The 53316-nt window shown below is 63.6% G+C and carries 56 protein-coding genes (2 of these 56 running past the window's edge); 35 read left to right on the top strand and 21 right to left on the bottom strand.

Annotated features, from left to right (window positions below):
- Window positions 1-957: the 5' portion of an LLM class flavin-dependent oxidoreductase gene (locus tag ACZ9C1_RS18505; protein WP_102682989.1), read on the bottom strand. The gene continues 48 nt to the left of window position 1, outside the view; the window shows 957 of its 1005 coding nt (coding positions 1-957); it begins with the start codon at window positions 955-957; its stop codon lies beyond the left edge, outside the window.
- 153 nt (window positions 958-1110) lie between these two features.
- On the opposite strand from ACZ9C1_RS18505, the gene ACZ9C1_RS18500 reads away from it, so the two are divergent.
- Entirely contained in the window at window positions 1111-1536 is a 426-nt protein-coding gene (locus tag ACZ9C1_RS18500) for an OsmC family protein (protein ID WP_028688713.1), read from the top strand.
- A 75-nt stretch (window positions 1537-1611) separates the two neighbouring features.
- Window positions 1612-1845, top strand: a complete 234-nt coding sequence (locus ACZ9C1_RS18495; RefSeq protein ID WP_277502382.1) for a DUF1161 domain-containing protein — start codon at window positions 1612-1614, stop codon at window positions 1843-1845.
- Between the two features lie 39 nt (window positions 1846-1884).
- Here ACZ9C1_RS18495 and ACZ9C1_RS18490 read toward each other — a convergent pair whose 3' ends face one another.
- Complete coding sequence (locus tag ACZ9C1_RS18490) at window positions 1885-2298, bottom strand: PA0061/PA0062 family lipoprotein (protein ID WP_023628733.1); 414 nt, start codon at window positions 2296-2298, stop codon at window positions 1885-1887.
- Between the two features lie 55 nt (window positions 2299-2353).
- Complete coding sequence (locus ACZ9C1_RS18485) at window positions 2354-2767, bottom strand: PA0061/PA0062 family lipoprotein (protein ID WP_476254255.1); 414 nt, start codon at window positions 2765-2767, stop codon at window positions 2354-2356.
- An 88-nt stretch (window positions 2768-2855) separates the two neighbouring features.
- Between ACZ9C1_RS18485 and ACZ9C1_RS18480 the strand changes: the two genes are divergently transcribed.
- A complete protein-coding gene (locus ACZ9C1_RS18480) occupies window positions 2856-3974 on the top strand; it encodes an aminopeptidase (protein WP_476254254.1) in 1119 nt (372 codons plus the stop codon).
- Between the two features lie 7 nt (window positions 3975-3981).
- Here the strand turns inward: ACZ9C1_RS18480 and ACZ9C1_RS18475 are convergent, their stop codons facing one another.
- Complete coding sequence (locus tag ACZ9C1_RS18475) at window positions 3982-4629, bottom strand: HAD family hydrolase (protein ID WP_476254253.1); 648 nt, start codon at window positions 4627-4629, stop codon at window positions 3982-3984.
- Between the two features lie 20 nt (window positions 4630-4649).
- On the bottom strand, window positions 4650-5198 hold the full coding sequence (locus ACZ9C1_RS18470; protein WP_102682994.1) for a gamma carbonic anhydrase family protein: 549 nt from the start codon (window positions 5196-5198) through the stop codon (window positions 4650-4652).
- Window positions 5199-5300: 102 nt separating this feature from the next.
- On the opposite strand from ACZ9C1_RS18470, the gene prlC reads away from it, so the two are divergent.
- The 5 genes from prlC to ACZ9C1_RS18445 all read left to right on the top strand — a co-directional run bounded on the left by prlC (window position 5301) and on the right by ACZ9C1_RS18445 (window position 11566).
- Entirely contained in the window at window positions 5301-7352 is a 2052-nt protein-coding gene (gene prlC / locus ACZ9C1_RS18465; protein WP_476254252.1) for an oligopeptidase A, read from the top strand.
- Window positions 7349-7630: a YheV family putative zinc ribbon protein gene (locus tag ACZ9C1_RS18460; RefSeq protein ID WP_102682995.1), complete on the top strand. Its 282-nt coding sequence runs from the start codon at window positions 7349-7351 to the stop codon at window positions 7628-7630. Before prlC ends, ACZ9C1_RS18460 begins: the two co-directional genes overlap by 4 nt.
- 132 nt (window positions 7631-7762) lie before the next feature.
- Entirely contained in the window at window positions 7763-8818 is a 1056-nt protein-coding gene (locus ACZ9C1_RS18455; RefSeq protein WP_457377752.1) for a PA0069 family radical SAM protein, read from the top strand.
- A gap of 304 nt (window positions 8819-9122) precedes the next feature.
- Window positions 9123-9842 carry a carbonic anhydrase gene (locus ACZ9C1_RS18450; RefSeq protein ID WP_102682997.1) on the top strand — a complete coding sequence of 240 codons (720 nt, stop codon included), beginning with the start codon at window positions 9123-9125 and terminating at the stop codon, window positions 9840-9842.
- Window positions 9843-10030: 188 nt separating this feature from the next.
- Window positions 10031-11566 carry a SulP family inorganic anion transporter gene (locus ACZ9C1_RS18445; protein ID WP_431196987.1) on the top strand — a complete coding sequence of 512 codons (1536 nt, stop codon included), beginning with the start codon at window positions 10031-10033 and terminating at the stop codon, window positions 11564-11566.
- Between the two features lie 131 nt (window positions 11567-11697).
- On the opposite strand, the gene ACZ9C1_RS18440 is transcribed toward ACZ9C1_RS18445, so the two are convergent.
- Window positions 11698-12339 carry a hypothetical protein gene (locus ACZ9C1_RS18440; RefSeq protein ID WP_214500770.1) on the bottom strand — a complete coding sequence of 214 codons (642 nt, stop codon included), beginning with the start codon at window positions 12337-12339 and terminating at the stop codon, window positions 11698-11700.
- Window positions 12340-12720: 381 nt separating this feature from the next.
- Between ACZ9C1_RS18440 and coxB the strand changes: the two genes are divergently transcribed.
- The 4 genes from coxB to ACZ9C1_RS18420 are packed head-to-tail and all read left to right on the top strand — an operon-like array spanning window position 12721 to window position 16953.
- Entirely contained in the window at window positions 12721-13848 is a 1128-nt protein-coding gene (gene coxB / locus ACZ9C1_RS18435) for a cytochrome c oxidase subunit II (protein ID WP_476254251.1), read from the top strand.
- Window positions 13849-13891: 43 nt separating this feature from the next.
- Entirely contained in the window at window positions 13892-15481 is a 1590-nt protein-coding gene (gene ctaD / locus ACZ9C1_RS18430; protein ID WP_023628965.1) for a cytochrome c oxidase subunit I, read from the top strand.
- Window positions 15482-15491: 10 nt separating this feature from the next.
- Window positions 15492-16049: a cytochrome c oxidase assembly protein gene (locus tag ACZ9C1_RS18425; protein WP_102683000.1), complete on the top strand. Its 558-nt coding sequence runs from the start codon at window positions 15492-15494 to the stop codon at window positions 16047-16049.
- 16 nt (window positions 16050-16065) lie between these two features.
- Window positions 16066-16953, top strand: coding sequence for a cytochrome c oxidase subunit 3 (locus ACZ9C1_RS18420; protein WP_110696955.1), 888 nt, complete (start codon window positions 16066-16068; stop codon window positions 16951-16953).
- Window positions 16954-17007: 54 nt separating this feature from the next.
- On the opposite strand, the gene ACZ9C1_RS18415 is transcribed toward ACZ9C1_RS18420, so the two are convergent.
- A complete protein-coding gene (locus tag ACZ9C1_RS18415; protein ID WP_023628968.1) occupies window positions 17008-17211 on the bottom strand; it encodes a twin transmembrane helix small protein in 204 nt (67 codons plus the stop codon).
- A gap of 62 nt (window positions 17212-17273) precedes the next feature.
- Between ACZ9C1_RS18415 and ACZ9C1_RS18410 the strand changes: the two genes are divergently transcribed.
- The 5 genes from ACZ9C1_RS18410 to ACZ9C1_RS18390 are packed head-to-tail and all read left to right on the top strand — an operon-like array spanning window position 17274 to window position 21157.
- Window positions 17274-18017, top strand: a complete 744-nt coding sequence (locus tag ACZ9C1_RS18410) for an SURF1 family protein (protein ID WP_277502374.1) — start codon at window positions 17274-17276, stop codon at window positions 18015-18017.
- Entirely contained in the window at window positions 17983-18561 is a 579-nt protein-coding gene (locus tag ACZ9C1_RS18405; protein WP_102683003.1) for a hypothetical protein, read from the top strand. The genes ACZ9C1_RS18410 and ACZ9C1_RS18405 overlap by 35 nt, the downstream gene beginning before the upstream one ends.
- Before the next feature lie 9 nt (window positions 18562-18570).
- Window positions 18571-19644: a COX15/CtaA family protein gene (locus ACZ9C1_RS18400; RefSeq protein WP_457377751.1), complete on the top strand. Its 1074-nt coding sequence runs from the start codon at window positions 18571-18573 to the stop codon at window positions 19642-19644.
- Window positions 19629-20528 (top strand): heme o synthase, encoded by a 900-nt coding sequence (cyoE, locus tag ACZ9C1_RS18395; protein ID WP_277502372.1) that lies wholly within the window; start codon window positions 19629-19631, stop codon window positions 20526-20528. The genes ACZ9C1_RS18400 and cyoE overlap by 16 nt, the downstream gene beginning before the upstream one ends.
- The gene (locus ACZ9C1_RS18390) at window positions 20525-21157 is read left to right on the top strand and encodes an SCO family protein (RefSeq protein WP_028688687.1); all 633 of its coding nucleotides are present in this window, start codon (window positions 20525-20527) and stop codon (window positions 21155-21157) included. The genes cyoE and ACZ9C1_RS18390 overlap by 4 nt, the downstream gene beginning before the upstream one ends.
- A 117-nt stretch (window positions 21158-21274) precedes the next feature.
- On the opposite strand, the gene ACZ9C1_RS18385 is transcribed toward ACZ9C1_RS18390, so the two are convergent.
- From ACZ9C1_RS18385 to ACZ9C1_RS18375, 3 genes are all read right to left on the bottom strand, one after another.
- Entirely contained in the window at window positions 21275-22045 is a 771-nt protein-coding gene (locus ACZ9C1_RS18385; RefSeq protein ID WP_102683007.1) for a MetQ/NlpA family ABC transporter substrate-binding protein, read from the bottom strand.
- Between the two features lie 64 nt (window positions 22046-22109).
- Window positions 22110-22781, bottom strand: coding sequence for a methionine ABC transporter permease (locus ACZ9C1_RS18380; protein WP_023632566.1), 672 nt, complete (start codon window positions 22779-22781; stop codon window positions 22110-22112).
- Window positions 22781-23788: a methionine ABC transporter ATP-binding protein gene (locus ACZ9C1_RS18375; RefSeq protein ID WP_110696963.1), complete on the bottom strand. Its 1008-nt coding sequence runs from the start codon at window positions 23786-23788 to the stop codon at window positions 22781-22783. Before ACZ9C1_RS18375 ends, ACZ9C1_RS18380 begins: the two co-directional genes overlap by 1 nt.
- Window positions 23789-24010: 222 nt before the next feature.
- On the opposite strand from ACZ9C1_RS18375, the gene katE reads away from it, so the two are divergent.
- Window positions 24011-26155, top strand: a complete 2145-nt coding sequence (gene katE, locus ACZ9C1_RS18370; RefSeq protein WP_476254250.1) for a catalase HPII — start codon at window positions 24011-24013, stop codon at window positions 26153-26155.
- A gap of 115 nt (window positions 26156-26270) precedes the next feature.
- Here the strand turns inward: katE and ACZ9C1_RS18365 are convergent, their stop codons facing one another.
- The 4 genes from ACZ9C1_RS18365 to zur all read right to left on the bottom strand — a co-directional run bounded on the left by ACZ9C1_RS18365 (window position 26271) and on the right by zur (window position 29138).
- Window positions 26271-26978: a PA5502 family lipoprotein gene (locus ACZ9C1_RS18365; RefSeq protein WP_277502370.1), complete on the bottom strand. Its 708-nt coding sequence runs from the start codon at window positions 26976-26978 to the stop codon at window positions 26271-26273.
- Between the two features lie 129 nt (window positions 26979-27107).
- Window positions 27108-27890: a zinc ABC transporter permease subunit ZnuB gene (gene znuB / locus ACZ9C1_RS18360; RefSeq protein ID WP_046853614.1), complete on the bottom strand. Its 783-nt coding sequence runs from the start codon at window positions 27888-27890 to the stop codon at window positions 27108-27110.
- On the bottom strand, window positions 27883-28656 hold the full coding sequence (gene znuC, locus ACZ9C1_RS18355; protein WP_110696969.1) for a zinc ABC transporter ATP-binding protein ZnuC: 774 nt from the start codon (window positions 28654-28656) through the stop codon (window positions 27883-27885). Before znuC ends, znuB begins: the two co-directional genes overlap by 8 nt.
- The gene (gene zur / locus ACZ9C1_RS18350) at window positions 28653-29138 is read right to left on the bottom strand and encodes a zinc uptake transcriptional repressor Zur (protein WP_046853615.1); all 486 of its coding nucleotides are present in this window, start codon (window positions 29136-29138) and stop codon (window positions 28653-28655) included. The genes znuC and zur overlap by 4 nt, the downstream gene beginning before the upstream one ends.
- Before the next feature lie 18 nt (window positions 29139-29156).
- Here zur and ACZ9C1_RS18345 point away from each other — a divergent pair, with 18 nt between their 5' ends.
- Entirely contained in the window at window positions 29157-30113 is a 957-nt protein-coding gene (locus ACZ9C1_RS18345; RefSeq protein ID WP_476254249.1) for a zinc ABC transporter substrate-binding protein, read from the top strand.
- Window positions 30114-30217: 104 nt separating this feature from the next.
- Here ACZ9C1_RS18345 and ACZ9C1_RS18340 read toward each other — a convergent pair whose 3' ends face one another.
- Both ACZ9C1_RS18340 and ACZ9C1_RS18335 read right to left on the bottom strand, forming a co-directional pair.
- A complete protein-coding gene (locus ACZ9C1_RS18340; RefSeq protein ID WP_277502368.1) occupies window positions 30218-31168 on the bottom strand; it encodes a homoserine kinase in 951 nt (316 codons plus the stop codon).
- 72 nt (window positions 31169-31240) lie between these two features.
- A complete protein-coding gene (locus tag ACZ9C1_RS18335; protein WP_046853618.1) occupies window positions 31241-31528 on the bottom strand; it encodes a DUF2782 domain-containing protein in 288 nt (95 codons plus the stop codon).
- Window positions 31529-31602: 74 nt separating this feature from the next.
- Between ACZ9C1_RS18335 and polA the strand changes: the two genes are divergently transcribed.
- Window positions 31603-34350, top strand: a complete 2748-nt coding sequence (gene polA / locus ACZ9C1_RS18330; RefSeq protein WP_476254248.1) for a DNA polymerase I — start codon at window positions 31603-31605, stop codon at window positions 34348-34350.
- A 406-nt stretch (window positions 34351-34756) separates the two neighbouring features.
- Here the strand turns inward: polA and yihA are convergent, their stop codons facing one another.
- On the bottom strand, window positions 34757-35389 hold the full coding sequence (yihA, locus tag ACZ9C1_RS18325) for a ribosome biogenesis GTP-binding protein YihA/YsxC (protein ID WP_046853620.1): 633 nt from the start codon (window positions 35387-35389) through the stop codon (window positions 34757-34759).
- Window positions 35390-35597: 208 nt separating this feature from the next.
- On the opposite strand from yihA, the gene ACZ9C1_RS18320 reads away from it, so the two are divergent.
- The 8 genes from ACZ9C1_RS18320 to ACZ9C1_RS18285 all read left to right on the top strand — a co-directional run bounded on the left by ACZ9C1_RS18320 (window position 35598) and on the right by ACZ9C1_RS18285 (window position 43385).
- Window positions 35598-35900, top strand: coding sequence for a c-type cytochrome (locus ACZ9C1_RS18320; protein WP_031314666.1), 303 nt, complete (start codon window positions 35598-35600; stop codon window positions 35898-35900).
- A 31-nt stretch (window positions 35901-35931) separates the two neighbouring features.
- A complete protein-coding gene (locus ACZ9C1_RS18315; protein WP_102683016.1) occupies window positions 35932-36549 on the top strand; it encodes a c-type cytochrome in 618 nt (205 codons plus the stop codon).
- Window positions 36550-36714: 165 nt separating this feature from the next.
- On the top strand, window positions 36715-37347 hold the full coding sequence (dsbA, locus tag ACZ9C1_RS18310; RefSeq protein WP_102683017.1) for a thiol:disulfide interchange protein DsbA: 633 nt from the start codon (window positions 36715-36717) through the stop codon (window positions 37345-37347).
- Window positions 37348-37359: 12 nt separating this feature from the next.
- Entirely contained in the window at window positions 37360-38214 is an 855-nt protein-coding gene (locus ACZ9C1_RS18305) for an endonuclease/exonuclease/phosphatase family protein (protein WP_046853623.1), read from the top strand.
- A 96-nt stretch (window positions 38215-38310) separates the two neighbouring features.
- Window positions 38311-40311, top strand: coding sequence for a GGDEF domain-containing protein (locus ACZ9C1_RS18300; RefSeq protein WP_476254247.1), 2001 nt, complete (start codon window positions 38311-38313; stop codon window positions 40309-40311).
- 30 nt (window positions 40312-40341) lie between these two features.
- On the top strand, window positions 40342-40812 hold the full coding sequence (locus tag ACZ9C1_RS18295; RefSeq protein WP_139674599.1) for a hypothetical protein: 471 nt from the start codon (window positions 40342-40344) through the stop codon (window positions 40810-40812).
- 66 nt (window positions 40813-40878) lie between these two features.
- Window positions 40879-41655 carry an N-acetylmuramoyl-L-alanine amidase gene (locus ACZ9C1_RS18290; RefSeq protein ID WP_198755725.1) on the top strand — a complete coding sequence of 259 codons (777 nt, stop codon included), beginning with the start codon at window positions 40879-40881 and terminating at the stop codon, window positions 41653-41655.
- Between the two features lie 110 nt (window positions 41656-41765).
- A complete protein-coding gene (locus tag ACZ9C1_RS18285) occupies window positions 41766-43385 on the top strand; it encodes an EAL domain-containing protein (RefSeq protein WP_102683021.1) in 1620 nt (539 codons plus the stop codon).
- A 27-nt stretch (window positions 43386-43412) separates the two neighbouring features.
- On the opposite strand, the gene ACZ9C1_RS18280 is transcribed toward ACZ9C1_RS18285, so the two are convergent.
- Window positions 43413-45191: a KinB sensor domain-containing domain gene (locus ACZ9C1_RS18280; protein ID WP_476254246.1), complete on the bottom strand. Its 1779-nt coding sequence runs from the start codon at window positions 45189-45191 to the stop codon at window positions 43413-43415.
- Window positions 45188-46534 carry a sigma-54-dependent response regulator transcription factor AlgB gene (gene algB / locus ACZ9C1_RS18275; protein ID WP_139674593.1) on the bottom strand — a complete coding sequence of 449 codons (1347 nt, stop codon included), beginning with the start codon at window positions 46532-46534 and terminating at the stop codon, window positions 45188-45190. The genes ACZ9C1_RS18280 and algB overlap by 4 nt, the downstream gene beginning before the upstream one ends.
- 210 nt (window positions 46535-46744) lie before the next feature.
- Here algB and ACZ9C1_RS18270 point away from each other — a divergent pair, with 210 nt between their 5' ends.
- The 7 genes from ACZ9C1_RS18270 to ACZ9C1_RS18240 all read left to right on the top strand — a co-directional run bounded on the left by ACZ9C1_RS18270 (window position 46745) and on the right by ACZ9C1_RS18240 (window position 52226).
- Entirely contained in the window at window positions 46745-47566 is an 822-nt protein-coding gene (locus tag ACZ9C1_RS18270; RefSeq protein WP_277502364.1) for a BON domain-containing protein, read from the top strand.
- A gap of 175 nt (window positions 47567-47741) precedes the next feature.
- Window positions 47742-48029, top strand: a complete 288-nt coding sequence (locus ACZ9C1_RS18265) for a hypothetical protein (protein WP_102683024.1) — start codon at window positions 47742-47744, stop codon at window positions 48027-48029.
- A 39-nt stretch (window positions 48030-48068) separates the two neighbouring features.
- Entirely contained in the window at window positions 48069-48230 is a 162-nt protein-coding gene (locus ACZ9C1_RS18260) for a DUF1328 domain-containing protein (RefSeq protein WP_008092060.1), read from the top strand.
- 5 nt (window positions 48231-48235) lie between these two features.
- Complete coding sequence (locus tag ACZ9C1_RS18255; protein WP_102683025.1) at window positions 48236-48706, top strand: inhibitor of vertebrate lysozyme family protein; 471 nt, start codon at window positions 48236-48238, stop codon at window positions 48704-48706.
- A 223-nt stretch (window positions 48707-48929) separates the two neighbouring features.
- Entirely contained in the window at window positions 48930-49232 is a 303-nt protein-coding gene (locus ACZ9C1_RS18250; RefSeq protein WP_277502363.1) for a hypothetical protein, read from the top strand.
- A 201-nt stretch (window positions 49233-49433) separates the two neighbouring features.
- Window positions 49434-50768, top strand: a complete 1335-nt coding sequence (gene gltP / locus ACZ9C1_RS18245; RefSeq protein ID WP_023629390.1) for a glutamate/aspartate:proton symporter GltP — start codon at window positions 49434-49436, stop codon at window positions 50766-50768.
- A gap of 228 nt (window positions 50769-50996) precedes the next feature.
- Entirely contained in the window at window positions 50997-52226 is a 1230-nt protein-coding gene (locus ACZ9C1_RS18240; RefSeq protein WP_110696991.1) for a nucleoside recognition domain-containing protein, read from the top strand.
- On the opposite strand, the gene ACZ9C1_RS18235 is transcribed toward ACZ9C1_RS18240, so the two are convergent.
- Both ACZ9C1_RS18235 and ACZ9C1_RS18230 read right to left on the bottom strand, forming a co-directional pair.
- A complete protein-coding gene (locus tag ACZ9C1_RS18235; RefSeq protein WP_102683026.1) occupies window positions 52208-52822 on the bottom strand; it encodes an ABC-type transport auxiliary lipoprotein family protein in 615 nt (204 codons plus the stop codon). The two genes, ACZ9C1_RS18240 and ACZ9C1_RS18235, sit on opposite strands and share 19 nt — an antisense overlap.
- Window positions 52819-53316: the 3' portion of an MlaD family protein gene (locus tag ACZ9C1_RS18230; protein ID WP_046853636.1), read on the bottom strand. The gene runs 441 nt beyond the window's last position; 498 of the gene's 939 nt are visible here — the last part of the coding sequence; the start codon falls outside the window, past its right edge; it ends in the stop codon at window positions 52819-52821. Before ACZ9C1_RS18230 ends, ACZ9C1_RS18235 begins: the two co-directional genes overlap by 4 nt.

Genomic DNA, 53316 nt, shown 5'->3' with positions numbered 1-53316 from the left:
GTCGGTGTGCTCATACAGGTCACTGGTAAAGATCAGCTCGTCCGCCCCTGTCTGCTCCAGCAATACCTCGACCTTCGCCCGCACCTTCTGCGGGCTGCCGATCATCGCCAGGCCCAGGAAGCTGCTCACCGCATCACGTTCATGGGGCAGCCAAAGACCATTCATGCTCTCGACGGGCGGGCGCTGCATCAGGCTCTGGCCACGGATCAGCGCGAGGATGCGCTGGTACACCGAGGTGGCCAGGTATTCGGCCTTTTCGTCGGTTTCAGCCACCACCATCGGAATGCCCAGCATCACGTAAGGCTTGTCCAGCGTCGTCGACGGTTTGAAATGGTCGCGATAGATGCGGATCGCCTCGTGCATGTAGCGCGGCGCGAAATGCGAAGCAAAGGCGTAGGGCATGCCGCGCATGCCGGCGAGCTGGGCACTGAACAGGCTGGAGCCGAGCAGCCACATGGGTACCTCGGTGTCGTGGCCGGGCACGGCGATGACTTTCTGGTCGTCGGTGCGCGGGCCCAGGTAGCGCGACAGTTCCTCGACATCGTCCGGAAAGTCGTCGGCGCTGCCGGAGCGCTCGCGGCGCAAGGCGCGGGCGGTCATCTGGTCGGAACCTGGGGCGCGGCCCAGGCCCAGATCGATGCGGCCTGGGTACAGGCTGGCGAGGGTGCCGAACTGTTCGGCGATCACCAGCGGTGCGTGGTTAGGCAGCATCACCCCACCAGAGCCGATGCGGATGGTCGAGGTACCACCGGCGAGGTAACCGATCAGTACGGCGGTGGCCGAGCTGGCGATACCGTCCATGTTGTGATGCTCGGCGACCCAGAAGCGGTTGTAGCCGAAACGCTCGACGTGTTGCGCCAGGTCGAGCGAATTGCGCAGCGATTGCGCCGGACTGCCGTCGGCGCGCACGGGCACCAGGTCGAGGGTGGAAATCTTCAGGTCTCGCAGGTGCGTCATTGGAGCCTCCGCTACAGGTGGTTGGCCATGGGCCTTCTGGACTCTGTATGGGCATATTCGCTGGATTCAATGCCTTCTTACAGATTGATCTGAACTTGGCGTGGGCCTGGTCCTCAGAACCTTAGACACCCCAACCCTGTGAGAGGAGGCAGCATGAAGAAGACAGCATCGGCGGTCTGGCAAGGTGGCCTGAAGGATGGCAAGGGCCAGATCTCCACTGAAAGCGGCGCGCTCAAGCAAGCGCCCTACGGCTTCAACACCCGTTTCGAAGGCACGCCCGGGACCAACCCGGAAGAGCTGATCGGCGCTGCCCATGCCGGCTGCTTCTCCATGGCGTTGTCGATGATGTTGGGCGAGGCGGGATTCACGCCTGAACGGATCGACACTCACGCCGAGGTGAGCCTGGACAAACAGGCCGATGGCTTTGCCATCACCGCCGTTCACCTGACCCTCAAGGCCACCGTGCCTGGGGCCAGCGAGGCGCAGTTCCAGGAGATCGCCAACAAGGCCAAGGCTGGCTGTCCGGTGTCCAAGGTGCTGAACGCAACTATCAGCCTGGATGCCACCCTGCTTTCCTAGGAGGCGCAACGGCGGCGGTTTCCTGTAGTCTAATCAGCGTTGGCAGCTCGTCTGCCCTGCCTCAGGAGCCGTTCCATGATCCGCGTAGCATTTGGTGTACTGGCTTCCCTGCTGGCCACCGCCGTACTGGCCGCGCCCAAGCCGTGCGAGGAACTGAAGGCCGAGATCGAAGCAAAGATCCAGGCGAACAAGGTTTCCTCCTACACGCTGGAGATCGTGCCCAACGCCGAGGTCAGTGACCCCAACATGATCGTTGGCAGCTGCGATGGCGGCACGAAGAAGATCATCTACCAGAAGAATGATCGGTAAGGCTCGACAGTCGGGGCTGCACAGCAGCCCCGCCATTGATCAAGGAATGCATGTGACGTTGCTCGGTTCGTTCACCACCACCTTGCGGCTGGCGTCGTACAACAGCACCTGCGGCTGCATCGCCGGAGCCCGGGCCTCCAGGCGGTAACGCTCGCCCGCCTTGAAATCGTTGTAGCGCACGGTCAGGTAGCAGGTCCGCTCGGTCGGGTCGGTACTGAAGCCACCGGCGTAGATCTCGTAGTCGAAACGCACCACCAGTTCGTGCCGGCCCGGCGTCACCTGAAAATAGCGGCCATCGTCCAAGCGCTTGCCGTCCAGGCGGTCGGCCATGAGGGTGCGGCCGGGGGTGATGGTGTACATGTCGATCCAGGCCTTGCCGGGGTCGGCGGGGGGCAAGGGGCTGGCGCAAGCCCCCAAAGCACTGAGGGCCATCAGCATCATGGGCTGGCGCATGGTGAAACTCCCGCTCGCGGTTCACAGGCTACAAGCATAGCGCCGTTCGCGGTGTTCAGGTGCGCTGGCAGCCTGCCGGTTCGCCCTGGCCGATCAGCTTCTGGCGCTGGTCGTAGAGTTTGATCCACGGCCGGAAGCCGATGCTGCCGGCTTGCATCTGGTAGCGCTGGCCGGCAGTGAAGTCCTTGAAGGTGAGATTGAGCTGGCAGTCGCGCCACAGCGGTTCCTCCACCGGGCCGATGTTGCTGGGCGTCACGGCGAACTGGTAGCGCACGGTCAGTTCGTGGGTGCCGGGTTGTACCTCGAAATAGCGGCTGTCGGCCCAGTCGCGCTCATCCACTTGCAGGGCGTGCAGCGAATCGTTGTCACCCGGTGCCAGGTCTACCCAGGCCTGATTCGGGTCCGGGTCGGGCAAGGTGGAACACCCGGACAACAGCACGAGCGTGCCGACGGCAAACAGTGTACGCATGGCAAAGCTTCCCCTTGGCGAGATAGTCTTGGTCGCATTCGGCCGACGAGCGAGATAGACAGCCTCGATGTTTGGACTTTTTCTTTTCATGCGCTGCAGCCGTCGGGCTCTCGACCGCGTTTTCACCCGGTTTGTTCCCGTGACGTTGGCTGTCCTGCTGAGCGGTTGCTCCAGCGTGGGCTATTACGGTCAGCTGGCCGAAGGGCAATGGCAGCTGTTGCGGGCACGCCAGCCGCTGGATCGGGTGATTGCAGACCCGGCCACCAGCCCGGCCTTGCGTCAGCGCCTGCTGTTCGCCGAAAAAGCCCGGGCGTTCGCCAGCGCGCAACTGAAGTTGCCGGACAACGGCAGCTATCGGGTGTATGCCGATCTCGACCGGCCATACGTGGTGTGGAACGTGTTCGCCACCCCGGAGCTGTCATTGCAACCGGTGACCCATTGTTTCCCCATCGCCGGTTGCGTGGCCTATCGTGGCTACTACCGCCAGGGTGCCGCCCGCGGAGCGGCGGCGCTGATGCGCCAGGAGGGGCTGGATGTCTATGTCGGGGGCGTGGAGGCCTACTCCACCCTGGGCTGGTTCGACGACCCGATTCTTTCGACCATGACCGGCTGGGGCGAGGAGCGCCTGGCCACGGTGATTTTCCATGAGCTGGCGCATCAGCGCTTCTACGTTCCGGACGATACCGAGTTCAACGAATCGTTCGCGTCGTTCGTCGAGCAGGAAGGCACCCGGCAATGGCGCGCGGCGCGCGGGTTGGCGGCGGTCGAGGAGCATGGCGCCGGGCAACGCGACGCCTTCATACGCCTGGTGCTGGCCAGCCGCGAGCGCCTGCAGGCGATCTATGCCGGGCCGCTGGATGCGGCGGGCAAGCGGACGGCCAAGCAGGCGGAGTTCGAACGCTTGCGACGCGAATACCGAGAGGTGCGGGATCGGGATTGGGCGGGGGATCGGCGTTTCGATGCCTGGATGTACAGGCCGATGAACAATGCGAAGTTGTTGCCGTTTGGCCTGTATGACCAGTGGGTGCCGGCTTTTTCGCAGTTGTTCAAAGAGGTTGGTGGGGATTGGCAGCGGTTTTATGAGCGGGTGGAGGCGCTTGGGCGGTTGCCGATCGAACAGCGCAAATTGGCGTTGGCAGCGCTGGCCTCATCGCGGGGCAAGCCCGCTCCCACGACAGCTCGTGGGGGCGGGCCTGATCTGCGATAAAGCTTGATTAGCGCACGAATGCCTGGTGCAGCTCGGCCAGCGTCTCGAAGTGGAACGACGGCGCCTCGGCCTCCAGTTCCTCACGGCTGCCGAACCCGTATCCCACCGCCACCGCCTGCAAACCGTTGCTGCGCGCACCGATCAGGTCATGCTTGCGATCCCCGATCATCAAGGTCTGCGTCGGATCCAGCCCCTCCTCGTCCAGCAGGTGGCGAATCAGCTCCACCTTGTTGGTCCGCGTGCCATCGAGCTCGCTGCCGTAGATCACCTTGAAGTGATGGTCGAAGGCGAAATGCCGGGCGATTTCGCGGGCGAACTCCCAGGGTTTGGAGGTGGCGATGTACAGGGTGCGGCCCTGGCCATTGAGCGCTTGCAGCAACTCGGGCACGCCGTCGAACACTAGATTCTCGTAAAGCCCGGTTACCTTGAAGCGCTCCCGGTAGTAGTTCACCGCGTCCCAGGCCTTGGCCTCGTCGAAGGCATAGAACTGCATGAACGCCTGCAGCAAGGGTGGGCCGATGAAGTGTTCGAGGCGGGTAAGGTCCGGCTCGTCGATGCCCAGCTTGGCCAGGGCGTACTGGATCGAGCGGGTGATGCCCAGGCGCGGGTCGGTCAGGGTGCCGTCGAGGTCGAAGAGGATGTTTTGCTGGTGCATGGTGTTCTCTGCAGTCGAATTCATTCCGGGCGGTCGTAGCCTTCGGCCAGGTGCTGGTCCTTGAGCTTGACGTAGTTGCCGGCGCTGTAGGGGAAGAACGCGTGTTCCTGCTCGCTCAGCAGGCGCACCTGCTTCACCGGGCTGCCCATGTACAGGTAGCCGCTGACCAGGCGTTTGCCGGGTGGCACCAGGCTGCCGGCGCCGATGATCACTTCGTCCTCGACGATGGCGCCGTCCATGATGGTGCTGCCCATGCCGACCAGGATGCGATTGCCCAGGGTACAGCCATGCAGCATGACTTTGTGACCGATGGTCACCTCGTCGCCTATGATCAGTGGGTAGCCATCGGGGTTGAAGGGCCCGGCGTGGGTGATGTGCAGCACGCTGCCGTCCTGCACGCTGGTGCGCGCGCCGATACGGATGCGGTGCATGTCGCCGCGCACCACGGTCAACGGCCAGATCGAGCTGTCCTCGCCGATCTCGACGTCGCCGATGACCACCGCCGAACGGTCGACGAAAGCCCGTGGTCCCACTTTCGGCGTGTGTTCCCGAAACGTGCGGATGGCCATGATAGTGTTCCTCTGCAATGCCGATAGGCAGGCTGCCTGCTGCGGTCGGCGTCGATTGTAATTAAGATGGTCCCGTGTTTCTCCTGCCAAGGTACCCGAACCGTGAGTGCGAACAACCCGCTGCTGCAGTCCCATGATCTGCCGCCCTTCTCGGCGATTCGCGCCGAGCATGTGCTGCCGGCGATCGAGCAGATCCTCGCCGACAACCGCAAGGCCATCGCCGAGATCCTCGAAAAGCAGGGCAAGAACCCGACCTGGGCCGGCCTGGTGCTGGCGATGGACGAACTCAACGACCGCCTGGGCGCCGCCTGGAGCCCGGTCAGCCACCTCAACGCGGTGTGCAACAGCCAGGAACTGCGCGAGGCCTACGAGTCGTGCCTGCCTACCCTGAGCGCCTATTCCACCGAACTGGGCCAGAACCGTGCCCTGTTCGAAGCGTATGAAGCCCTGGCCGCCAGCCCTGAAGCCGCCAGCTTCGACGTGGCGCAGAAGACCATCATCGACCACGCTCTGCGCGATTTCCGCCTGTCGGGCATCGACTTGCCGGCCGACAAGCAGCAGCGCTATGCCGAGGTGCAGAGCAAGCTCAGCGAACTGGGCAGCCGCTTCTCCAACCAGCTGCTCGACGCCACCCAGGCCTGGACCAAGCACGTCACCGACGAAGCCGCGCTGGCCGGCCTGACAGACTCGGCCAAGGCGCAGATGGCCGCCGCAGCGCAGGCCAAGGGCCTGGACGGCTGGCTGATCACCCTGGAGTTCCCCAGCTACTACGCAGTGATGACCTACGCCAGCGACCGCGCCCTGCGCGAAGAGCTGTATGCCGCTTACTGCACCCGTGCTTCCGACCAGGGCCCGAACGCTGGCCAGTTCGACAACGGCCCGGTGATGGAAGAGATCCTCGACCTGCGCCAGGAGCTGGCTGGGCTGCTGGGTTACAAGAATTTCGCCGAGCTGAGCCTGGCCACCAAGATGGCTGAGTCCAGCGACCAGGTGCTGAGTTTCCTGCGCGACCTGGCCAAGCGTTCCAAGCCATTCGCCGCCCAGGACCTGGAGCAGCTCAAGGCCTATGCCGCCGAGCAAGGCACCCCCGAGCTGGCCAGCTGGGACGCCGGGTACTTCGGCGAGAAGCTACGCGAGCAGCGCTACAGCGTGTCCCAGGAAGCGCTGCGCGCCTACTTCCCGATCGACAAGGTGCTGTCCGGCCTGTTCGTCATCGTGCAGCGCCTGTACGGTATCGAGATCAATGAGCTCAAGGGCTTCGATAGCTGGCACCCGGACGTGCGCCTGTTCGAGATCAAGGAAAACGGCCAGCACGTCGGCCGCTTCTTCTTCGACCTCTATGCCCGCGCCAACAAGCGTGGCGGTGCCTGGATGGATGGCGCCCGCGACCATCGCCGCACCGCCAATGGCAGCCTGCAGAGCCCGGTGGCCAACCTGGTGTGCAACTTCACCCCCGCCACGCCCGGCAAGCCCGCGCTGCTTACCCACGACGAAGTCACCACCCTGTTCCACGAGTTCGGGCACGGCCTGCACCACCTGCTGACCCGCATCGAGCATGCCGGTGTGTCCGGCATCAACGGCGTGGCCTGGGACGCGGTGGAGCTGCCGAGCCAGTTCATGGAGAACTGGTGCTGGGAGCCCGAGGGCCTGGCGCTGATCTCCGGCCACTACGAGACCGGTGAGGCATTGCCCCAGGACCTGCTGGACAAGATGCTCGCGGCGAAGAACTTCCAGTCCGGCATGATGATGGTGCGCCAGCTGGAGTTCTCGCTGTTCGACTTCGAGCTGCACGCCACCCATGGCGACGGCCGCAGCGTGCTGCAGGTGCTCGAGGGCGTGCGTGACGAGGTCTCGGTGATGCGTCCGCCGGCCTACAACCGCTTCCCCAACAGCTTCGCGCACATCTTCGCCGGCGGTTATGCGGCGGGTTACTACAGCTACAAGTGGGCTGAAGTGCTGTCGGCCGACGCCTTCTCGCGCTTTGAGGAAGAAGGTGTGCTCAACGCCGAGACCGGCCGCGCCTTCCGCGAAGCCATCCTGGCCCGTGGCGGTTCCCGCGAGCCGATGGTGCTGTTCGTCGACTTCCGTGGCCGCGAGCCTTCCATCGATGCATTGTTGCGCCACAGCGGCCTCACCGAGGACGCGGCGGCATGAGTGAGGTAGCCGTGAGCAAGAGCAAGCGACGCTTCATCGCCGGGGCGGTTTGCCCGGCGTGCAGCGAGATGGACAAGCTGATGATGTGGAACGAGGACGGTGTGCCGCACCGTGAGTGCGTGGCCTGTGGGTTCACTGACACCCTGAACGAACAAGGCCTGTCGGTACCCAGCGAGCTCGGCACCCGGGTCAATCACCTGGCGCCGAAAGCGCCGCCGGCCAAGGTGCAGACCGTGCAGTTCTTCCCCAATCCGAAGCTGAAGAAGCCGCAGGATTGAAGGTAAAGCGCTGGGCAAGCGCGCTTCCACGCACGCACAGCGTGGGAGCGGGCTTGCTCCGCGATAATCGGCTGTAGCCATCCCGTTGGTCTCGGATTACTGTATGAATGAACAGTAATCCGAGTTGTCATCATGAAACCAGCCCCCATTCGCGGCCGCGGCACTGCCGGCAACCCGCACAACCGCTTCGCTCCAAGTGTTTCAGTGGCCGAGGACGATGGCTGGTACCAGGAAGTCCCACTTACCCAAGGCACCGAGTTACGGATCGAGACGGCCAAGACCATCATCGCCCGCAATACCTCCCCTGACCTGCCCTTCGACCGCTCCATAAATCCGTATCGCGGCTGCGAGCACGGTTGCATCTACTGCTATGCGCGCCCCAGCCACGCCTACTGGGATCTCTCTCCCGGCCTGGATTTCGAGACCAAGCTGATCGCCAAGACCAACGCCGCCGAGGTGCTCGAGCAGCAACTGAGCAAGCCCGGCTACGTTTGCGCGCCGATCAACCTGGGGTCCAACACCGACCCTTATCAGCCCATCGAGCGCGAACAACAACTGACCCGGCGCCTGCTCGAAGTTCTGCTGCGTTACCGCCACCCAGTGACCATCGTCACCAAGGGCTCGCTGGTGCTGCGCGACCTTGACCTGCTGAGCGAGCTGGCCAGCCAGCGCCTGGCACGGGTGATGATCAGCCTCACCACCCTGGACGATGAGCTCAAGCGCACCCTCGAACCACGTGCGGCCGCTCCAAAGGCGCGCCTGCGCGCTATTCGCGTGCTGCGTGAGGCCGGTGTGCCGGTGGGCGTGCTGTGTTCACCGATGATCCCGATGATCAATGACAGCGAACTGGAGCACCTGCTGGAGGCGGCGAAGGAGGCCGGCGCGCAGAGCGCGGCGTACATGATGCTGCGCTTGCCGCTGGAGGTGGCACCGTTGTTCGAGCAGTGGCTGCACGATCACTACCCGCAGCGGGCCACGCATGTGCTGAGCCTGATTCGTCAGAGCCGGGGTGGTGAACTCTACGACAGCCGATTCGGTGCGCGGATGCGCGGTGAAGGGGTGTTCGCTGACTTGCTGGCGCAGCGCTTTCGCAAGGCGGCCAGGCGGCTGGGGTTCGAAGGGCGGGAGGACCTGGCGCTTGATTGCAGTGCCTTCTGCCCTCCCGGTGCACAGATGGCACTGTTCTAGCCAGCGGCTCGTTCAATCGGGAAGGCGAGCCCTATAAGTACAACTAAAGCAACCCAACAATTTCACTCATGAAGGTTGGCAACTGATGCTTTTTTGCTATTATCCAGTGCTCCCCTCGCCTATCCAGAACGCCCGTTCTAGAGCCTGCGCAATTAAGTTTCAGTTAAGTTTCCTACGCTAGCGTGAGTCATGAGTCAGCAATGACTGTGATTATTTACCCGTGCGCGTCATCTAAATCCCCGCGTCACCCCAATCTTTCCCCGGTAACATGGAATTCACTTTCAAACCGTCAAGAGGATGAATCATGCCCGTCAAGGACCCCTCCAAGGCCGTCCCGGCTGCACCCGCCGAAAGCGCTGATGCCGCCATGAAGCATATCGTCGACGGCTTCCTGCGGTTTCACACCGAAGTCTTTCCCGAGCAGCAAGAGCTGTTCAAGAAACTGGCTACCGCGCAAAAGCCGCGGGCCATGTTCATCACCTGCGCAGACTCGCGCATCGTCCCCGAACTGATCACCCAGAGCTCGCCCGGCGACCTGTTCGTGACCCGTAACGTCGGCAACGTGGTGCCGCCCTACGGCCAGATGAACGGCGGTGTATCGAGTGCTATCGAGTACGCCGTGCTGGCGCTGGGCGTGCACCACATCATCATCTGCGGTCACTCCGACTGCGGCGCGATGCGAGCGGTACTCAACCCGCAGTCGCTGGCGAAGATGCCGACCGTTTCCGCCTGGCTGCGCCATGCCGAGGTAGCGCGGACCGTGATCGAGGACAACTGCTCCTGCGGCAGCGAGCACGAAAGCATGCAGCTGCTGACCAAGGAAAACGTCATCGCCCAGCTGCATCACCTGCGTACCCACCCCTCGGTCGCTTCGCGCCTGGCCGCCGGGCAGCTGCATATCCATGGCTGGATCTACGACATCGAAACCAGCCAGATCGAAGCTTACGATGCCGCCAGCGACCGCTTCCTGCCGCTGACCGCAGGCGAGTCGATCCCTTCTGCCACACCGAGAGGCCGCTACTAAGCGACCCCAACACGCTGAACAAGCCTTGATTGCCGGCTGCACCCGATGGGTGCGGCGCGGCCTTCGCCTGCCTTGAATCTTCCTGAATGCCGTGCCGGCAGACCCGCTGGCGGCCCACGCCTGCGCGTCGTTCAGGCTTCCCCGTGCTAGCGGCCAGCGGAATGGCCGTGAATCTAGAAAGGAGCTACATGGTGAACATGACACAGATAAAGGCGGCCCTGCCGCGTGAGTTGCTGGCCTCGGTGGTGGTCTTCCTGGTGGCCCTGCCCTTGTGCATGGGTATTGCCATCGCCTCGGGCATGCCTCCGGCGAAGGGGCTGATCACCGGGATCATCGGCGGCATCGTCGTGGGTTTCCTCGCCGGCTCGCCGTTGCAGGTCAGCGGCCCGGCGGCGGGCCTGGCGGTGCTGGTGTTCGAACTGGTGCGCCAGCATGGCGTGGCCATGCTCGGGCCGATCTTGTTGCTGGCCGGCCTGCTGCAACTGCTGGCTGGGCGCTTGCGCCTGGGTTGCTGGTTCCGGGTCACCGCGCCAGCAGTGGTATACGGCATGCTTGCCGGGATCGGCGTGCTGATCGTGCTGTCCCAGGTGCACGTGATGTTCGACACCGCGCCCCAGCCATCAGGTGTGGACAACCTGCTGGGTTTCCCGGCGACGCTGGCCTCGGCCTTGCCGCTGGAAAGTGCAGGCGCCGGTTGGCAGGCTGGTGCGCTGGGCTTGGGCACCATCGCCATCATGTGGGGTTGGGAGCGCTGGCGCCCGCAACGCCTGCGCTTCATTCCCGGTGCCTTGCTCGGTGTGGCGGCAATGACCGCTGTCAGCTTGTGGCTGGCACTGCCGGTCAACCGCGTGCAGGTACCTGCGGACCTGTCCGAGGCCATTGACTGGCTGCGTCCGGACGATCTGCTCAAACTGGCCGACCCGACGCTGCTGGTGGCGGCCTTTGCCCTGGCCTTCATCGCCAGCGCCGAGACCTTGTTGTCCGCGGCGGCAGTCGATCGCATGCACAGTGGCCAGCGCTCGGATTTCGACCGTGAGCTGTCGGCGCAGGGTATCGGCAACATGCTCTGCGGCGTGCTTGGCGCGTTGCCGATGACCGGGGTGATCGTGCGCAGCTCGGCCAACGTCCAGGCTGGTGCGCAGACCCGCGCCTCGGCGATCCTGCATGGTCTTTGGCTGCTCGCGTTCGTCGTGGTACTGAGCAGTGTGCTGCAACAGATTCCGGTGGCCAGCCTGGCCGGCGTGCTGGTCTATACCGGGGTGAAACTGGTGGATTTCAAGGCGTTTCGAAACCTGGGCCGCTATGGGCGGATGCCGATGTTCACCTATGCGGCGACTGCACTGGCGATCATCTTCACCGACCTGTTGACCGGCGTATTGCTGGGCTTTGCCCTGACCCTGCTGAAGCTGGCGCTGAAGGCGGCGCGGTTGAAGATCAATCTGGTGGCATTGGGTACGCCGGGGCACATGGAACTGCGCCTGAGCGGCGCGGCCACCTTCCTCAAGGTGCCGGCGCTGACCCAGGTACTGGATACCGTGCCGGAAGGGACCACGTTGCATGTGCCGCTGGGCAACCTGAGCTATATCGACCATTCCTGCCTGGAACTGCTGGAGGATTGGGGGCGCAGTGGCGCGGCCAAGGGCTCGCGGCTGGTACTGGAGCAGCGGCGTCTGAAGCGGCGGGTCGAGGGGCGGTTGCGGACCACGGCGGGGGTTGGCGTCTAAGAGGGCCGCCTAGCGGCCCATCGCCGGCAAGCCGGCTCCCACAATGACGGCGCCGGTATCAAACCCTGCGTTGTACTTGTGGGAGCCGGCTTGCCGGCGATGAGGCCAGTCGAAACACTCTAGATTCAAGCTCAGGCCGACTGGCTCAACTCCACGCCCAGCTGGCGCGACAGGCACGGCCAGCGTTTCCAGGCCTCTCCGGTTTCCGGGTTCGACAGCTTGTCGCGATAGCGCTCCACTGACTCCACGGCAAAGCTCTCGTCATTGAGCATCTCGTCCACCGAGTGATGTACCACCTCATCGAGCTGGTTGGCGAAGGTCTCGCCGATCAGCTGGTGGGCGATCAGGTTGGCGACCGTGGTATCCACCGGAATCAGCGGTTGCTGGAAATGGCGGATATACAGGTCGTTGACCTCCTCGACCAGGCGATGCGCCAGGTAGGCCTCGTCCAACAGGCAATCCAGCCCGACCTGCCCGTCCATCACACTCGGCGGCTGCAGGAAATAGGCCTCGGCAATCTTCAGCACCGGCTTGATCTGCGATTCGATGCCAGCCTCGAGGGCCACGGTGTGCGCGGCTTCGAGCAGTTCTGGAACCTCGTTGATATAGGCGCCGACAAAGCGGGCCAAAGTACCCTGGGCGTCCTGCTGGGGTAGGTGGATCGAAGGGTGCAGGTGTGGCAGTTGCTTCTCGAGACGGTTTTTCAGTTGGCCTGTGCGGCTCTCGTGTTGATGGGCGTTTTCGATCTGCTCGCGTACAGCAGCGATGTTCATGACAACTCCAGGGACAAGGCGTTACAAACGGAAGACACTAAGTTAGCTTGCTTACGAGAATCGCTAAGACGCATTTGTTATATCGCTTAGGCGCGTGTAGGAAATTGGCTATATCAATGTGCCATTATTGTGCTCCAGCCCAGTATTCATGCGCCTTCCAGCGCAAACGTTTGGTTGCGTGAAGATCATTTCAGTCCCTGCGTTGCGCCCCATTGGTCGGTGTCTATACTCCGCTTGAAACGTGATTCGTTGATGAGGCCCGACTGCCTTAAGCAGGGGGCTCGGTCGTCGAAGCCAGGCAGTCTTGGCCACCGTTCCCCCCTTTGTCGTAGCAGGTCGTCCACGCCTCCGGGACTACAAGAACGATAAGGGGAACCCGCAATGATGCGACATCCACATGTCTGGATGGGCCTGTTGCTGTGGTCATTGTTTGGTCAGGCACAGGCAGCATGGACGGTGAACATGGCGCCCGGGGCGACGGAGGTCTCCCACGCGGTGTTTGACCTGCACATGACCATCTTCTGGATCTGCGTGATCATCGGCATCGTGGTGTTCGGCGCGATGTTCTGGTCGATGGTCATTCACCGCCGCTCAACCGGGCAGAAGGCCGCGCACTTCCACGAGCACACCTGGGTCGAGATCCTCTGGACCGTCGTGCCCTTCCTGATCCTCGTGGTCATGGCCATCCCGGCCACCAAGACCCTGATCGACATCTACGACGCCAGCGACTCGGACATCGACATCCAGGTCACCGGTTACCAGTGGAAGTGGCACTACAAGTACCTGGGTCAGGACGTCGAGTTCTTCAGCAACCTGGCTACCCCCGCCGAGCAGATCCACAACAATTCACCGAAGGACGAGCACTACCTGCTCGAAGTCGACCAGCCGCTGGTGCTGCCGGTGGGCGCCAAGGTGCGCTTCCTGGTGACCGCCGCCGACGTCATCCATTCCTGGTGGGTGCCGGCCTTCGCGGTCAAGCGTGATGCCATCCCCGGTTTCGTCAACGAGGCCTGGACCCGGGTCGAGAAGCCCGGGATCTACCGTGGCCAGTGCACCGAACTGTGCGGCAAGGACCACGGCTTCATGCCGGTGGTGGTCGAGGTGAAATCCAAGGCCGACTACGACACCTGGCTCGGCGAGCGCAAGGCCGAGGCGGCCAAGCTCAAGGAACTGACCAGCAAGGAATGGACCCTCGAAGAGCTGGTGGCACGTGGCGACAAGGTCTACCACACCACCTGCGTGGCCTGTCACCAGGCCGAGGGCCAGGGCCTGCCGCCGATGTTCCCGGCCCTCAAGGGCTCGAAGATTGCCACCGGGCCCAAGGAAGCGCACCTGGGCATCGTCTTCCACGGCAAGCCGGGCACCGCCATGGCGGCATTCGGCAAGCAGCTTTCGGAAGTCGATATCGCCGCGGTGGTCACCTACGAGCGCAACGCCTGGGGCAACAACAAGGGCGACATGGTCACGCCGAAGGACGTGCTGGCGCTCAAGCAGGCCGAAGCGCAATGAGCCGGGCTACCCGCGGCAGTCAGTGGATTGCAGGAGACAGGACATGAGTGCAGTGATCGACGACCACGCCCACGGTCATGAACACGCCCACGGCCCGGCCAAGGGCCTGATGCGCTGGGTGCTGACCACCAACCACAAGGACATCGGCACGATGTACCTGTGGTTCGCCTTCACCATGTTCCTGCTCGGCGGCTCGTTCGCCATGGTGATCCGCGCCGAGCTTTTCCAGCCCGGCTTGCAGATCGTGGAGCCGGCGTTCTTCAACCAGATGACCACCATGCACGGGCTGATCATGGTGTTCGGCGCGGTGATGCCGGCCTTCGTCGGCCTGGCCAACTGGATGATCCCGCTGATGATCGGCGCGCCAGACATGGCCCTGCCGCGGATGAACAACTTCAGCTTCTGGCTGCTGCCGGCGGCGTTCCTGCTGCTGGTCTCGACCCTGTTCAGCCCCGGTGGCGGGCCGAACTTCGGCTGGACCTTCTATGCCCCGCTGTCGACCACCTACGCCCCGGCCAGCGTGACCTTCTTCATCTTCGCCATCCACCTGATGGGCATCAGCTCGATCATGGGCGCGATCAACGTGATCGCCACCATCCTCAACCTGCGCGCCCCCGGCATGACCCTGATGAAAATGCCGCTGTTCGTCTGGACCTGGCTGATCACCGCGTTCCTGCTGATCGCGGTGATGCCGGTGCTGGCCGGCGTGGTGACCATGATGCTGATGGATATCCATTTCGGCACCAGCTTCTTCAGCGCGGCCGGCGGCGGTGACCCGGTGTTGTTCCAGCATGTGTTCTGGTTCTTCGGGCACCCCGAGGTGTACATCATGATCCTGCCGGCCTTCGGCGCGGTCAGCTCGATCATCCCGGCGTTCTCGCGCAAGCCGCTGTTCGGCTATACCTCGATGGTCTACGCCACCGGGGCGATCGCCTTCCTGTCGTTCATCGTCTGGGCCCACCACATGTTCGTGGTCGGCATCCCGGTGGTGGGCGAACTGTTCTTCATGTACGCCACCATGCTGATCGCCGTGCCCACCGGGGTGAAGGTGTTCAACTGGGTCAGCACCATGTGGGAAGGTTCGCTGACCTTCGAGACGCCGATGCTGTTCGCCATCGCCTTCGTCATCCTGTTCACCATCGGCGGCTTCTCCGGGCTGATGCTGGCCATCGCGCCTGCGGACTTCCAGTACCACGACACCTACTTCGTGGTTGCCCACTTCCACTACGTGCTGGTGCCCGGGGCGATCTTCGGCATCTTTGCCTCGGCCTATTACTGGCTGCCGAAATGGACCGGGCACATGTATGACGAAACCTTGGGCAAGCTGCACTTCTGGCTGTCGTTCGTCGGCATGAACCTGGCCTTCTTCCCCATGCACTTCGTCGGCCTGGCCGGCATGCCCCGGCGCATCCCCGACTACAACCTGCAGTTCGCCGACTTCAACATGGTCTCGTCGATCGGCGCCTTCATGTTCGGTGCCACGCAGATCTTCTTCCTGTTCATCGTCATCAAGTGCATTCGCGGTGGCGCGCCGGCACCGGCCAAACCCTGGGACGGCGCCGAGGGGCTGGAGTGGTCGATCCCTTCACCTGCGCCTTACCACACCTTCCAGACGCCGCCGGAAGTGAAGTAGGAGCTTGCCCATGGACGGCTTGTCGCTCAAACGCCTGGTCAGCCGCCTGCTGATGCTGACCGTGGTGATGTTCGCCTTCGGCTTTGCCCTGGTGCCGATCTACGACGTGATGTGCAAGGCCTTCGGCATCAACGGCAAGACCGGCGGGCAGTACGCGGGCACCCAGGTGAGCGACCCGACCCGTTCGGTGCGGGTGCAGTTCATGTCGACCAATGCCGGTGACATGAGCTGGGAGTTCCACTCCACCGCCGACCAGATCGAGGTCAACCCGGGGGCGGTGAACCAGATGATCTTCGTGGCCCGCAACCCGACCAACCAGCCCATGAGCGCCCAGGCCATCCCCAGCATCACCCCCGCCGAGGCTGCGGCGTACTTCCACAAGACCGAGTGCTTCTGTTTCACCCAGCAGGTTCTGCAGCCGGGCGAGCGCATCGAGATGCCGGTGCGCTTCATCGTCGACCGCGACCTGCCGGAATCGGTGAAACACCTGACCCTGGCCTACACCCTGTTCGACATCACCGCTCGCCACCCCCCGGTCGCCCAAGCCGCGACCGAGGGCGCCCGTTGAGGGAAGGAGATACGTCATGGCAAGCCACGAGCATTACTACGTACCGGCGCAGAGCAAGTGGCCGATCATTGCCACGATCGGCATGTTCATCACCGTATTCGGGCTCGGCACCTGGTTCAACGACCTCAAGGCCGGCCACCCGGAGTCCCACGGGCCGCTGATTTTCTTCGTCGGCGCGCTGTTCCTGGCCTACATGCTGTTCGGCTGGTTCGGCGCAGTGGTCAAGGAAAGCCACGCCGGGCTCTACAGTGCGCAGATGGACCGCTCGTTCCGCTGGGGCATGAGCTGGTTCATCTTTTCCGAGGTGATGTTCTTCCTGGCCTTCTTCGGCGCGCTGTTCTATGTGCGGGTGCTGGCCGGGCCGTGGCTGGGGGGCGATGGGGCCAAGGGCGTGACGCATATGCTCTGGCCCAACTTCGAGTTCGTCTGGCCGCTACTGCATACGCCGGACCCGAAACTGTTCCCGCCACCGAAGGAAGTCATCGATCCGTGGCACCTGCCGCTGATCAATACCATCCTGCTGGTGAGCTCCAGTGTGACCGTGACCATCGCCCACCACGCCCTGCGCAAGGGGCACCGCGGCACGCTGAAGCTGTGGCTGGGGCTGACGATCCTGCTGGGGCTGGCGTTTCTCGCCCTGCAGGCCTACGAGTACCACGAGGCCTACAACAAACTCGGGCTGACCCTGGGCTCGGGCATCTACGGCGCGACGTTCTTCATGCTTACCGGGTTCCACGGCGCGCACGTGACCTTGGGCACGTTGATCCTGTTCGTGATGTTCTGCCGGGTGCTGCGCGGGCACTTCGACCCGGACAAGCACTTCGGTTTCGAGGCGGCGAGCTGGTACTGGCACTTCGTCGATGTGGTGTGGGTGGGGTTGTTCATCTTCGTGTATGTCCTGTAGTGCGGCTTCGCGGGTGATCGCGGCTGAAGCCGCTCCTACAGGGATGGTGTGAATTCAGAAAGGTGCGTGCGACACCAGTTGCCCACTGATCAGGCCCCAGGCCACCAGGGCGATGGTCAGGGTGGCGAGGGCGACGCGCACGGTAAGGGCCTTGAGCAGGCGGGTCGACTGGTCATCGTCCTTGACCAGGAACACCAGGCCACTGAACAGGCTGGCGATGGTGGCCAGCAGCATCAGGACAATCGCGGCCTTGAGCATGGCGACACTCCGGGGGATGAGGTGATGGATACAAGTATAGCGCTCGACCTCAAGAGGCCCTGGTGAAGCCGTTTCGCCCAGGCCTGGTACCGACCCTGGTGGTGCTTGCGCTGCTGCCGGGGTTGATCGCGCTCGGCTGCTGGCAACTGCGGCGCGCCGACGAAAAGCGTGACCTGCTGGCCACCTACACCGAACGCCAGATCGAGGCGCCGGTCACTGCTGACCGGTTGCGCCAGCTGCCGGACCCGGCGTTCTACCCCGTGCACCTGTATGGCCGGTTCGATGCCGGTCACAGCCTGCTGCTGGACAACCAGATGCGTGACGGCAAGGCCGGCGTCGAGCTGTTGCAGCCCTTCCACGACCAGGCCAGCGGCCTGTGGTTGCTGGTCAATCGCGGCTGGCTGGCGTGGCCCGACCGTCGTGTGCCGGTGCGCTTCGACACGCCCAGCCAGGCGCTGGCGCTGGACGCCACGGTCTACGTGCCGCCGGGCAAGACGTTCCAGCTGCACCCGGACAATCCCGATGGCCAGTGGCCGCAACTGCTGACGGCGATCGATCCGTCCGGGCTCTGGCAGCAACTGGGCCGGGAAGGCTTTGCTCAGGAGCTACGCCTGCGGCCCGGCCCGGCCGCCTACCGCCTGGACTGGCCGGTGGTCGCCATGGGCCCGGAAAAGCACCAGGGCTATGCCGTGCAGTGGTTCGCCCTGGCGAGCGCGTTGGTACTGCTTTACCTGTATTTCGGCTGGCATCACAACGACAAGGAGAACCGCCATGGCCGCCGCCACGAGTCCACTGGACGTGCCTGACCGCCGCAAGCCCCGCGGGCGCCTGCAACTGCTGTTGATCCTGTTCGTCGTGCTCGGGCCGATGATCCTTGCCACCAGCATGTACAAGCTCAAGTTCTGGGTACCGGAGGGGCGCAGCTATCACGGTGTGATGATTGGTAATGGCGAGGGCCGGGCGGATATCGGCATCGATGCCCAGGACGAGCGCTGGCAGTTGCTGGTCAGCTCCCCGGGCGCCTGTGTCGAGGACTGCCGGCAACTGGTGTACCTGGCCCGGCAGATCCAGGTCGGCCTGGGCCGCGATGCCAGCCGCGCCAGCCATGCCCTGGCGGCGGCCCAGCCGCTGGCCGCTGACTACCAGGCGTTGCTGGGCCGTGAATACCCGCAGTTGCAACGCTATCCGCTGGACGCCCAGCGCTATATCCAGAAGGTCGGCGACACTGCCCCGCAACTGTGGATCGTCGATCCTCACGGCAACCTGGTGCTGCGCTACGACGCCAAAGTCAAGGGCAAGCATGTGCTGGACGACCTGCGTCACCTGCTCAAGCTGTCCAACATCGGCTAGGAGGCTGCCATGGCCAGACCCGGATTCCGCCTTGCTGTGTGCGCCACGCTGCTGGCGCTGCTGGTCGTGTTGCTCGGCGCCTACACTCGCCTGACTCATGCCGGTCTTGGCTGCCCCGACTGGCCGGGGTGCTACGGCTTCATCAGCGTGCCCAAGACCGATGCCCAACTGGCCCATGCCGAGCTGCACTTCCCTGAGCACCCGGTGGAGGAAGCCAAGGGCTGGGCAGAGATGGTCCATCGCTATTTCGCCGGCAGCCTGGCACTGGTGATCGCACTGCTTGCCTTCCAGGCTGTACGCCGGCATGCCCATGACGGCCAGCCCTACCGCCTGCCAGTGTTGCTGCTGGGTGTGGTGCTGGCCCAGGCGGCGTTCGGCATGTGGACGGTGACACTGAAACTGTGGCCCCAGGTGGTGACCGCGCACCTGCTTGGCGGGTTCACCACGGTGAGCCTGCTTTTCCTGCTATCCCTGCGTCTATCCCGGGCTTTTGCGCCTTTGCCGAAACTGCCGCTGAGCTTGCGGCGGATCGCGGCGCTGGCGCTGCTGGTGGTGATCGGCCAGATCGCCCTGGGGGGTTGGGTCAGCGCCAACTACGCGGCGGTGGCCTGCATCGACCTGCCCACCTGCCATGGCCAGTGGTGGCCGGCGGCGGACTTCAGCAACGGCTTCCACCTGACCCAGCACGTCGGCCCCAATTACCTGGGCGGGCAACTGGACAGCGATGCGCGCACGGCGATTCATGTCAGCCACCGGCTCGGCGCGATGATGGTGCTGGCGGTACTGCTGATGCTCAGCTGGAAGTTGCAGCGCAATGGCCTGGGCGGCCTGGCGCGCCTGGTATTGCTGGCGCTGACGCTGCAGCTGGGCCTGGGCATCAGCAACGTATTGTTCCACCTGCCGCTGGGCGTGGCCGTTGCCCACAACGCCGGCGGTGTGCTGCTGCTGCTGACCATGGTGCTGGTGAACTACCGCATTCGCGTGGTCGACAAGGTTCGCGTGGGCCATGGCTGGCGCCTGACACCGGTGACCGGGGCGCAACTCACTCATCACATGAGGAACGATTCGTGGCGACGGTTCTGAGCACGGAACGCCAGCGCGCCGGATGGCGCGACTATCTGGAACTGACCAAGCCGAAGGTGGTGGTGCTGATGCTGATCACCTCGCTGGTGGGGATGTTTCTCGCCACCCGCGCAGGGGTGGCCTGGAGCGTCCTGCTGTTCGGCAACCTGGGGATTGGCTTGTGCGCGGGTGCCGCGGCGGCGGTCAATCACGTGGTCGACCGACGAGTCGATGCGTTGATGGCCCGTACCCACAAGCGTCCGTTGGCCCAAGGCCGGGTGGCGCCTCTGGCGGCACTGTTGTTCGCCTTGTTGTTGGCCGTGGCAGGTATGGCCTTGCTGCTGGCTTTCACCAACCCCCTCACCGCCTGGCTCACACTGGCCTCGCTGCTGGGTTACGCGGTGCTCTACACCGGCTTTCTCAAGCGGGCCACGCCGCAGAACATCGTGATCGGCGGCCTGGCTGGGGCCGCGCCGCCATTGTTGGGCTGGGTAGCGGTCAGCGGGCACCTGGGCGCCGAGCCCCTGCTGCTGGTGCTGATCATCTTCGCCTGGACACCGCCGCACTTCTGGGCCCTTGCGATTCATCGCAAGGAGGAGTACGCAAAAGCTGATATTCCCATGCTACCCGTTACCCATGGCGAGCATTACACGGCCCTGCATATCCTGCTCTACACCTTGATATTGCTGGCCGTGAGCCTGTTGCCCTATGCCATCCACATGAGCGGCCCGCTGTACCTGGCCTGTGCCTTGCTGCTGGGCCTGCGCTTCCTGCACTGGGCCTGGGTGTTGTACCGTGGCACCCGGCCGCACGCGGCGATCAAGACGTTCAAGTACTCTATCGGCTACCTGTTCGCCCTGTTCATCGCGTTGCTCGTAGACCACTACCTGTTGCTGAACCTATGACCCGAACCCAGAAAACCGTCTTCATCCTCGTTGCCCTGGTCGCGCTGATCATGGGCCTGACCGTCAACAAGGTGCTCAACGACCGTGGTCAGTTGAACCCCACCGAGCTGATCGATGCCGGCATCATCCTGCTGCCGCAGAGCCGTACCGTGCCGGACGTGACCATGACCGACCAGAACGGCCAGCCGCTGGTGCTGGACCAGCTCAAGGGCAAGTGGTCATTGCTGTTCTTCGGCTACACCTACTGCCCGGACATCTGCCCGACCACCCTGGCCCAGCTGCGCCAGGTGAAGAGCGAACTGCCCAAGGAGGCGCTGGAGCGTCTGCAGGTGGTGCTGGTGAGCGTCGACCCGAACCGCGACACGCCGAACCAGCTCAAGCAGTACCTGGGCTATTTCGACAAGGATTTCGTCGGGGTGGCGGGCTCGATCGAGGATACCCAGAAATTGGCCAACGCCTTGAGCATCCCGTTCATCCCGGCCGATACCAGCAAGCCCGGGTATACCGTGGATCACAGCGGCAACCTGGCGGTGGTCGGGCCTGATGGGCGTCAGCGCGGGTTCATTCGAGCGCCGTTCAACAACCAGAAGCTGGTGGCGCAGTTGCCGGGGCTGGTCAAGCGCGATTGAGATATTTGGGCCTGCTGCGCAGGCCTTTCGCCGGCAAGCCGGCTCCCACAATCGTGCAGTCTCTGTGGGAGCCGGCTTGCCGGCGATAGGGCCTCGAAGCGGCCCCAGGCTGCAGGCTTAGAACGCAGGAACCACAGCGCCCTTGTACTTCTCGGTGATGAACTGCTTCACCTCAGGCGAGTGCAGGGCCTGTACCAGTTTCTTCACCGCGTCCGCGTCCTTGTTGTCCTCGCGGGTCACCAGGATGTTCACGTACGGAGAGTCCTTGCCTTCGATGGCCAGGGCGTCTTTTTCCGGGTTGAGCTTGGCTTCCAGCGCGTAGTTGGTGTTGATCAGGGCGGCATCGACCTGGGTCAGCACACGCGGGATGGTCGCGGCTTCCAGTTCCCGGAACTTCAGGTTTTTCGGGTTCTCGGCGATGTCCTTGATGGTCGACAGGATGTTCGTGTTGTCCTTGAGCTTGATCACCCCGGCCTTGTCCAGCAGCAGCAGGGCGCGGCCGCCGTTGGTGGCGTCGTTGGGAATGACCACGGCGGCGCCGGAAGGCAGTTCGTCGAGCTTCTTGACCTTGGTCGAGTACACGCCCAGCGGCTCGATGTGCACGCCGGCGACGCTTACCAGGTGAGTACCCTTGGCCTTGTTGAACTCATCCAGGTACGGCTGGTGCTGGAAGAAGTTGGCGTCCAGGCGCTTTTCCGAAACCTGCACGTTCGGCTGGATGTAGTCGGTGAACTCCTTGACCTTCAGTTCCACGCCTTCCTTCGCCAGCTGTGGCTTGACGAAGTTGAGGATCTCGGCGTGCGGTACCGGGGTGGCGGCGACCGTCAGGGTCTCGGCGTGGGCCGAGAAGGCCGCGACCGCGGCGACAACAGCAAGCAGCTTCTTCATTGATCACTCCTTGTGAGGGCCGCGACGGCCCCCGAACGGGTCGGCCGGGCCGACCCCATTGGGGTTACTTACGGGAAAAATGCACGACCAGCTTGTCGCCGATCATTTGCAGTACCTGGACCAGGATGACCAGCAGCACCACGGTGACGATCATCACGTCGGTCTGGAAGCGTTGGTAGCCGAAGCGGATCGACAGGTCACCCAGGCCACCGGCCCCGACCACGCCGGCCATGGCGGTGTAGGACACCAAGGTGATGGCGGTCACGGTGATGGCGGCGATGATGCCCGGCATCGCTTCAGGCAGCACGGCCTTGAAGATGATCTGGCGGGTGGTGGCGCCCATCGACTGGGTAGCCTCGATGATGCCGCGGTCCACTTCACGCAGGGCGGTTTCCACCAGCCGCGCGAAGAATGGCGTGGTTCCCACCACCAGCGGCGGGATGGCACCGGCAACGCCCAGCGAGGTGCCGGTGATCAGCACCGTGATCGGGATCATCACGATCAGCAGGATGATGAACGGCACCGAGCGCACGATGTTGACGATGGTCGCCAGCACGGCGTAGACCTTCTTGTGCTCGAACATCTGCCGTGGGCTGAACAGGAACAGCACGACGCCCAGTGGCAAGCCCAGCAGGATGATGAAGGCCAGCGAGATGAACAGCATGACCATCGTGTCGTTGGTCGCCTGCCAGATCTCGACCCAGTCGACGTTGGCGAAATAGCTGAGGATGTCCATCAACGCAGTACCTCCATATGTACGTCAGCTGCAGTGAAGCGGGCGAACGCCGCCTCCATGTCTCCACCGATCAGGGCAAGGGTCAGCTGGCCATAGGGGATGTCCTTGATGCGGTCGATGCGCCCGGCAAGGATGCTGTAGTCCACGCCGGTTTCGCGGGCCACGGTGCCCAGCAGCGGCGCGTAGGTGGCGCAGCCCTGGAAGGTCAGGCGCACGATGCGCCCCGGCACATGGGCGAAATCGTCGCGTTGCTCGTTCTCGTCGACCTGCTCGTCTTCCTGGACGAAACGCTTGGTGGTGGCGTGCTGCGGGTGCAGGAACACGTCGGCCACCGGGCCCTGCTCGACGATCTGCCCGGCATCCATCACCGCCACGCGGTCGCAGACCCGGCGGATCACGTCCATCTCGTGGGTGATCAGCACGATGGTCAGCTTCAGCTCGCGGTTGATCTCGGCCAGTAGTTGCAGCACCGAGGCGGTGGTCTGCGGGTCGAGGGCGCTGGTGGCTTCGTCGCACAGCAGGATCTTGGGGTTGGTGGACAGGGCGCGGGCGATGCCGACGCGCTGCTTCTGCCCACCCGACAGTTGCGCCGGGTACTTCTTGGCATGCTCGGAAAGGCCGACACGGGCCAGCAGCTCGGTGACGCGCTTGTCGATCTCGCCACGCGACAGCTCGCCCGCCAGCACCAGCGGCAGGGCGACATTGTCGGCGACGGTCTTGGAGGCCAGCAGGTTGAAGTGCTGGAAGATCATGCCGACCTGCTGGCGGAAGCGCCGCAGCTGGTTCGAGTCGAAGGCGGTGACGTCTTCACCGTCGACCACGATCTTGCCGCCGGACGGCTCCTCGAGGCGGTTGATCAGGCGCAGCATGGTGCTCTTGCCGGCACCGGAGTGGCCGATCAGGCCGAACACCTGGCCATCTTCGATGGTCAGGCTGGTCGGGTTCAGGGCCGGGATATCCCTACCGGCGACGCGGTAGGTCTTGTGGACATTTTGAAACTCGATCACTGAGCGAACCTTGTGGGGCGCATGGAATTTGGGTCAGCGGTTAGCCGGGGCGCGCATTTTAGCCTTTTCCCCTGCGTGTTCTTAGCATTTATTTCGTCACGCTCCAATCCAATCGGCATAACGCGACGGTCGGCAATCCGATTGAACGCATCCGATGGCAGCCCAGTCACTAATTGAACAAGCCCGAACGGGCAGCCTGAAGACTGATGAGGAGAGCCGAAGATGCCCAGCAAGACGCCGCAGGCGCCACAGCCCAGCCCTGTCGCCGGCACCGACACCCCGGACAAGGCCAACACCAACGCCAAACTGCAGAGCCTGGAGGCGTTTCGCAGCGACGCCAGCGGCCAGGCGCTGCGCACCAACCAGGGTGTGAAGGTCGCCGACAACCAGAACAGCCTCAAGGCCGGCGCCCGTGGGCCTTCGCTGCTCGAAGACTTCATCATGCGCGAGAAGATCACCCACTTCGACCATGAGCGCATCCCCGAGCGTATCGTCCATGCCCGCGGGACCGGCGCCCATGGCTACTTCCAGAGCTACGGCTGCCATGCCGAGCTGACCAAGGCCGGCTTCCTGCAAGACCCCGAGAAAATCACCCCGGTGTTCGTGCGCTTTTCCACCGTGCAGGGTCCACGTGGCTCGGGCGACACGGTGCGCGACGTGCGCGGCTTTGCGGTGAAGCTCTACACCGATGAAGGCAACTTCGATCTGGTCGGCAACAACATGCCGGTGTTCTTCATCCAGGACGCGATCAAGTTTCCCGACTTCGTCCACGCGGTCAAACCCGAACCGCACAACGAGATGCCCACCGGCGGCTCTGCCCACGACACCTTCTGGGACTTCGTGTCGCTGGTGCCGGAATCCGCGCACATGGTCATGTGGGCGATGTCCGACCGGGCCATTCCGCGCAGCCTGCGCATGATGGAAGGCTTTGGCGTGCACACCTTCCGGTTGATCAATGCCCAAGGCGTGGCCAGCTTCGTCAAGTTCCACTGGAAGCCGCGCCAGGGCGTGCACTCGGTGCTGTGGGACGAAGCCCAGAAGCTTGCCGGCAAGGACACCGACTATCACCGCCGCGACCTGTGGGAAGCGATCGAGACCGGGCATTATCCGGAATGGGAGCTGGGCGTGCAGATCGTGCCGGAGGCCGACGAGCACAAGTTCGACTTCGACTTGCTCGACCCGACCAAGATCATCCCCGAGGAGCTGGTGCCGGTGACGCCGCTGGGCAAGATGGTGCTCGACCGCAACCCGGACAACTTCTTCGCCGAAGTGGAGCAGATCGCCTTCTGCCCCGGGCATATAGTGCCGGGCATCGATTTCAGCAACGACCCGTTGCTGCAGGGCCGGCTGTTCTCCTACACCGACACCCAGATAAGCCGCCTGGGCGGGCCGAACTTCCACGAGATTCCGATAAACCGCCCTGTCGCGCCCAATCACAGCAGCCAGCGCGATGCCATGCACCGCATGACCATCGACAAGGGCCGGGCGTCCTACGAGCCCAACTCGATCGATGGCGGCTGGCCGAAGGAAACGCCGCCCGCCGCGCAGGATGGCGGTTTCGAGAGTTACCAGGAACGTATCGACGCGAACAAGATCCGCCAGCGCAGCGAGTCGTTTGGCGATCATTTCTCCCAGGCGCGGCTGTTCTTCCAGAGCATGAGCCCCACCGAGCAGCAGCACATCATCAAGGCCTACAGCTTCGAGCTGGGCAAGGTCGAGCGCGAGGCGATCCGCGCGCGGGAAGTGAACGAGATCCTGGCCAATATCGATCTCAAGTTGGCGGCAGCGGTGGCGGCCAACCTCGGCCTGCCGGCGCCGAAGGCCGGCACGGTCAAGGTCAAGGGCAGCAAGCCGGCACAGTCAAAGGCCTTGAGCCAGATGAACCACCCCGGGGACATCGGCATCAGTGGGCGCAAAATCGCCATCCTGGTGGCTGATGGCGTGGATGACGCGAGTGTCGACAAGGTGGTCAAGGCGCTGGAGGCGCAAAGTGCGCGTCCCATGCTGCTGGGGCCGACTTCGGCACCCGTGGAGACTGCCGCTGGCAAGCAGCTGCCGGTGGATGCATCGATGGAGGGCATGCCCTCGGTGATGTTCGACGGGGTGTGGGTGCCGGCGGGCAAGGCTTCGCTGGAGGCGCTGGAAAACAGCGGCGTGGCCAAGCACTTCCTGCTCGAGGCCTACAAGCATCTCAAGCCCATGGGCGTAGCCAGTGAGGGCAAGCTGCTGCTGAACAAGCTGGGACTCAAGGAAGATGCGGGGCTGTTGCTGGGCGATGACCAGAAGGCGCTCGAGGCCTTCTTCAAAGCCGTCGAGGGGCACCGGGTGTGGGCGCGGGAGGCGGCTGCCGAAGCTGTTCCTGCATAATCGGGGGCTGCTTTGCAGCCCATCGCCGCGGTTCGTCGCCATGACAAGCCGGCTCCCACAGATTGCAGGCGGTCCCTGTGGGTGCCGGCTTGCCGGCGATGAGGCCCTGACAGGTTTATTGCTGATGAGGGATCAATACCACCTGCGCCGGCAATGAACGCTGGATCTCATGCTTCTGCTTCAGCTCGAAGCCACTGTCGAGCTTGCGCACTCGCTTCTCCAGCAGGGTCTTGAGCCAAGGCGCATCCTCGGTACGCGGCACCTGGAACACCACCTCGCACTGATAACTCACCACGTCCGCCGCGATATCGTCCAACTGGCGACGCATCGCCCGGCTATCGGTGGTTTTCAGCGCCACGACGGTGGTCGGCGCGGTCGGGTCGATCACCCGGGCCTTGGGCTTGGACGCGGCAGCCTTGAGCGCCGCTTCGGCCTTTTCCAGTTCGGCCTTGCGTGCCTGGGCCACGGCATCGCCGCCGGTCAGGGCCGGTGCTTGCGGCATCAGCGCCCGGGCGCGGGCCAATGCCGTGGCAGCGGCATTCACATCGCCCTTCTGCAGGACGATCTGGCTACGGCGCAGGTAGGCCTCGGCCAGCTGGCGCTGGCGCGGCTCCAGGCGTGCGTCATCCGGCGCCTGGGCCTGCAAGGCGGCCAGTTGATCCTCGGCGGTGGCCAGCTCGTTGCTGGCGATGCTTTGCTCGAGCTGCTGCCAGGCATCGGGCTGGGCAGGCGCCACCGGCTGTTCGGCCGGCTTGCTGGAGCAGGCAGCCAGGAACAGGGAAAACGCGGCAACAAGCAGATAACGTGAGGCGAACGGCTTCATTCCTGCGACTCTCTATTTGCGCAAAAAGCGAGCAAGTCTACACCCAGGTGCGCACGCTCGAAAACAGGTCTTCTCAGACTCGAAACCTGCGAAAAGGTTGCAGGATGCGCCTGCGCGCACCCTGAAAATTCAGCGTTTCGGCAACGCCAGGCTCAGCAAGAATAGCACTGCCGCACAGACCACGATCGAAGGCCCGGCCGGGGTGTCCTTGAACCAGGACAGCGCCAGGCCCCCGCAGACCGCGGCAACCCCCAGCAGGCTGGCGCCAACGGCCATCTGCTCCGGTGAGCGGGCGTGACGCTGTGCCGCGGCGGCCGGGATGATCAGCAGCGAGGTGATCAGCAGCACGCCAACGATTTTCATCGCCACCGCGATCACCACGGCGATCAGCAGCATCAGTGCCAGGCGCAGGCCGGTCACCGGCAAGCCTTCGACCATCGCCAGTTCCTCGTGCACGGTCACCGCCAGCAATGGTCGCCAGAACATCGCCAGCAGCACCAGCACCAAGGCGCTGCCGCCGAGGATCCAGGCAAGGTCGGTAGGGCTGATCGCCAGCAGGTCGCCGAACAGGTAGGCCATCAGGTCGATGCGCACATCGTGCATGAAGCTCAGCACCACCAGCCCCAGCGACAGCGTACTGGGGGCGAGGATGCCGAGCAGGGTGTCCGAGGCCAGCGGCTGGCGCTGCTGCAGGGTCACCAGCAGGATCGCCAGCAGCAGGCAGCCGACGGTCACCGCCAGCGCCGGGCTGACATCCAAGGCGAAGCCCAGGGCCACGCCGAGCAGCGCGGCATGGGACAGGGTGTCGCCGAAATAGGCCATGCGCCGCCACACCACGAACGAGCCCAGGGGGCCGGCGACCAGCGCCAGCGATACACCGGCAAGCAGGGCGTAGAGAAGAAAATCAGCCATGCTTGCAGTGCTCTCCGTGAACATGGGCGCCGGGGGCGATCACCGACCCGTGCAGGTCGTGGCTGTGATCGTGATGGTGGTGATAGACGGCCAGGCTCGGGGCGTTCTGGCCGAACAGCTCGACGAAGGCCGGGTCGTTGCTGACCTGTTCCGGGTGGCCCGAGCAGCACACGTGGCGGTTGAGGCAGACCACCTGGTCGGTGGCGCTCATCACCAGGTGCAGGTCATGGGAAACCATCAGCACGCCGCAGCCGTGGCGGTCGCGCAGGCGAGTGATCAGGTTGTACAGCTCGGTCTGGCCAACCACGTCGACACCCTGCACCGGTTCGTCGAGTACCAGCAGCTCGGGCTCGCGCAGCAGCGCGCGGGCCAACAGCACACGCTGCATCTCGCCACCGGAGATGGTCTGGATCGGGTTGTCGATCACCTGCTCGGCGCCGACTTCCTGCAACGCCGCCAAGGCTGCCGCACGGTCTACACCGGGCACCAGGCGCAGGAAGCGCAGCACCGACAAGGGCAATGTGGCGTCCACCTGGATCTTTTGCGGCATGTAGCCGATGCGCAGCCTGGGCTTGCGCCACACTTTGCCGCGATGCGGCTTGAGCAGCCCCAGCACGGCGCGCACCAGGGTGGTCTTGCCAGCGCCGTTGGGACCGATCAGGGTAACGATCTGGCCCGGTGCCACCGCCAGGTCGATGCTGTCGAGCACCGCTTCGCCAGCGAAGCTGACACCGACCTGCTCGAGGCGGATCAGGGCATCGCTCATGCCTTGCCCCGGCAGTTGCCGCACAGGCCGACCACTTCGACGGTTTGCGTCTCGACCGCAAAGCCCACGGCATTGGCGCTGCTGACGATGGCGTCGCTGATGCTGTTCTGCTCCAGCTCGATGGCGACATGACATTCGCGGCAGATCAGGAACTGCCCCTGGTGCGCGTGCTCGGGGTGGCTGCAGCCAATAAAGGCATTGAGCGAGGCGATGCGGTGCACCAGGCCATTTTCCAGAAGGAAGTCCAGGGCACGATAGACGGTCGGTGGCGCGGCGCGGCGGCCGTCCTGCTCGCTGAGCACGGCGAGGATATCGTAGGCGCCCAGCGGCTTGTGGCTCTGCCACACCAGCTCCAGCACGCGGCGGCGCAGGGCGGTCAGGCGCAGGCCCTGACGGTTGCACAGCGCGTCGGCCTCGGCCAGCGCACTGTGGACGCAATGGGAGTGATCGTGGGGACGGTGGGCCAGCGGCGTGATGGACATGGGCAGCGACGGTTCAGGATGGAGACGTTATTATGTTACCTGTTTCTGACGACCCGAGTATCCACCGTGTCCCGAATCCTTGCCCTCTTTGTCGCTTTCATCGCTTTTTCGGCGCACGCCGACGTGCGCGTGCTGACTAGCATCAAGCCCCTGCAACAGATCGCCGCCGCCGTTCAGGACGGTGTCGGCAGCCCCGATGTGCTGCTGCCGCCGGGCGCCTCCCCGCACAACTACTCACTGCGCCCCTCCGACGTGCGCAAGGTGGCCGATGCCGACCTGCTGTATTGGATCGGCCCGGACATGGAAGGTTTCCTGCCCCGCGTGCTGAAGAGCCGCGCCAAGCCGACCGTGGCCGTGCAGTCGCTGTCGGGCATGCAGTTGCGTCATTTCGGCGAGGACAGCCACTCCCATGACGAGGAAGACCACGACGATCATGACCACGACCACCGCCCGGGCAGCCTCGATGCACACCTGTGGCTGTCGTCGCTGAATGCCCGGGTGATCGCGACGAAGATGGCCGGCGACCTGGCAGCGGCCGACCCGGCCAATGCCCTGCGCTACCAGGCCAACCTCAAGCAGTTCGTCGAGCGCCTGGATGCCCTGGATGCGCGCATCAAGCAGCGTGTGGCGGGGATCGCCGGCAAGCCTTACTTCGTGTTTCACGAGGCGTTCGACTACTTCGAGGCCGCCTATGGCCTGAAGCACACTGGCGTGTTCAGCGTGGCGTCTGAGGTGCAGCCGGGCGCGCAGCACGTCGCCGCCATGCGCAAGCGCTTGCAGGCGGTGGGCAAGACCTGCGTGTTCAGCGAGCCGCCGCTGAGGCCGCGCCTGGCCGAGACGCTGACGGCCGGGTTGCCGGTGCGGTTGGCCGAACTGGATGCGCTGGGTGGCACCGACAAGGTGGATGGCAAGGGCTATGAGCGCTTGCTGGAGAAGCTTGGCGGCGACCTGGTCGGCTGCCTGGAGCAGCTCTGAGGCTGTAGGCGGACCAAGTGGGAGTGGGCTTGCCCCGCGATAGCGTTGGCAGGCCCGGCGCTATCGCGGGGCAAGCCCGCTCCCACATATGCCGCTATTGCCTATCAGAGCGCGAACGGCAGCTTCAGCGCAACCTGCTGGCGTTGCGCCAGGCGCACCTCGAACTCGCTAGGGTCATGGATCATCACGTCCATCCCGGCGAACGCCTGCGCCGCGATCAGGCGCGACAGCCAGAAGCGCACGCACGCCACCCGCAGCATTACCGGCCACAGCTCCGCCTCAGCGGCGGTGAACGGCCGCAGTGCCGCGTAGGCGCCCAGCAATGCCTGGGCGCGTGGCAGGTCGATACCACTCTGCTCGTCCAGGCACCAGTCGTTCACGGTGATGGCGATGTCGTACAGCATCGGCCCGGAGCAAGCATTGTAGAAGTCGATCAGCCCGGTCAGGTGAGTGCCTTCGAACATCACGTTGTCACGGAACAGGTCGGCGTGCAGGTTGGCCTTGGGCAGGGCGAGGATCTGCGCCTTGTGCGCGGTGATTTCCGCCAGCGCCGGTTGCAACAGCCCGGCTTGCTCCCGGTTCAGGCTCGGCAGCAGCTCGGCGCCCGATTCCAGCATCCAGTCCAGGCCACGGTCGGTGCGGCGCTCGATGATGCGCTCGCGGGTGGCCAGGTGAATGTGGGCCAGCAACTCGCCGACCTGGGCGCAATGCTGGTTGTTCGGCAGCTTGATGTGCTTGCCCGACAGTCGCGGCTGCAGCAGCGCAGGCTTGCCGCACAGTTCGCGCAGGCCATGCCCTTCGCGGTCGCGCAGGGCGTAGGGCACGGGCATGTCGGCATCGTGCAGCACGTCGAGCAGTTCGATGAAGAACGGCATGTCTTCAGCCGGCCCACGCTCGATCAGTGTGAGGACGAACTCCCCTTTTTCCAGGCTGACGAAGAAATTGCTGTTCTCGGTACCGGCGGCGATGCCCTGGAAGTCGAGCAGGCGGCCCAGCTCGTATGGCGCCAGAAAGGTTTCCAGCTCAGGCCGGGACACAGGGGTGAAGACTGACATGTTGAAGAATTGCCCATGCGGGCACTTCCGCCCGGAAGTGCCTGGTTGATAAGAACGATACGCGTTACTAGCTTACCACTCGAAGATCTTCCAGGACGGAATCAGCATGTCCGGCTGGTCGGAACGAATGAAATTGCCTTCGGAGCCATCGGCGCGTACCAGGAAATAAGGCTTGCCGTTCTTCGGCGTGACCTTGATCGCATACAGGAAACCGTTTTGCCGGTACTCCTGGATGGTTTTATCGCCTTCCGTGCGAATGGTTACATCGGGATCGGCCGATGGGGCTTCGTCCGCCGCCTGGGTGACGACTGGCATGGTGGCCAGCAGACCGAGCAGTAACAGGCGATTGAGTGTGCGCATGATAACCTAGTCCTTTTGTCGTCATTGATCCGGCTATTCTAGCGCCGGACCCGTCGAAAAGGTTGATTCTCCTCATGAGCCAAGCGCCCCTCGTCCTGGTGGACGGTTCGTCCTACCTCTACCGCGCCTTCCACGCGCTGCCGCCGCTGACCACCTCCAAAGGCATGCCCACCGGCGCGGTCAAGGGCGTGCTGAACATGCTCAAGAGCCTGCGCAAGCAGTACCCGGACAGCCTGTTCGCAGTGGTCTTCGACGCCAAGGGCGGGACCTTCCGCGACGCCATGTTCGCCGAGTACAAGGCCAACCGCCCGAGCATGCCCGACGACCTGCGGGTGCAGGTCGAACCGCTGCACGCCAGCGTCCGCGCCCTGGGCTACCCGCTGCTGTGCGTCGAAGGCGTGGAGGCCGACGACGTGATCGGCACCCTGGCGCGCAGCAGCGCCGCCGCCGGCCGCCCGGTGATCATCTCGACCGGCGACAAGGACATGGCCCAGCTGGTGGACGGCCACGTTACCCTCGTCAATACCATGACCGGAAGCGTGCTCGATATCGCCGGTGTGCACGAGAAGTTCGGCGTAGGCCCCGAACACATCATCGATTTTCTCGCCCTGATGGGCGACAAGGTCGACAACATTCCCGGCGTGCCGGGCGTTGGCGAAAAGACCGCGGTGGGCCTGCTGACCGGTATCGGTGGCGGCCTGAGCGATGTGTACCAGAACCTGGACAAGGTGCCGGGCCTGGCCATTCGAGGCGCCAAGACCCTCGCCGCCAAACTCGAGGAGCACCGCGACGCGGCCTTCCTCTCCTACGAGCTGGCCACCATCAAGTGCGATGTGGAGCTGGATGTCGAGGTGGACGCCCTGGTCTGTGGCGAACCCGACCGTGAAGCACTGATGGCGCTCTATACCGAGATGGAGTTCAAGAGCTGGGTTGCCGAAGTCCAGCGCAGCGCGCCCCAAGCCGGTAATGGCGCCGCTGTCGCCGAGGCTGTTGCCGAGAAGGTCGAGCCGAAGTACGAAACCATCCTCGACCAGGCTCGCTTCGATGTCTGGCTGGAAAAGCTGCGCCAGGCGCCGCTGTTCGCCTTCGATACGGAAACCACCGGCCTGGACGCCCAGCAGGCGCAGATCGTCGGCCTGTCGTTCGCCGTCGAGCCCCATGAAGCCGCCTATGTGCCCCTGGCCCACGACTACGAAGGCGCTCCGGCCCAGCTGGACCGCGAGCGTGTGCTGCTGGCGCTCAAGCCACTGCTGGAGGACCCGGCCAAGGGCAAGATCGGCCAGAACGCCAAGTACGACATCAACATCCTGGCCAACGGCAGCCCGGCCATTCACATGCGCGGCGTGGCCTACGACACCATGCTCGAGTCCTACGTGCTCGACTCCACCGCCACCCGTCACGACATGGACAGCTTGGCGCAGAAGTATCTGGACCACACCACCATCGCCTTCGAGGATATCGCCGGCAAGGGCGCCAAGCAGCTGACCTTCAACCAGATCCCGCTGGACAAGGCCGGCCCCTACGCCGCCGAGGACGCCGATATCACCCTGCGCCTGCACCATGCGCTGCAGGCACGGCTGGCCCAGACGCCCAGCGTACTGCCGGTGCTGATGGATATCGAGATGCCGCTGGTGCCGGTGCTGGCGAAGATCGAGCGCCAGGGCGCGCTGGTCGATGCCGGGCTGCTCGGCGTGCAGAGCGGTGAGCTGGGAGCGAAGCTGGTCGAGCTGGAGCGTGAGGCGTATGCGCTGGCCGGCGAGGAATTCAACCTGGGCTCGCCCAAGCAGCTCGGTGCGATTCTCTACGACAAGCTGGGCATGCCGGTGCTGAGCAAGACCGCCAAGGGCCAGCCGTCCACCGCCGAGGCGGTTCTGGATGACCTGGCCGAGCAGGGCTACCCGCTGCCCAAGGTGCTGATGCAGTACCGCAGCCTGAGCAAGCTCAAGAGCACCTACACCGACAAGTTGCCGTTGCAGATCAACCCGCGTACCGGACGCATCCATACCTCGTATCAGCAGGCTGTGGCTGCCACCGGTCGCTTGTCGTCCAGCGACCCCAACCTGCAGAACATCCCGATCCGCACCGCCGAGGGCCGGCGCATTCGCCAGGCTTTCGTGGCCAGCCCCGGCTACAAACTGCTGGCGGCGGACTATTCGCAGATCGAGCTGCGTATCATGGCCCATCTGGCCAAGGACGAAGGGCTGCTGCACGCCTTCCGCAACGACCTTGACGTGCACCGCGCCACCGCCGCGGAAGTGTTCGGTGTCGCCCTAGAGAACGTCACCACCGACCAGCGCCGTAGCGCCAAGGCGATTAACTTTGGCCTGATCTATGGCATGAGCGCATTCGGCCTGGCCAAGCAGATCGGCGTTGATCGCAAGCAGTCCCAGGACTACATCGACCGCTATTTCGCCCGTTACCCAGGCGTGCTGGCCTATATGGAGCGCACCCGCGCCCAGGCCGCTGAAAAGGGCTTCGTCGAAACCCTGTTCGGGCGTCGCCTGTACCTGCCGGACATCAACGCCAAGAACCCGTCCTTGCGCAAAGGTGCCGAGCGCACCGCGATCAACGCGCCGATGCAGGGCACCGCGGCAGACATCATCAAGCGCGCGATGGTGGCGGTGGACAACTGGCTGACCGAGAGCGGGCTGGATGCGCGGGTGATCCTGCAGGTGCACGACGAACTGGTGCTTGAGGTGCGCGAAGATCTGGTCGACCAGGTGAAAGCCGAGATTAGGGTCCACATGAGCGGTGCGGCGCAGTTGGACGTGCCGTTGCTGGTGGAAGCGGGTGTTGGCTCGAATTGGGACGAAGCTCACTAAACGCAGCGTGAAAGCTGTGTAGGATCTGCGGCGTAGTGTCGCGGATCCGGCGCAGGCCTGGGGCCTTAGATCGAGAGTTTCATGAAACTATCGCAAATAGTTTCCAGGGGCTCGGAACTAAACCGGTGAACCGCCACTCAGAGGTACTGAATGGCTGGTGAAGCCTTTCGATGCTCCTATGTTGTGTTAAGTGTTGGCAGATATCTGGACCCCGCCCTAGCGGTCCGGACTTGGACCCCGAACTTCCCCCTCCCCATACGAAGTCCGGGGTTTTTTTTGCCCGGAATTCAGGAGTTGCATCGGTCCTTGTAGGAGCGGCTTCAGCCGCGATCACCCGCAAAGCGGGTGCCACGTAACGAGGCGCTTGTTTCGCGGCTGAAGCCGCTCCTACAGGTTTCGTGGCCATTCATGCCACCGGCTTGTCTTCCAGCTCCATCCAATCCGCCAGCACGCGATAGGCCTCTTCCAGGCCCAGGCGCTTGGGCGCCGAAAACAGCTGGATGGTCGCGGTGTCGCCCCAGCCCTTGCGAATCTCCGACTGCACCTTGAGCAAAGTGTTCTTGCCCGCGCCGTGGGTCAGCTTGTCGGCCTTGGTCAGCAGGATGTGCATCGGCATGCCGCTGGCCTTGGCCCAGTCGAGCATCATCTTGTCGAAGTCGGTCATCGGATGGCGGGTGTCCATCATCAGGATGATCCCGCGCAGGCATTCGCGGCTACCCAGATAGGCCTCCAGGTGTTTCTGCCAGTGCTGCTTGAGCGGAATCGGCACTTTTGCATAACCGTAGCCCGGCAGGTCGACCAAACGCCGTTCATCGTCCAGACTGAAGAAATTCAGCAGCTGGGTGCGGCCGGGGGTCTTCGAGGTACGCGCCAGGCTGGCGTGGGTCAGGGTGTTGAGGGCGCTGGATTTACCGGCGTTGGAACGGCCGGCGAAAGCCACCTCGTAACCCTGGTCTTCGGGGCATTGTTCGACCTTGGCGGCGCTGAGGGCGAATTTGGCTTTCTGGCAGAGGCCGAGGATGGGGTTCTTGACTTGCATGGGATTTCCGATGTGGGTGTTGCCCAGCGCTGGAGGCGTAGGACCAGGCCTGGCAAGCGGTGTCGTTTCCGTTTGGCTGGCGGAAGTATATAATGCCCCAGTTTTTGTGTGCTCATTCGCCCAGCGAAGGCAATTGAGCATGGGGTGTCGAACAATAGCTCGCGCAACAGAACGCAGCGCGGCCCCCAACCCTGTCAGGTCGTTTCGCATGGCGAAATGGCTGCTTGCTGTCGGTATGTTCCTGCCGTTTTTCAGCGCACAGGCTACACAGGATCCCGAGGCGTTGTACAACCGCACGTGCGCGGCCTGTCACGCCGGACAACTGCCCCAGGCACCCAGAAGCGGTGACCGGGCGGCCTGGGAGCCAAGGCTGGCGCAAGGCATGGCGCAACTGGTGGTGCATGTTACACAGGGTTTCAAGGCTATGCCGCCGCGTGGATTGTGCATGGACTGCAGTGCCGAGGACTACCGTTTGGTCATCCTTTGGATGAGCGGCAGTCCCGATACATAACATTTCACCCTTAGCCGTGTTGGATTAGCTGATGAACAAACTAGTCGTGAGTCTGCTGTTGACCATGGGGGTCGCAGGTGCGGCAACTGCTGCGGGACCCATCAAAGGCGATGCCGCCGCCGGCCAGGCCAAGACAGCTGTCTGTGGGGCCTGTCACAACCCGGACGGCAACAGCCTGGCACCGAATTTCCCGAAGCTCGCCGGCCAAGGTGAGCCCTACCTGAACAAGCAGTTGCACGACATCAAGGACGGCAAGCGTACCGTGCTTGAGATGACCGGCATGCTGGCCAATTTCAACGAACAGGACCTGGCCGACATCGCCGCTTATTTCGCTAGCCAGAAAGGCAGCGTGGGTGCCGCCGATCCGAAGCTCGTCGAGCGTGGTCGTGCCTTGTTCAACGGCGGCAACCTGGAGAAAGGCATGCCGGCCTGCACCGGTTGCCATTCCCCCAACGGCGCAGGCATCGCCCTGGCGAAGTTCCCGCATCTCAGTGGCCAGCACGCGCAGTACGTCAGCAAGCAGCTGACCGACTTCCGCGAAGGCAACCGCACCAATGACGGCGACGCCATGACCATGCGCACCATCGCCGGCAAGCTCAGCAACAAGGACATCGAAGCGCTGTCCAGCTACATTCAGGGCCTGCACTGAAATACGCGTTAACACTCGGTTAATGCTTCAGCGCTAAAGATGAAAAGGGCAGCCCGCGCTGCCCTTTTTTCTGTCCGTAGCCGTTACACTACAGAACTCGAGCCCTTCCCGACCTGTCCTACACAGGTCGCGTCGAGGCGACCAAAGACTGCTCAGGAGTAAAGCATGCGTAAACTGATTCTCAGCGCTGCGCTGGTCGCCGCCAGCGTATTCGGTATGGCCGCCGTCCAGGCTGCGGAGCCTGTGGCCGGCAAGGAATATATCGAGCTGAGCAACCCCGTGCCGGTATCGGTGCCAGGCAAGATCGAGGTCGTCGAGCTGTTCTGGTATGGCTGTCCGCACTGCTACCACTTCGAACCGACCATCAACCCTTGGGTCGACAAGCTGCCCAAGGACGTCAATTTCAAGCGTGTGCCGGCCATGTTCGGTGGTCCCTGGGATGCCCACGGCCAGATGTTCCTCACCCTCGAAGCCATGGGTGTTGAGCACAATGTCCACAACGCGGTGTTCGACGCCATCCAGAACAAGCGCATGCGCCTGACCAAACCTGAGGAGATGGCCGACTTCCTGGCCACCCAGGGCGTGGACAAGGACAAGTTCCTCGCCACCTTCAACTCCTTCGCCATCAAGGGCCAGGTCAATCAGGCCAAAGAGCTGGCCAAGAAGTACGAAATCACCGGCGTACCGAGCCTGGTGGTCAACGGCAAGTATCGCTTCGACCTGGGTACCGCCGGTGGTCCGGAAGGCGTGCTGAACGTCGCCGACCAGCTGATCGCCAAGGAGCGCGCCGCTAAGTAAGCGGCGAATGCCATGGGCCGCTTTCGCTCAACCCGAAGCGTCGGCCTGCACCAGCCGCAGGTCAACGAACATCACCTGCAGGCCAGCGGCCTGCCGGCCGATGGTCGCCTGCGGCTGCTCAGTTTCAATATCCAGGTCGGTATCAGTACCGAGCGCTATCGCCACTACGTGACCCGCAGTTGGCAGCACTTGCTGCCGCACAACGGGCGAGCCGGCAACCTGCAGAAGATCGGTGACCTGCTCAACGACTTCGACCTGGTGGCCTTGCAGGAAGCCGACGGCGGCAGCCTGCGCTCCGGCTTCGTCAACCAGGTGGAGCACCTGGCCCAGCTGGGGGCATTCCCCTACTGGTACCAGCAGCTCAATCGCAACCTGGGGCGTTTTGCCCAGCACAGCAACGGTGTGCTCAGCCGCCTCAAACCCCAGCACCTGGAAGACCATCCCCTGCCCGGCCCCTCTGGGCGAGGGGCGATCCTCGTGCGTTTCGGCGAAGGTGCCGACGCCCTGATCGTGGTGATGATGCACCTGGCGCTCGGCTCCAAGACGCGCGCCCGGCAGCTGGCCTATATCCGCGAGCTGATCGGTGGCTATCGCCACCAGATCCTCATGGGTGACATGAACACCCACGCCAACGACCTGCTTGACCATTCGCCCTTGCGGGATCTCGGGCTTGTCGCTCCTCAGGTCGAGGCCACTTTTCCCAGCTGGCGTCCCCAGCGCTGCCTTGACCACATCCTGCTCAGCCCGAGCCTGACACTGGAGCGTGTCGAGGTATTGGCACAGCCAATTTCCGATCACCTTCCCGTCGCCGTCGAGATCCGATTGCCTGATGCCCTGACTGTGGATACGCTGCCGGTCCTGAGTTAGTCCTGCCTGGGCGAATCCTGCACTCAAGTGTTGGGCTTTTCCGCCGAAATCCAGTGATTGCAGGACTAGATGCCATTACCCGTTGCGGATCCAGGCATGACCGAAGAAGCCGAGCGCTGGAAAGAAAAATACCTCAAGAGCATCGAGCAGCAGGAAAAGCTCGAGCGGCGCTGGGAAGCCCGCCTCGACCTGCTGCGTCGTGGCCTGGTGCGCAGCACCCTGGCGGCGGAAGGTAGCGACAAGATCGTGGACCAGTGCATGAAGGAAATGCGCGAGGTCATCCGCAGCGACAATATGGACGCCGGCCTCGCCGGGCTGATTCCGCGCCTGGAAAAAGCCGTGCTCGACTCCGAGCAGCGCCGCGAAACTCGCATGAACCAGGTTAGCGAGGCGCTGACCGCGCTGGTTACCCAGTTGCAGACCTTGCCCCTGCCGGGCGATGTGGCACGTCCGTTGAAAAAGCTGGCGAAGAAGCTCGACGGTGGCGTCAGCCAGTCCCGCGAGCTACCGCCCTTGCTGGGCGAGCTCAGTGGTTTGCAGGGGCGCGCCCTGGATGCTGTGCAAAAGCCCGATGATGAAGCTCGCCCCGGGTTCCTGCAGCGCCTGTTTGGTGGCCGTGACGAGCCCCAAGGGGAATTGGCGACCGCACCTGTTGCCATCGAGGCGACGTCGCCCGTACTCCAGCCAGCCGCTGCAGCCCCGGTCATCGCACCTGAGCCACAGCCCAGGGATGCCGACGAACTGCACGCCCTGGCACCTGCCCCTCAAGCCTTGCCCGAAGCGGCACAGGCAGTGGATGAAACGGTGCCCGTCGAGCTGCCTGAAGCGGAAATCGAATTACCCGGCCCGGCGCTGGTTGAAACCACGCCGTTGGTCGTTGCCGATCCGCATCCCGAAGCCGAGCCATCGGTGGCCGCGGTTGCCGAACCTGTACCCGAGCCTTTGACTGTCATCGAGTCGGAGCAAGCCGCAACGGATGAACCGGACACAGTGGCGGAGCTGGTCACCGTCGATGATGGCCCCTATGCCCTGCCCGATGCGGTCGAGCCGCCCTACAGCCAGGTTGCCGCCCATATCGAGCAGACGCTGATCGGCTTGCTCGACGACCTGAGCCTGCCCGAGCGCCACAAGGCCCAGGCCCTGGAGATGCGCGAACGGGTTTCGCGGGGGCTGAACTGGTACGAGCTGATCCCGGTACTGGATGACCTGGCCGTGCTCATGCTGGCGATCACCGACAGCGGCCAGCATGAGTTCGAGGCTTACCTGCAGCAGCTCAACGAGCGCCTGGAAACCTTCCAGAGCCACCTGCACGAAGCCAGCGCCGGCCATGCCGACAACAGCTCCGCCGCCCGAGAGCTCGACAGCCAGCTGCGCGAGCAGGTCGATGGCTTGCAGAGTAGTGTGCAGGGGGCTGCCGATGTCGACAGCCTCAAGCATATCCTGGAGAACCGCCTCGAAGGCCTGTTGGTGACCATGGATGCTCACCAGCACGAGCGTGACCGTCGTGAGCATGAGCTGGCTGGTCGCCTGCACGGATTGGCCGAACGTGTGGCGAGCATGGAGCAGGAGGCACTGGGTTACCGCGAGCACCTTGAAGAGCAGCGGCAGAAAGCGATGATCGATCCGCTGACCGGCCTGCCCAATCGTGCGGCCTGGTCGGAGCGAGTCGAACAGGAAGTACTCGACTGGCAAGAAAACGGCGGCCATCTGGCGATGGCCATCCTTGACCTCGATCATTTCAAGCGCATCAACGACGGCTACGGCCACCTGGCGGGCGACAAAGTGCTCAAGATCGTCGCCGACCAGCTGCGCAAACGCCTGCGTGGCGGTGACTTCATCGCCCGCTTCGGTGGTGAGGAATTCGTCCTGCTGTTGCCGCAAACATCGCCGCCCGCCGCAGCGCAGGTGGTCGAGGCACTGCGTGCGGCGATCGAAGCCTGCCCATTCCACTTCAAGGGCGAACGAGTGGTGATCACTACGTCCATCGGCCTGAGTGCCTTCCGCGCCGGCGAGCGCGGCGACCAAGTGCTCAAGCGCGCGGACGAAGCCTTGTACCGGGCGAAGGACAAGGGGCGTAATCGCGTCGAGCAGGCATAAGTAACTACCGCTTGTGGGGCGTTGCCCTGAATGAAACTGCGTGACGGAAGGCTGGAACTTCAGCCAGAAACCTCCTATTCATTTCCGTCTTGCGAAGTACTGATCATGAAAATCTCTCGTTTGTTGATGGCGTCCTTGATGACGCTGGCGTTTCACAACCTGGCGTTTGCCGAGCAGGTACTGTTTACCGCACACATCAGTCACAAAGGCACGATTTTGAATCAGTCGCCCACATGGATCACTGAGGTCAAACGGGTCGTGCAGAAGGACTACATGACTGAATACACCCTGCTTCTTGACTCAAAAATCACCCAAAGCGATCCGGCGTTCTGCAGCATGTCGCCCATAGATGTCGGGACTTATGAGCGGCTTTTACACGGGCAGGGCAAAGTGATCGGCAAGCCTTCAGTGGAGATGGTGAGGGTCGCTACGCAGTTGGTGGACCTCAAGGGACCTTCCGGCGATAACTCGATGGCGTTTCAGTTGATGTGCGTTCGCTGAGGCGCAAGGCTTGGAGCACGTTATACTGTAGCGCTGTTGTCGGCTCATCATGGCGTGCTCCCTGCAATGAAAACACTCATCACTGCCTTGCTCCTGCTGGTCCTGGCAGGCTGTTCCAGTGGCCTGCGTATCGACCGCAGCCACCCCTCGGCCAATCAGGACAGCCGCATCCAGTTCGTCGTCGTGCACTACACCAACGCGTCGCTGGAGCGCTCCCTCGCCCTGCTGACCCACGGCGAGGTCAGCAGCCATTACCTTATCGGCGACGGCCCGGCCACTGTCTATCAACTGGTAGACGAGAACCGCCGCGCCTGGCACGCAGGGGATAGCCAGTGGCAGGGGCGCACCTGGCTCAATTCCAGCTCCATCGGCATCGAGATCGTCAACGAGGGCTACACGGACACGCCGACCGGGCGTGTCTGGCACCCTTACAGCGAAGCCCAGGTGCAAGCGCTGATCGCCCTGCTCAAGGATATCGTCAAGCGCAACAATATCGACCCGCGCCACATCATCGGCCATAGCGACATCGCCCCGCTGCGCAAGCTCGATCCGGGCCCGCTGTTCCCCTGGAAGCGTCTGGCCGAGGCCGGCCTGGGTGTCTGGCCGGATAGCGCTGCGGTGGCGCGGCAACAGGCCTTTTTCGAGGTCAACCCGCCAAGCATCAGCTGGTACCAGCAGCAACTGTCGCGCTTTGGCTATGCCATCGACCAGACCGGTGAACTGGACGTGGCCACCCGGCATGTGATCGCGGCCTTCCAGATGCGTTTCCGCCCGCGGCTGTTCGATGGCACGCCGGATGCACAGACCGCCGCGATGTTGCAGGTGCTTAACCGCAAGCGCTGACCCGAACTTTTCGGACGCTTGGCGCGCAAGCGGGCCAATTCACATGCCCAGCGGCTGCGCCAAGCTTTGATTCCGTTGCTATACCTTTGGTATTCAACTGGATGCCACGCATGCTTGCCCTCTTCGCTACGGTGCGTCAATTTTTCCACCGCCCCTGGCTTTTAGCCGCGCTCGCGGCGTTGGCCAGTGCCGGGCTGTTGCTGGCGATCAGCGTCAACGTTGCCTTGCAACAGATGAAACAAAGTGAAAGCGCGCAGATGAATGCCCAGGGCGAGCGTTTCCTCGAGCGCCTGGAGCAGGTGTTCGGCCAGTTGCGCGAGGCTGTGGACCAGCTTCAGGCGCAGCCCCTGCGCGGCTGTGATGCGCTGATGCTGACGCAACTGCAACAGGTGGCGCTGAAGTCGCGGTTCATCTATGAAGCGTCCTATGTGGAGGGTACGCGGGCCTGCTCCAACCGCGGCGATGAGCGGATCATCGAGCCCTTGCGCAGCCCGGATATCCAAGGGCCGACCTACAGCTACTGGCTCAATACCACCACTGAACCCAACGAGAATCTCGCGGCCCTGATGCTGGGCCGTGGCCGCTTCGTCGTCTCCACCTCCCGTGGCCACCTCACCGACGTCGTCGACCTGCCGCCCGGTGGCAGCCTGCTGGTAGTGCTGGATCGGGGTACCCGGGCCATCCCCGTGCTGGGCCCGACGCAACCCTGGCCGCCGACCACCGAATGGCCACCTGCGCAGGGCAAATCCTTGATCGAGCTGCCCGACCGCCTGGTCTATCGCATGTCCACCAAATCACCGGACTACCAGTTGGTGCTGATCGCACCGCGGGCGAGCCTGCCACTGAAGCTCAATGGCCTGCTCTGGTTGCTGTTCCCCGGCAGCCTGGTGTTGGCCGGCTGTATCGGCTGGCTGGTGCTGCAACTGATCCTGCAACGCCGCTCGATGAGCTCGGAGCTGCAGCATGCGCTGCGCCGCGGCGAGCTGCAGGTGCTGTACCAGCCGATCTTCGAACTGGACAGCCGCCGCTGTGTCGGTGCCGAGGCCCTGGTGCGCTGGCGCCGCCCGGACGGCAGCCTGACCAGCCCCGAGCTGTTCATCCCCCTGGCAGAGAACACCGGCCAGATTCGACAGATCACCGACTTCGTCCTGCAACGGGTGCTCGAACAGCTGGGGCAGTTGCTGCGGGCCAACCGCCAGCTCTATATCTCGGTCAACCTGGCGGCCTGCGACGTCATGGCGCCGCGTATAGGCCGGGTGGCGGCGCGGTTGCTGGCGCACCATCGTGTCGCCCCCAGCCAGATCGCCTTCGAGGTGACCGAGCGGGGGCTGATCGATGTGGTGGTTGCGCGGGACAACCTGCAGGCCCTGCGCGCTGTCGGGCACCAGGTGCTGATCGATGACTTCGGTACTGGCTATTGCAGCCTCGCCTACCTGCAGACTCTGCCGGTGGACTGCCTGAAGATCGACAAGTCGTTCATTGATGCCTTGGGCCATGACGCCGCCAGCAGCGGCGTGGCGCCGCATATCATCCGCATGGCCCACGACCTGCACCTGCGGGTGATCGCCGAAGGCATCGAGTGCGAGGACCAGGCGGTGCTGCTCAACAGCGAGGGGGTCAACTACGGGCAAGGGTGGCTGTTCGCCCATCCCCTGAATGCCCGCCAGTTTGCCGAGTTGATTACCCGCGGACGGCGCGTGGCTGGGCGGAGGATCGATGATGAGCCTTGAGGTTGGCGCACCCTGAAGGGGGCCACGTCAAACCGGCAGTGCCATGTAGAACTGCGTCCCCTGCCCCGGCCGTGAGAACACGCCCATCCGCCCGCCATGCAGCTGGACGATCTCCTTGCACAGCGCCAGGCCCAACCCTGCCCCGCCCTTCTTGCGCCCGACCTGCACGAACGGCTCGAAGATCCGCCCCTGCTGACCATAGGCGATACCCTCGCCGCTATCCTCGACGCTGATGATCACCCGCTCGGCATGCCGCCGTGCATGCAGGCGGATACGCCCGCCGCTGCCGGTGTGGCGAATGGCGTTGTGCAGCAGGTTGTCCAGCACTCGGTCGAGTTGGGCGACATCGGCCTGAATACGTGGAAGCGGTGGCTCCAGCTCGCGGATGATCTCGATCTGTTTGCCCGAGGCTTGTTCGACGAAACGCGCCTGGGCGCGCTCGAACAGTTCCTCCAATGAACAGGGGGCCAGTTCCAGCTTCTGCAAGCCGCTTTGATAGCGGGAGAAGTTGAGCAGGTCGTTGATCAATTGGGTGAGGCGCTGCATTTCCTCGGCAATGGTTTCGAGCAGGTCGTTCTCCCGCGCTTCGGGCGGAAAGCTGATGCGTTCGCGCAGCAGGCCGAAGGCCATGTGCATGCCGGTCACCGGTGTGCGCAACTCGTGGGAGGCACGCAGCACGAACTCGCTGCGAACCCGTTCGAAGGCGCGCTGCTCGGTGACGTCGTGCAGCACCATCACGGCCCCGAGAATTGGCCCCTGGGGATGGCTGACCGGGGTCAGGCTGTAGGTCAGCAAGCGGCTTTCTTCCTCCACCTCCAGGCTCAGGTCTTCCGGCAGGCGGTCCAGGCTGCCACCGCGCAGCACCTGGCGCAGCTGCTGTTCCAGTTCGGGGCGCTGCAGGGCTTCGGCCAGGCCTACACCCAGGCGGCTCGGGTCCCAGCCGAGCTGGCGCTGGGCCACCGGGTTGAGGTGTTCCAGGCGCCCTTGGCGGTCGATGATCAGCAGGCCGTCGTCGATGCTGTCCAGTACCGCCTGCAGGCGCTGCTGGCCAGCCTGCAGCTCATCGACATTGGTGGCCTGGTGCTTGCGCAGGGCGTCGGCCATCAGGCCGAAGCGGCGGGTCAGCAGGTTGAGCTCGGTGGCCTGGGTTACCGGCAGTGTGACGTCGAAGTTGCCCTGGCCGACCTGGTCGGCGGCCTTGGCCAGCGCCTCGATCGGCTGGCCAAAGCGGCGCGCGATGTTGTGCGCGGTGATGAAGCCGAGGACCAGCACGACGAGGCCCATCAGGCCGAGCAGGCCACTGATGAGCAAGGCGTGGTCGCGCGATGCCTCCTCGCTGCGGGTGATGTGCTCCAGGGCCTGGCGGTGCGAGTCGAGCAGGTCGGTGCGCACCTGGTTGAAGGCGGCGCCGAGGGGCTGGTCCACACCCATGCTGCGAGCGGGCGCCGGACTCTGCCGATAGGCCTGGACGAACGCCTGGTAGTTGCTGGCGGCCTTGCTGAAACCGGTACGCTCGCCGCCTTGTTCCAGCCCCTGCTTGAGCAGTGTCTGGAACTGATCCTGCAGGGTGACGAGGGTGCTTGGGGCGGTGTCTTCGTCGAGGATGAGGTTGAGCTGCTCGCCCAGGTTCTGGCGCAGCTTCAGGGCCAGCTCCAGGGTCTGGGTGGTGTCCTGCACCACGCGCTGCTGCAGCGCTGCCATCTGCAGCACACTGAACAACCCCAGCAGCAAGCCCAGCAAGGCCACGGTGACCAGCGCCGAGATGCTCAGGAACAGCCGCGTGCGCAGCTTCATCGGCCATTTCATAGGTTGTACTGCTTGCGCTTGCGGTACAGCGTGGAGGCGTCGATGCCCAAGGTCTTGGCGGCCTGGTCAAGGGTGTCGCTGGTGGCCAGTACCGCGCCGATATGGGCGCGTTCCAGCTCGTCCAGGCTCAGCGCCGCACCGACCCGCGGCGCATTGCCGACGGGTTGCTCAGCCATGCCCAGGTGGCTGATCTCCACACGTTCCTGTGGGCAGATGATGCTGGCGCGCTCGACCACGTTGCGCAGTTCGCGGATGTTGCCCGGCCAGCGGTAGTTGAGCAGGGCGGCGCGTGCTTCGTCGCTGAAGCCACGGGCCGGGCGCGAGTACTCCTTGACGAAGCGCGCCAGGAAACGGTCGGCCAGGGTCAGGATGTCTTCACTGCGCTCGCGAAGGGGGGGCAGGTGCAAGGTGATCACGTTCAACCGGTACAACAAGTCTTCGCGGAAACGGTTCTCGCGCACCATCTCGTCGAGGTTGAGGTTGGTGGCCGCGAGGATCCGCACATCTGCCCGTCGCGTGACCGGGTCACCGACCCGCTCGTACTCCTTGTCCTGGATGAAACGCAGCAATTTTGGTTGCAAGGTGAGGGGAAAATCACCGATTTCGTCAAGGAACAGGGTGCCGCCATCTGCCTGGCTGACCCGCCCCAGGGTACTTTCGCTGGCACCGGTAAAGGCGCCACGGGTATGGCCGAACAACTCGCTTTCCATGAGCTCGGCATTCAGCGACGGGCAGTTGATGGTCACGCAGGCCTTGCGTGCGCGCTTGCTCCAGCCATGGATGGCACGGGCCAGCTCGCCCTTGCCGGTACCGGACTCACCGAGGATGAGAATGTTGGCATCGGTGGTCGCCACCTGGCGGGCCGTTTCCAGTACCGCCATCATCGCCGGGCTGTGAGAGTCCAGGCCGTCCTTGGGCTTGCGTACTTCCCCTTCGAGTGCCTCCAGGCGCGCTGACAGTTGGCGCACTTCCAGCTGCTTGGCCGTGGCCAGGCGCAATTGGTCGGGGCTGCAAGGCTTGACCAGATAATCGGCGGCGCCGGCCTGGATCGCGTCCACCGCGGTATCGATGGCCGAGTGGGCGGTGACGATGACCACCCGCATCCATGGCGCCTGGATGCGCATTTGCGCCAATACGTCCAGGCCGTTGTCCTCGCCCAGGCGCAGGTCGAGGAAACACAGGTCGAACACCTGGCGCTGCAGCAGGGTCTCAGCCTGGGCGGCGCTGTTGGCGGTCGCCACGCTATAGCCCTCGTCCTCGAGGCAATAACGGAAGGTACGCAGGATGGCGGACTCGTCGTCCACCAGCAGAATGCGGCCTTGGTTGTCCTGGGCTGATTCCATTTCCTGCGCTCCTTTGGGATTGATCTCAATTAGTGTCGGAAAAATCGGGCAAGTTGCATGGTCGATTCTGATTGATTCTGTTCCATGCATGCTAGCCGCATGCCTTCATGATGGCTAAGTAGCTGATAAATCTGAAGTTGATTGTGGGTAAATAGTTGGCATGTGGGTTGCGAGAGTCCTGGGTTGAGTGATGCGAAAGGAGGTCCTGTGATGTCCGTTTACCCTCGAATGGCCGTTCTGGCGGCTTGTGTGTTGTCGATCGTCGGCCAGGCCCAGGCCGACCCGGTGCAGGAAGCGCGACTTGAAGGTGCCCTGCAGACGGCCCTGTCCCTTAACACCATGCTCAATGCCTTCCCTATAAAGGTAGAAGTCGATGGCCGGCGGGCTCGGCTTTCGGGCGAAGTGGAAAACCCGGTGGAACGCATGCTGGCCGAACAGGTGGCCCTGGCCACACGCGGGATCGAACAGGTGGACAACCAGTTGCGGATCGACCCGGGGCTGGTGGACAAGCCCTTGGAACTGCGTGCCTACGCCCAGCGCCTGGAGGACGCCACCCTCGGTGCGGTGGTGCGCGCACGGCTGCTGTGGAGCCGGATTACCGAAAAGGCCCCTATCGAGGTGGAAAGCCGTGAAGGCGTGGTGACCCTGCGCGGCAAGGTGGACAGCCCCGAGGCCAAGGACCTTGCCGGGGTTCTGGCGCGTACCACCGATGGGGTGCACCTGGTCAACAATCTGGTCAGCCTGGACAGCACGGCCCTGGCCAAGGCCAGGGAAAAACCTGTCGATGCCCCAACCGGTCCGCAGCCCAGCGACAGCTGGATCGTCGACAAGATCCAGGCCAGCTACCGCTTCAGCCGTAACCTGGACGGGCTGAACATCAAGGTAGCCAGTGAAGAGGGGTTGGTCAGGTTATCGGGCGAGGTGGTCAGCAGCGAGCAGAAGGCCATTGCCGTGGACGTCGCGAGGCAGATCGTCGGGGTGCGCGGGGTAGACGCCGATCTATTGAAGATCGCCACCAAGGTAGAGGGCTGATCGTGCAAATCGCACGAGCCCTTGCAGGGGCATCGTGCAGGATACGTCCTTCCCGGTTATGTGCGTATTCAATAACTATTTGATTTAAAGAGGTTTTTTTAGAGTTTTACGGCTGGCATGCAGGCTGCACTGATCTTCCCAAGAACGGATAACAAGTACTGCAGGAGGAGCCGGCATGAATCGCCCCAACGTCAACCGCACGCAGAGCGCTGTAGTACCCCTGCAGCAGCTGCTGTTCCTCGGCATGGCCCTGTTGCTGACCCTGGCGGTCGGCCTGTTCCATCACAGCTGGCAGACCGCCCGGCTGGCCGAGCAAGTGGCGGCGCAGACTGCGCTGTTGACGCAGCTGCGGGCAACGCCCCACGCCAGCACCTTGGTCAAGGCCACCCAGCCACTGCCCAGCGCCGATACTGCCCCTGCCGTTCTCGACCGCGTCGAGCCTCAGGAACGTTGGGTGTTCTGATACTTCTGACCGATTTCGTACAAGAAAAGGAGAAACATCATGCTGAGTTGGGCTATCACCTTCCTGATCATCGCCATTATTGCCGCAGTCCTGGGCTTTGGTGGTATCGCCGGTGCTGCGACTGGTATCGCGAAGATCCTGTTCATCGTCTTCCTGGTGCTGTTCGTAGCCTCCTTCTTCTTCGGCCGCGGTAGAGGTTGACGACCATGAGCAGGATGCTCCCGAAAGCCTTGGCCGTCGCACTGCTGCTAGGCAGTGGTGCGTCGGCGCTGGCCGCTAATGACGGCCAGGTCCGGGTCAACCAGTTGCTTGGCTCGGACCCTGAATACCAGAAGACCTGGCAGAACACGATAAAGAAAGAAGAGCGCTTGCCCGAATGGGTGATCAACCTCAGCGGCAGCTCGGCGCAGCAGATGTCGGCGGTGACCGAGGACGGCGACCAGTATCTGGTTGGCCCGCTCTGCGAATCCGAGGGCAATTGCACCTACAAGCGCCTGGTCGTGGCCTTCAGCTGGGACAAGGACGAAGCCTACGGCATGCTTGTGGAAGTGCCAGAGGGCCTGCCTGCGGACAAGTCGCCGACCCGCCATGCGGACTACCGCTGGTTGGGCAAGCCGGACGAAGGCATGAAAGCTTTGCTGCAGGAGCAGCTCAAGCGTGACCCGAACTGGTACTGACCAGCGGTCGCGCACTGTAACGCTATAGAAGCTGAACCTTTTTATCTTTCAGGCTTCTATGATGCGCCGCCCCGAGGAGGGGCAGCGCATGACCAGGGGGCCGGGCCGTTCTGACTGTTGCAGGGTCGGAGTGGCCTAGGGGTACAGGGAGTGCCTCCATCATGGGCCGGGTCAGGAGAGGGTGGCATCGGAAGTTGCAGGTCGATCGGGTCGAGCTGAGGACGTGATCGATCTGGCTTCCGAAGCGCCTGCAGGAATTTATCTATCCATACGAGCGACTTTTTACTTCAGACACATTTTGTCGCTACCGTATATCGAAATTTTTTTAGTTGTCCGACAGGTCAGCCTGTGTGGCATTTCAGCCATTCGGATTGTCGAACACGCCATCAAACCCCCTTCTTCCATACCTGCAAATCTGCCGAAAAATGGCGCATTGGCCTTGTTCGGAAATCCGAACGTTGAAAATCAAGGCTTTGGCGATGCTCGATTTCGGCTTCTGGTCTCATGCCGATTCGGTATGGGGTAGTCGTTTCCGGCATTAGACTGCCCCTGCCCACGTCGCAATAGTTGCCGCCTTTTTCCTTGGCCCGAGCGCCAGAAATACTCGCTCGCGGTGTCCTTACAGAGGGGCCCGGAACGGAACATGCAGCCGCCCAGAAGCTTTAAAGCGCTCTGGAACGCGACTTTCCGTCAGGTGCCCGTGACCACTACAACAAAGGGTAATGACATGAAGAAGGCAAAACTGAGCCTCGCCTGGCAGATCGTCATCGGTCTGTTGCTGGGCGTTGCAGTCGGCGCGCTACTGAATCATTTCAGTGCAGAAAAGGCATGGTGGATCAGCAACGTCCTCCAGCCGGCCGGCGATATCTTCATTCGCCTGATCAAGATGATCGTCGTCCCGATCGTGATTTCGTCGCTGATCGTGGGCATCGCCGGGGTAGGCGACGCGAAGAAACTGGGCAGTATCGGCCTGAAGACCATCATCTACTTCGAGGTGGTGACCACCATCGCCATCGTCGTCGGCCTGGTCCTGGCCAACGTGTTCCACCCAGGCGCCGGCATCGACATGAGCACCCTGGGCACCGTCGACATCTCCAAGTACCAGGCCACCGCGGCCGAGGTGCAGCATGAGCACGCGTTCATCGAGACCCTGCTCAACCTGATCCCGTCGAATATCTTCGCGGCGTTGATGCGTGGCGAGATGCTGCCGATCATCTTCTTCTCGGTGATGTTCGGCATGGGCTTGTCGAGCCTGAACGCCGACCTGCGCGAGCCGCTGGTGCGTACCTTCCAGGGCGTGTCGGAGACCATGTTCAAGGTCACCCACATGATCATGAACTACGCGCCGATCGGTGTGTTCGCCCTGATCGCCGTGACTGTCGCCAACTTCGGCTTCAGCTCGCTGCTGCCGCTGGCCAAGCTGGTGCTGCTGGTGTACTTCGCCATCGCCTTCTTCGCCTTCATGGTGCTGGGCCTGGTAGCTCGCCTGTTCGGCTTCTCGGTGATCAAGATCATGCGCATCATGAAAGATGAGCTGATCCTCGCCTACTCCACCTCCAGCTCCGAGACCGTGCTGCCGCGCGTGATCGAGAAGATGGAGAAGTACGGTGCGCCGAAGTCGATCTGCTCGTTCGTGGTCCCGACCGGCTACTCGTTCAACCTCGACGGTTCGACCCTGTACCAGAGCATTGCGGCGATCTTCATCGCCCAGCTGTACGGCATCGACCTGTCCTGGAGCCAGCAGCTGCTGCTGGTGCTGACCCTGATGGTCACCTCCAAGGGTATCGCCGGCGTGCCGGGCGTATCATTCGTGGTGCTGCTGGCCACCCTGGGCAGCGTGGGCATCCCGCTGGAAGGCCTGGCCTTCATCGCCGGTGTCGACCGCATCATGGACATGGCCCGTACCGCGCTGAACGTGGTCGGCAACGCCCTGGCCGCAGTGGTCATCGCCAAGTGGCAGGGTATGTACGACGCCGAGAAAGGCGAGGCGTACTACAAGTCGCTGGTGCTGGAAAAAGGCAAGAAAGAGGCCGTGGTGGCGGGCAAGACCGTCAACCAGTAAGCCGCTGAGCTGAACGAAGAGCCCCGACTTGTCGGGGCTTTTTGCTGTCTGAAAGTTGACCGCGGCCGTGTTACCCACACTGGCCCCATCGCCGGCAAGCCGGCTCCCACACGGGTATCGCAAATCCCTATGGGAGCCGGCTTGCCGGCGATGGGGTGCGAAGCGCCCCCAACAGCGCGTACGTTGATTGCGCTATCATTCGGGCATTTTTCACGGGGGAACACACGGATGCTCAACGGCCTCTGGCTCGGCTTTTTCCTGATTGCGGCCATCAGCGCCCTGGGCCAATGGCTGGTGGGCGGCAATGCCGGCATCTTCGCCGCGATGGTCGAGAGCATCTTCGCCATGGCCAAGCTCTCGGTAGAGGTGATGGTCCTGCTGTTCGGCACCCTGACCCTGTGGCTGGGTTTTCTCAAGATCGCCGAGAAGGCCGGTATCGTCGAATGGCTGGCCAAGGTCCTCGGGCCGCTGTTCGCCCGGCTGATGCCGGAGGTGCCGCCGGGTCACCCTGCCTTGGGCCTGATCACCATGAACTTCGCCGCCAACGGCCTGGGCTTGGACAACGCCGCCACGCCCATCGGCCTGAAAGCCATGCGTTCGCTGCAGGAGCTCAACCCCAGCAGCACCACGGCGAGCAACGCGCAGATCCTGTTCCTGGTACTCAATGCCTCGTCACTGACCCTGCTGCCGGTGACCATCTTCATGTACCGCGCCCAGCAAGGCGCGCCTGACCCGACCATGGTGTTCCTGCCGATCCTGCTGGCCACCAGTTGCTCGACCCTGGTCGGCCTGCTGTCGGTGGCGGTGATGCAACGCCTGCGCCTGTGGGACCCGGTGGTGCTTGCCTACCTGATCCCCGGCGCGCTGTTGCTGGGTGGCTTCATGGCCTTCCTTGGCACGTTGTCAGCGGCCGCGCTGGCCAGCCTGTCCTCGATCCTGGGCAACCTGACGCTGTTCGGCGTGATCATCCTGTTCCTGGTGATCGGCGCGTTGCGCCGGGTGCAGGTGTACGAGGCTTTTGTCGAGGGTGCCAAGGAGGGTTTCGACGTGGCCAAGGGGCTGTTGCCCTACCTGGTGGCGATGCTGGTGGCCGTGGGCGTGCTGCGCGCTTCGGGCGCCCTGGAGCTGGCCCTGGACGGCATTCGCCACGCGGTGACCTGGATGGGCCTGGATACGCGCTTCGTCGAGGGCCTGCCCACGGCGCTGGTCAAGCCGTTCTCCGGCAGTGCGGCGCGGGCGATGCTGATCGAGACCATGCAGACTCAGGGCGTGGACAGCTTCCCGGCGCTGGTGGCGGCGACCGTCCAGGGCAGCACCGAAACCACCTTCTACGTGCTGGCGGTGTACTTTGGCGCGGTGGGTATCCAGCGCGTGCGCCACGCGGTGGGTTGCGCGCTGCTGGCCGAGTTGTCCGGGGTGATCGCGGCGATCTTCGTCTGCTACTGGTTCTTCGCCTGAGCCTGGCTGACAGTCCAGTCGATCACCTGGCGCGCCAGCTGGTCGCTGGCCGTACCGAAGCCGGCGACCACTGCCGGCACTTGCTGGCTGCCTAGCGGCTGGCGTACCTCGAAGCGTTTACTGGCGAGAATGCGCTGGCTGCGGCCCTGTACCAGCCGTGCATCGTAGCGGATCACCACCTCCACTGCCCCGCCCGGGCGGTACTCGCTCTGGAACGCTTGCAGTTCGCCACCCAGCTCGTAGTCCGCCTGCAGGTTGCTGTCGTCGGCACTCAGGCGCTGCACTCGGCCATCGCGCTGGAAGCCGTCGAGCAGGCGATTGCGCACCAGCATCGGCGTCGGATCGCTCCAGCGGGCGCCCTTGTAGCTGCTGATCACATCCCCCTGGGGAATGACCGCGATACGCGGCCCGGCCAGGGCTTCGCTGGCCAGTGGCTTGTTCAGGCGCAGCGACCAGTCCAGCGGCGCGGCACTGCGGGCGGTCTGGCTCACCGGCAGGCGATAGATATCCACAGGCTCGGACTGCGGCAGGATCGAGCAGGCCGTAGCCAGGCTCAGGGTGGAAACGAGTGCGGCCAGGCGCAGCGACAGCTTCATGGCTGGAACTCCTTGTTGTTGTCGCGGCCCAGCAGGTAGCCGCTGGGGTCGGCTTCCAGGCGCCGGGAGATGCCCTTGAGTGAGTTGAGGGTCTCGCGCAGTTCGCGGATTGCCGGGGCGATCTGGTTCAGGCCCTGGGCGCCGTCGTCCAGGGACTGGCGGTTGTCCTGCAGCAGGCTGTTGATGGTCGCCGTGCTTTCGGCCAGCGACTGCATGGCCTGCTCGGCGCTGCCGATGGCCTGCTTGCCCTGGGTGCCGAGCAGGCCATTGGCGTTGCGCATCAGGGCCTGGGTCTCGGCCAGGGTGGCATTGGCCTGCTTGCCGACCTGAGCCAGCTGTTCGATGGCCTCGGAAATCCCGCCCTTCTGGTTGGCGAAGGCGCCGGTGGTCTGCTCGAGGTTGGCCAAGGTATTGCTGAGGCGCTCGATGTTGCTCGAGGAGAACATCTGGTTGGCGTTGTGCAGCAGCAGGTTGATGTTGGTCACCAGGTCGCT

It is taken from the genome of Pseudomonas sp. TE21435 (assembly GCF_056279265.1).
The sequence above is the reverse complement of the archived record's forward strand: the minus strand, read 5'-3'. Positions and strand labels throughout refer to the sequence as shown.

Bases quoted from the DNA above. Each gene is read 5' to 3' on its own strand.
- ACZ9C1_RS18500 (WP_028688713.1), top strand. From the start codon at position 1,111: ATGAAGAAGACAGCATCGGCGGTCTGGCAAGGTGGCCTGAAGGATGGC.
- ACZ9C1_RS18495 (WP_277502382.1), top strand. From the start codon at position 1,612: ATGATCCGCGTAGCATTTGGTGTACTGGCTTCCCTGCTGGCCACCGCC.
- ACZ9C1_RS18490 (WP_023628733.1), bottom strand. From the start codon at position 2,298: ATGCGCCAGCCCATGATGCTGATGGCCCTCAGTGCTTTGGGGGCTTGC.
- ACZ9C1_RS18485 (WP_476254255.1), bottom strand. From the start codon at position 2,767: ATGCGTACACTGTTTGCCGTCGGCACGCTCGTGCTGTTGTCCGGGTGT.
- ACZ9C1_RS18480 (WP_476254254.1), top strand. From the start codon at position 2,856: ATGCGCTGCAGCCGTCGGGCTCTCGACCGCGTTTTCACCCGGTTTGTT.
- ACZ9C1_RS18475 (WP_476254253.1), bottom strand. From the start codon at position 4,629: ATGCACCAGCAAAACATCCTCTTCGACCTCGACGGCACCCTGACCGAC.
- ACZ9C1_RS18470 (WP_102682994.1), bottom strand. From the start codon at position 5,198: ATGGCCATCCGCACGTTTCGGGAACACACGCCGAAAGTGGGACCACGG.
- ACZ9C1_RS18460 (WP_102682995.1), top strand. From the start codon at position 7,349: ATGAGTGAGGTAGCCGTGAGCAAGAGCAAGCGACGCTTCATCGCCGGG.
- ACZ9C1_RS18455 (WP_457377752.1), top strand. From the start codon at position 7,763: ATGAAACCAGCCCCCATTCGCGGCCGCGGCACTGCCGGCAACCCGCAC.
- ACZ9C1_RS18450 (WP_102682997.1), top strand. From the start codon at position 9,123: ATGCCCGTCAAGGACCCCTCCAAGGCCGTCCCGGCTGCACCCGCCGAA.
- ACZ9C1_RS18445 (WP_431196987.1), top strand. From the start codon at position 10,031: ATGGTGAACATGACACAGATAAAGGCGGCCCTGCCGCGTGAGTTGCTG.
- ACZ9C1_RS18440 (WP_214500770.1), bottom strand. From the start codon at position 12,339: ATGAACATCGCTGCTGTACGCGAGCAGATCGAAAACGCCCATCAACAC.
- coxB (WP_476254251.1), top strand. From the start codon at position 12,721: ATGATGCGACATCCACATGTCTGGATGGGCCTGTTGCTGTGGTCATTG.
- ctaD (WP_023628965.1), top strand. From the start codon at position 13,892: ATGAGTGCAGTGATCGACGACCACGCCCACGGTCATGAACACGCCCAC.
- ACZ9C1_RS18425 (WP_102683000.1), top strand. From the start codon at position 15,492: ATGGACGGCTTGTCGCTCAAACGCCTGGTCAGCCGCCTGCTGATGCTG.
- ACZ9C1_RS18420 (WP_110696955.1), top strand. From the start codon at position 16,066: ATGGCAAGCCACGAGCATTACTACGTACCGGCGCAGAGCAAGTGGCCG.
- ACZ9C1_RS18415 (WP_023628968.1), bottom strand. From the start codon at position 17,211: ATGCTCAAGGCCGCGATTGTCCTGATGCTGCTGGCCACCATCGCCAGC.
- ACZ9C1_RS18405 (WP_102683003.1), top strand. From the start codon at position 17,983: ATGGCCGCCGCCACGAGTCCACTGGACGTGCCTGACCGCCGCAAGCCC.
- ACZ9C1_RS18400 (WP_457377751.1), top strand. From the start codon at position 18,571: ATGGCCAGACCCGGATTCCGCCTTGCTGTGTGCGCCACGCTGCTGGCG.
- ACZ9C1_RS18390 (WP_028688687.1), top strand. From the start codon at position 20,525: ATGACCCGAACCCAGAAAACCGTCTTCATCCTCGTTGCCCTGGTCGCG.
- ACZ9C1_RS18385 (WP_102683007.1), bottom strand. From the start codon at position 22,045: ATGAAGAAGCTGCTTGCTGTTGTCGCCGCGGTCGCGGCCTTCTCGGCC.
- ACZ9C1_RS18380 (WP_023632566.1), bottom strand. From the start codon at position 22,781: ATGGACATCCTCAGCTATTTCGCCAACGTCGACTGGGTCGAGATCTGG.
- katE (WP_476254250.1), top strand. From the start codon at position 24,011: ATGCCCAGCAAGACGCCGCAGGCGCCACAGCCCAGCCCTGTCGCCGGC.
- ACZ9C1_RS18365 (WP_277502370.1), bottom strand. From the start codon at position 26,978: ATGAAGCCGTTCGCCTCACGTTATCTGCTTGTTGCCGCGTTTTCCCTG.
- znuB (WP_046853614.1), bottom strand. From the start codon at position 27,890: ATGGCTGATTTTCTTCTCTACGCCCTGCTTGCCGGTGTATCGCTGGCG.
- znuC (WP_110696969.1), bottom strand. From the start codon at position 28,656: ATGAGCGATGCCCTGATCCGCCTCGAGCAGGTCGGTGTCAGCTTCGCT.
- zur (WP_046853615.1), bottom strand. From the start codon at position 29,138: ATGTCCATCACGCCGCTGGCCCACCGTCCCCACGATCACTCCCATTGC.
- ACZ9C1_RS18345 (WP_476254249.1), top strand. From the start codon at position 29,157: ATGGAGACGTTATTATGTTACCTGTTTCTGACGACCCGAGTATCCACC.
- ACZ9C1_RS18340 (WP_277502368.1), bottom strand. From the start codon at position 31,168: ATGTCAGTCTTCACCCCTGTGTCCCGGCCTGAGCTGGAAACCTTTCTG.
- ACZ9C1_RS18335 (WP_046853618.1), bottom strand. From the start codon at position 31,528: ATGCGCACACTCAATCGCCTGTTACTGCTCGGTCTGCTGGCCACCATG.
- polA (WP_476254248.1), top strand. From the start codon at position 31,603: ATGAGCCAAGCGCCCCTCGTCCTGGTGGACGGTTCGTCCTACCTCTAC.
- yihA (WP_046853620.1), bottom strand. From the start codon at position 35,389: ATGCAAGTCAAGAACCCCATCCTCGGCCTCTGCCAGAAAGCCAAATTC.
- ACZ9C1_RS18320 (WP_031314666.1), top strand. From the start codon at position 35,598: ATGGCGAAATGGCTGCTTGCTGTCGGTATGTTCCTGCCGTTTTTCAGC.
- ACZ9C1_RS18315 (WP_102683016.1), top strand. From the start codon at position 35,932: ATGAACAAACTAGTCGTGAGTCTGCTGTTGACCATGGGGGTCGCAGGT.
- dsbA (WP_102683017.1), top strand. From the start codon at position 36,715: ATGCGTAAACTGATTCTCAGCGCTGCGCTGGTCGCCGCCAGCGTATTC.
- ACZ9C1_RS18305 (WP_046853623.1), top strand. From the start codon at position 37,360: ATGGGCCGCTTTCGCTCAACCCGAAGCGTCGGCCTGCACCAGCCGCAG.
- ACZ9C1_RS18300 (WP_476254247.1), top strand. From the start codon at position 38,311: ATGACCGAAGAAGCCGAGCGCTGGAAAGAAAAATACCTCAAGAGCATC.
- ACZ9C1_RS18295 (WP_139674599.1), top strand. From the start codon at position 40,342: ATGAAACTGCGTGACGGAAGGCTGGAACTTCAGCCAGAAACCTCCTAT.
- ACZ9C1_RS18290 (WP_198755725.1), top strand. From the start codon at position 40,879: ATGAAAACACTCATCACTGCCTTGCTCCTGCTGGTCCTGGCAGGCTGT.
- ACZ9C1_RS18285 (WP_102683021.1), top strand. From the start codon at position 41,766: ATGCTTGCCCTCTTCGCTACGGTGCGTCAATTTTTCCACCGCCCCTGG.
- ACZ9C1_RS18280 (WP_476254246.1), bottom strand. From the start codon at position 45,191: ATGAAATGGCCGATGAAGCTGCGCACGCGGCTGTTCCTGAGCATCTCG.
- algB (WP_139674593.1), bottom strand. From the start codon at position 46,534: ATGGAATCAGCCCAGGACAACCAAGGCCGCATTCTGCTGGTGGACGAC.
- ACZ9C1_RS18270 (WP_277502364.1), top strand. From the start codon at position 46,745: ATGTCCGTTTACCCTCGAATGGCCGTTCTGGCGGCTTGTGTGTTGTCG.
- ACZ9C1_RS18265 (WP_102683024.1), top strand. From the start codon at position 47,742: ATGAATCGCCCCAACGTCAACCGCACGCAGAGCGCTGTAGTACCCCTG.
- ACZ9C1_RS18260 (WP_008092060.1), top strand. From the start codon at position 48,069: ATGCTGAGTTGGGCTATCACCTTCCTGATCATCGCCATTATTGCCGCA.
- ACZ9C1_RS18255 (WP_102683025.1), top strand. From the start codon at position 48,236: ATGAGCAGGATGCTCCCGAAAGCCTTGGCCGTCGCACTGCTGCTAGGC.
- gltP (WP_023629390.1), top strand. From the start codon at position 49,434: ATGAAGAAGGCAAAACTGAGCCTCGCCTGGCAGATCGTCATCGGTCTG.
- ACZ9C1_RS18240 (WP_110696991.1), top strand. From the start codon at position 50,997: ATGCTCAACGGCCTCTGGCTCGGCTTTTTCCTGATTGCGGCCATCAGC.
- ACZ9C1_RS18235 (WP_102683026.1), bottom strand. From the start codon at position 52,822: ATGAAGCTGTCGCTGCGCCTGGCCGCACTCGTTTCCACCCTGAGCCTG.